Genomic DNA, 57,373 nt, shown 5'->3' on the forward strand with positions numbered 1-57,373 from the left:
GCAGCCCTTGCCCACGTCCCCGTACCCGCACACCACGGCCGTCTTGCCGCCGATCAGCACGTCGGTGGCCCGGTTGATCCCGTCCACCAGCGAATGCCGGCACCCGTACTTGTTGTCGAACTTCGACTTCGTCACCGAGTCGTTCACATTGATCGCCGGGAACAACAGCGTCCCGTCCCGCTGCATCTCGTACAGACGGTGGACACCGGTGGTGGTCTCCTCCGTCACACCACGGATCTCCGAGGACAGCTGGGTCCACTTCTGGGGGTTCTCGCCCAGGGTGCGGGTCAGCAACTGGAGGATGACGCGGTGCTCGTCGGACTCGGCGGTGTCGACGGAGGGGACCTTGCCGTCCTTCTCGTACTCGACGCCCTTGTGGACGAGGAGGGTGGCGTCACCGCCGTCGTCCAGGATCATGTTCGGCCCGCCGGTGGGGCTGTCCGGCCAGGTCAGCGCCTGCTCGGTGCACCACCAGTACTCCTCCAGGGTCTCGCCCTTCCAGGCGAAGACCGGGATGCCCTTGGGGTTGTCGGGGGTGCCGTCCGGGCCGACGGCGATGGCGGCGGCCGCGTGGTCCTGGGTGGAGAAGATGTTGCAGGACGCCCAGCGGACCCGGGCGCCCAGCGCGACCAGGGTCTCGATCAGGACGGCCGTCTGCACGGTCATGTGCAGGGAGCCGGTGATCCGCGCGCCCTTGAGCGGCTGGCGCTCGGCGTACTCCTCGCGGATCGCCATCAGGCCCGGCATCTCGTGCTCGGCGAGGCTGATCTCCTTGCGGCCGAACTCGGCCAGGGAAAGGTCGGCGACCTTGAAGTCCTGTCGGTTCTCGACAGTCGTCATTGCGGGCTGCTCCTCGGAGTCGGGTCGAGGTGGGTACGGCTGACCTGCGCGGCGGCGGACACAGGAGTGCCCGAAAGAGGACACAGGCATGCCCGCGTACGCGCAGCGCAGTCCGTCGGAGGCCCTCTCTCCCTCGGCCGGCCCGTCGTGGGACCGCCCGACCGCCATCAGCAGCGACGTCTGGCTCCGTCCCAAGCTACACCGGGAGAGCGGGCGGCCCCCAGCCCGCCTCCGGCCACTTGGACGCTTCCCGGGGGCGTACGGGGGACCGTGGTGGGCGGCGGCGGCAGGCCGGCGTCCGCCCGATGAGCCGTACGGTGTCGCGGTCGGTGGTGGCTCAGTGGGAGTCGCTGTGCGGGGCCGGGCCGCCGGGGGTGGCCTCGCGGTCCGGGCCCTTGGCGGCCTCGGTCTCGCTGTAGATGTCGGGCTCGAGGTAGATGACGCGGGCGATCGGGACGGCGGCACGGACGCGGGCCTCGGCGGCGTCGATGGCGGCGGCGACCTCGGTGGCCGTGTCGTCGTGCCGTACGGCGATCTTGGCGGCGACCAGCAGTTCCTCGGGACCGAGGTGGAGGGTGCGCATGTGGATGACGCGGGTCACCGTTTCGCCGTCGACGGTGGCCCGCTCGATCTGCTGGACCACGTCGGCGCCCGCGGCCTCGCCGAGCAGGAGGGACTTGGTCTCGGCGGCCAGGACGAGCGCGATGAGGACCAGCAGGACACCGATGCAGAGGGTGCCGACGCCGTCCCAGACGCCGTCACCGGTGAGCAGGGACAGGCCGACGCCGCCGAAGGCGAGGAGGAGACCGATCAGGGCGCCGAAGTCCTCCAGGAGGACGACCGGCAGCTCGGGCGCCTTGGCGCGGCGGATGAACTGCGTCCAGGACAGCGTGCCGCGCAGTTGGTTGGACTCCTTGATCGCGGTGCGGAAGGAGAAGCCCTCGGCGACGATCGCGAAGGCGAGGACGCCCACCGGCCAGTACCAGTGCTCGATCGCGTGGGGATGGGTGATCTTCTCGTAGCCCTCGTAGATGGCGAACATGCCGCCGACGGAGAACAGCACGATGGAGACGAGGAAGGCGTAGATGTAGCGTTCCCGGCCGTAGCCGAAGGGGTGTTGCGCGGTGGCCTCGCGTTGGGCCCGCTTGCCGCCGATGAGCAGCAGGAACTGGTTGCCGGAGTCGGCGAGCGAGTGCACACCCTCGGCGAGCATCGACGAGGAGCCGCTGAACGCGAACGCCACGAACTTCGATGCCGCGATCGCGAGGTTGGCGCCGAGTGCCGCCACGATCGCCCTGGTGCCGCCTGACGCGCTCATGTGTCCGCGTTGTCCCTTCGACTTCGTACCCAGTTGCCGGCCCGTCCGGTCTTTGCCCGTCCTTTGCCGGTGGGTCATTGTTGCAGCCCGCTCCGGCGGCGGTGCGTCAGGTCATACGACGACCGTGGCGCGGAAGACCGTGCCCGCACCGGAGACCGCGGCCTTCTCCCCCGTCGGCACGAACACCGACTGGCCGGGGGTCAGTTCGTGCTCGCCCGCCCGGACCGAGCCGGCCGTGCACAGCAGGATCTGCGGGGTGCCGAGGGTGAGGTCGTGGGCGGCGGTGCCCTCGGGCAGGACGTAGCGGGACAGGCGGAACTCGTCGATGGGGGTGTCGTAGACCTCCTCGCCGTCCGGGGCGGCCTCGGGGCGCAGCACTCCGGGGCCGGCCGCCTCGAAGCGGACGACGCGCAGGAGTTGGGGGACGTCGACGTGCTTGGGGGTCAGGCCGCAGCGCAGCACGTTGTCGGAGTTGGCCATGATCTCGACGCCGAGGCCGCTGAGGTAGGCGTGCGGGATGCCGGCGCCGAGGAAGAGGGCCTCGCCGGGCTGGAGGCGGACGTGGTTGAGGAGCATGGCGGCGAGGACGCCGGGGTCGCCGGGATAGTGGCGGGCGATCTCGGCGTAGGGGGCGTGTTCGCCGCCGAGGCGGGCGCAGGCGGCCGCGGCCTCGTGGACCGTGTGGGCGATCTCCTCGCGGTCGGCGGTGAGGATGGCGGTGAGCACCTCGCGCAGGGCCGCCTCCTCGGGGCGGGCGCGCAGCACGTCGACGTAGGGCTCAAGGGAGTCCACGCCGAGTGCGGCGAGCAGGCGGGCGGTCTCGGCGGGGGCGCGGAAGCCGCACAGGCCGTCGAACTCGGTGAGCGCGCAGATCAGTTCGGGCTTGTGGTTGGCGTCCTTGTAGTTGCGCCGGGGGTCGTCGACGGGGATGCCGCGGCGCTCCTCGTCGGCGTAGCCCTCCTCGGCCTGCCGGAGGTCGGGGTGGACCTGGAGGGAGAGGGGGGCGCCGGCGGCGAGGAGTTTGAGCAGGAAGGGCAGGCGGGGGCCGAACCGGGCGACCGCCTCGGGGCCCAGCTCCCGCTCCGGGTCGGCCTCGACGACCTCGGCGAGGGTGCCGCGCGCGGTGCGCGAGGGCGCTCCGGGGTGGGCGCCCATCCACATCTCCGCCTGGGGTTCGCCGCTCGGCTCGACGCCGAGCAGGTGCGGGATGGCGGTGGTGGAGCCCCAGGCGTAGGGGCGGACGGTGTTGTCGAGGCGGTCCATGCGTCTCTTTCTGCGGTGTGGCGCGGGCTCTCGCGGCTGGAGACAGATCAGCGGCAGATCAGGCGCGGGAGGCGAGCGCCAGGTAAACGGCGGTGAAATCCGTGACGGCGATCAGTTCGGCGAGGGTCTCCAGTTCGCCGCCGGGGTCGGGTTCCAGCTCGCTGACCGGCGTGTCGTGGCTGAGGGCCAGGTCACGGGCGGCGGGGGCGGCGGTGAGACCGCCGAGCGGGCGGTCGCGGAGCAGCACCACGCGCGCGTGCCAGGCGGGCGCCTCCTCGACGCGGTCGCGGAAGAAGTCGTCGGGGTCGGCGCTGGCGGCGAGCGGGCCGGCGAGCAGCGCGCTGTGGGCGGCGAGGGCTTCGGGCAGTTCGGCGACGACGGAGGGGAGGCCGGCGAGTTCCGCGAGCCCGGCGGCGAACCGGCGGCCCGCGGGTCCGGCCGAGACGCCCTCGGTCCAGATCACCGGCAGGGCGTCGGCGAGTTCGGCGGCCAGGGCCTTGGCGGGGTTGCTGTAGGTGACGATGGCGGGCCCGCAGCGTTCGGCGATGTGGTCCAGCCGGTCGGCGACGGCTTCCAGGGCGTCGGGCGGGGCGGTGAGCAGGCCGACGCGGTCCAGGAGGGCGAGCAGCGGGGTGAGCAGCGCCCACAGGACGCCGGGGGCGGATCCCGCGAGGGGTTCGTCGTGGTCGTAGGGGGCCGTGGCCATGGGGAGGAACAGGCCGTGGGCGCCGTCGACGGCCTCGGCGAGCGGGGTGCCGACGGGGGCGACGGCGACGACGGAGCACCCGCGGCGGTAGGCCTGGTCGACGAGCAGGGACAGGCTGGGTTCGGTGCCGTCGGGGGTGGTGATCAGCAGCAGGTCGACGGAGCCGGCCCAGCCGGGCAGTTCCCAGCGCAGGGCACCGGAGGCGGAGGCCACGCCGCTGGGGGCCAGGCGGGTGACGGGGCTGCCGGCGCCGGCGAGGGTGCCGAGCAGGTCGGCGGCGTGGGTGGCGGCCGCGCCGGGTCCCGCGATGAGTACGGCGCGGGGGCGGCCGTCGGGTTTGAGGTCGGCCACGCCGGCCTCGGCGGCGTGCCGGGCGGCGGTGCGGACGCGGGCGCCGGCCTCGGCGGCCCCGCGGAGCAGTCCGCGGCGGTCGGCCTGGGCGAGATCCTCCGGGGCGTCGAGCAGCGATTCGTCGAGCATGGGCGGCAGCCTCCGATCGGGCTCCGGTCACCGGGTCGTCGGGTGTACGGGCGCAGCGCCTCGTGCGGCCGGGCCGCGGCCCGTCTCCGTCCCGTGTCCGGTAGGACTTGGTGGGGGCGGGGCGGCCGGGCCTCAGGCGGGGCGGCGGGCCTCGTCGACGAGCAGGACGGGGATGCCGTCGCGCACGGGGTAGGCCAGGCCGCAGTCCTGACCGGTGCAGATCAGCTCGGTGTCCTGCTCCTTGAGGGGGGCGTGGCAGGCCGGGCAGGCGAGGATCTCCAGGAGGCCGGCTTCGAGCGGCATGGGGGTTCCCTTCGGGGCGGACGGACGTGTGTGTGGTCGTACGGACGTGCCTGGTCAGGGTACCGCCGGTGGGGGCCGGGTGGCGGGGCCGGGCGGGGACCGTCCGGCGCCCGCCCGGCCTGCCCCACCGGGTCGTCGAAGGGTGAACCCTCAGGGGTGAACCTCAGCCGCGGATGATCGCCAGGGCCTCGTCGCGCACCTTGGTCATCGTGGCCTCGTCGCGCGCCTCCGCGTTCAGCCGGAGCAGGGGCTCGGTGTTGGAGGGGCGGACGTTGAACCACCAGTCGGCGGCCGTGACCGTCAGGCCGTCGAGTTCGTCGAGGGTGACGTCCGGGCGGCCGGCGTAGGCGGACCTGATCGCGTCGAGGCGGGCCGCCTGGTCGGCGACGGTGGAGTTGATCTCGCCGGAGCCCGTGTAGCGGTCGTACTGCGCCACCAGGGCCGACAGGGTGCCCGGCTGGCCGCCGAGGGCGGCGAGGACGTGCAGGGCGGCCAGCATGCCCGTGTCGGCGTTCCAGAAGTCCTTGAAGTAGTAGTGCGCGGAGTGCTCGCCCCCGAAGATCGCGCCGGAGCTCGCCATCTCGGCCTTGATGAAGGAGTGGCCCACGCGGGTGCGCACCGGGGTGCCGCCGTTCTCCCGCACGACCTCGGGGACGGTCCAGGAGGTGATGAGGTTGTGGATGATCACGCCCTTGCCGCCGTTCCGGGCCAGTTCGCGGGCGGCGACCAGGGCCGTGATCGCGGACGGCGGGACCGGCTCGCCGCGCTCGTCGACGACGAAGCAGCGGTCGGCGTCGCCGTCGAAGGCGAGACCGAGGTCGGCGCCCTCCTCGCGCACGCGCCGCTGGAGGTCGACGATGTTCGCCGGGTCCAGCGGGTTGGCCTCGTGGTTGGGGAAGGTGCCGTCGAGTTCGAAGTACAGGGGGACGACGTCGAGGGGCAGGCCGGCGAATACGGTGGGGACGGTGTGGCCGCCCATGCCGTTGCCCGCGTCGACGACGACCTTCAGGGGGCGGATGGAGGCCACGTCGACGAGGGAGCGCAAGTGTGCCGCGTAGTCGTCCAACGTGTCGCGCCGCGTGATCGTTCCCGTCCGGGGCGCGGGGCCCGGAGCGCCCGACTCGAGCCATTTCTCGGCCAGTTCGCGGATCTCGGCGAGGCCGGTGTCCTGGCCGACGGGGGCCGCGCCCGCCCGGCACATCTTGATGCCGTTGTACCGCGCGGGGTTGTGCGAGGCGGTGAACATCGCGCCGGGCAGGCCCAACGCGCCCGAGGCGTAGTACAGCTGGTCCGTCGAGCACAGACCGATCAGGGTGACGTCGGCGCCGCGGCCGGCCGCCCCGCGCGCGAACGCGCCGGACAGTCCGGGCGAGGAGGGCCGCATGTCGTGCCCGACCACGACGGCGCTCGCGCCGGTCACCTGGACGAAGGCCGCGCCGAAGAGTTCGGCGAGCGCCTCGTCCCACTGGTCCGGGACGACCCCGCGCACGTCGTACGCCTTCACGATCTGCGACAGATCAGCAGCCACGGCCAACCCTCCTGGATGTCCTGTCCGGTGGCGCCGGTGACGCCCCGGTGACGACAAACTACCCGTCCCGGACGGTGGCGTGGTGCAGGGCGTCCGGGCCGTGGGCACGGGCGTCGCCCGAGGTGGGCGGAGGTGGGCCGGGCGCGCTGAACGGTTTTGTCAGTTGTCCGGGGAGCGCAGCACCCGGAGATGGCCGCGGCGCGCGACCTCCATCGGGTCCGCTCCGCGCGGGCCGCCGCCACCGGCCTCGGCCGCGCGCTGCTGCGGACGGGCCGCCTCGCGCACGGCGTTGGCGAGCGCTTCCAGGTCGTCGCCGCTGGGGCGGGCGGGAGCCGACGCGTCCAGGAGCCGGACGACCTCCCAGCCGCGGGGCGCGGTGAGGCGCTCGGAGTGCTCGGCGCACAGGTCGTAGCAGTGGGGTTCGGCGTAGGTGGCGAGCGGGCCGAGGACGGCGGTCGAGTCGGCGTAGACGTACGTCAGCGTCGCTACGGCGGGACGGCCGCAAGCGGTGCGCGAACAGCGACGTACAGGGCTCACGACGTTGGACGGTACCGCACTCTTGAGCGGGCCGCGACGACTCTGCACCAGGTCACTCCCCCGTGTCGTGGTGTGAAACGCCCCACAAGCCCCTGCTGACACACCTTGCTGACCTGCGCGGACGTCTGCGTTCGAGATTCCGGACGTCTCTTTCTCCGGTCACGACTTGGTACAAACACCGTCAATTGCCTTGAGCTCCACGGTCCTGGAGAGATACGGAATCGAGCCCAACCTTGGCTGGAACGGTCATCAACCGGCACGCCCGGGCACGGCCCGGCAGGGGGTCCGCGACGCCACGCGGGGCCGGGCACGCGAGGGCGCCGGGGACTACCCTTCACCAGTGATGGACAACCGTGTACCGCCCCGAGCCGCAGGCCCCGGGCCCCGCCGTCGTGACCGCCACGGCCGGGGCATGCGCGGCCCGATCGCACCACCGCAGGTACCCCTCGCCGCGAGCCGCGCCGAGGCGTTCGCGGACCTCGTGCAGGACTCCGTGGAGCGACTGGAGCGGCGCTGGCCGCAACTGGCCGACATGGACTTCATGGTGCTGGAGGTGCCCCGGCTGGACGGCCCCGGGCAGGGGTGGAACGACGAGGCGGTGCCGCTCGGCGGGACGGTTCCCGCGCGGGACGGACGCCGGGCGCGCGTGGTCGTCTACCGGCGGCCGGTCGAGATCCGCACCAAGGGGCGCGACGAGCGTGCCGCCCTGGTGCACGAGATCGTCGTCGAGCAGGTGGCGGAGCTGCTCGGGCTGACGCCGGAGACGGTGGATCCCCGGTACGGGGAGGACTGAGCCCGGGGCCCAGAGCCCGGGGCTCAGTCCGGGGCCGAGGGCCCGGGGCACACGTCGGCCGGCGGGCCCGTCCGCTCACCTCTGCAGGATCGACAGGTCCTGGTCGGCCTGCGGCACCGCGACCGTCCCGCGGTCGTCCGGCAGGTTCTGGACCGTGAAGCCGGGTACGCCCTCCTTGGTCGCCGTCAGGGTGCGCGACCCGTAGACCGGGCCGCCCGAGAGCCGCTCGACCGTCAGCGCGTACGTGCCCTTCAGGCCGGACGGGACCGGCGGGGCGATGTCCTGGGTGGTGCCCGCCTTGATCGTGTACGTCTTCGACACCGCCGTACCGCCTTGGCTGCCCGCCGACGCGGTGACCCTGACCTCGGCGGTGGCCGTGGGGGCGGTCAGCGAGAGCGTGGCGTCCTTGGCGCCGTTGCCGGCGGAGGTCGCCCGGGTCTCGACGGGGGCGGTCGCCGGGATGAACGCGGTCTCCTGGTCGCCGGCCTTGCCCCGCAGGACCCGCACGGCCGCGACCACGGGCACCGACTGGGACGTCGGCGTGAGCACCAGCGAACCGGCCTCCCCGCGCGTGACGTCGCCGAGGTCGACGGCGGTCGTCATGCCGCCCTTGATGTGCACCGTCTCGTGCCCCGCCGGGGTGATCAGGCCGGACGGCGAGGCGAGGCGCACCCTGAGGTCGGCGTCGGAGTCGGCGGGCGTGAAGGCGATCAGGCGCACGGCGGTGGCGTCCTTGGGGATGCCCGGCAGCACGAGGCTGCCCGCCGGGTCCGTGGACGCCGCCAGCCAGTCCCCGCCGAGCTTGGCGTCGAGGGCCTGCACCGCCGCGCCGACCCGGCCGCTGCGCACTATGACGTGCACGGTGAGGTCCTGCTGCGGCGCGTCGGCGAGGGTGGAGAGCAGGACCGGCTCGCTGGAGTGCGGCGCGACCGTGATGCCCTCCCCCACCGTCGACTTCACGGCGCCGTCCTTGCCGTAGAGCTCGATGTCGACGACGGCCGCGGAGTCGTCGGGGTTGGTGAGGTGGACGTAGTCGGAACGGTCCGCGGCGGTGCTCGCGCCGGGGAACCAGAACTCGGTGTCCGGAGCGGTGCAGTCGACGCCGAGCAGCCCGCGTCCGGTGCCCGCGGCGACCTCGGTGGTGGCCTGCATCGTCCAGCCGGGCGCGAAGCGGCCGTCGGCGGTGCCGATCAGCGCGGGCGCGTCCGCCCCGGAGGTGTCGCCGGAGGCGGGGGTGCCGGGCGCCTTGGGGTCGAGCACGGGCTTGGGGGCCTTCTTCTTGGCGCCGCCCGCCTTGCCCTTGCCGGTGCCGGTGCCCGGTGTGCTGCCGGTGGCCGTGCCCGACTCCTCGGTGGCGGCCTGGAGTTGTGCCTTGCCCGCGCTGTCGGTGCCCTTGGTCACGGGCGTGAACGACGTGTACGAGGTGTCGGCGATGTCCGAGCTGCTCGGCGCGGGGCACACCAAGGTGGTGCGCTCAACAGGCAGTTGGGCGGCGGCCTTGGCGGGGCCGGCGCCCGCCGCGTCCGGGCCGTTCAGCGCGGCGAATCCGGTGACGGCGGCGAGCGCGGTCACGCCGGCGATCAGGGACAGGGTCGTGCGGTTCACTGCTGGCTCCCGTCGGGGCGCTCACTGCCGATGCCGTGCTGGTGGTGCCGCGCCGGGTCGTACGGCTCCTCGTAGCCCTGGGGCTCCTCGTAACCCTGGTGGTACGGCTGCTCGTAGGAACCCGGTGCCGTGGTGCCGCCGTACGCGTACGGGTCGTACTGGGCGCCCTGGTAGGGGTCGGCCTGGCCGCTCCCGTACGGGTCGGCCTGGTAGGTCTGGTCGTAGGCGCCCGCCGGGTACTGCTGGGGCTGGGCGCCCTGGTACTGCTCGCCGCCGTATCCGGCGTACTCCCCGGCTCCCTGGTAGCCGGTGGCGCCCCAGTCGTCGTAGGTCTGCTGGTGCGGGACGGCGGCGGGGGCGGGGGCCTCCTGCGGAGGCAGGGGCACGGCGTCCGGCTCGGCCGGGACGGGCTCCTGGTCCGATTCCCGGGCCTGTTCGGCCTCCGCCTCGGCCTGGGCGCGCAGCCTGCGGGCCCGGCGTCCCTCGCCGTCGGCGGCCTGGACGGGCAGGGGTTGCTCCTCGGGCAGGTCGTCGTCGATGTCGCGGCGCCTGCCGGGCAGGGCGAGCACGACGAGGACGACGGCGAGGGCGCCCTGCGCCCACAGCCAGGCGGTGTGGGTGACCGGGTCGTCGAAGGTGACGTCGAGCTTCCCGCCGGAGGCGGGGAGCCGGAAGCCCTGGGCCCAGCCGTCGAGCGTGGTGCGCTCCAGCGGCTTGCCGTCCAGGGTGGCCGTCCAGCCGGGGGCGGCCGAGTCCGCGAGGCGGAGCACGCGGCCGTCCTGGCCGCCGGGGATGGTGGTGTGGATCTCGACGGGTCCCGCGGCCACGGGCTGGGCGGTGGCGGCGGTGCCCGGGGCGGAGGCGGTGCCGGAGCCCGGCGCGGCGACGATCGCGGCGCGCGAGACCTCCTGGTCGACCCGCCACAGGGCGCTGCCCTTCTGCTGGCTGAGCCGGGACAGGCCGGGGGTCGCGTCCAGAACGCGGCTGACCTCGCGGGGCGCGCCCTGGTGGACGAGGACGTAGCGCACGGCGAAGCCGCCGAGCTGGCCCGCCTGGTCGGCGCCGGAACCGGCGACGAGGTTGGCGACGACCTTGTCGAGCCTGCTGTTCCCGCCGTCCGCGGCGGCCAGTTCGGCGTCGCCCATGCGGGCGCCGGAGCCGCGTACGAGCACGTAGCCGACGTGGCCGGTGGAGTCGCTGTCGAGGACGAGGGTGCGGGCCTGGTCGCGGGTGCTGCTCTCCTCGGCGACGAACGCGGGCACCTGCACCGGGTCGCGGCGCTCCAGCGGCCCGTCGGCGCCGCGGATCATCCAGCCGGCGACGGCCAGCAAGGGGCCCGCGACCGAGGCGAAGGCGATCAGCGCGGCGACGGGCTGGCGCCAGCCGAAGCTCTGCTCGGCCACGCGCGCGCGTGCCCCGTCGGCGCCGAGCACGGCCGCGGTCAGCAGTGCGATGCCGTAGACGAGGGTCGCCGGGCCGGCCCACGTGGAGGCGTTGGACAGGGCCGCGAAGACGAGTCCGACGAGGGCGACGACCCAGGCTCCGCGGATGCCGGACTGGCGCTCGGAGCGCAGCAGGGCGGCGAGGGCGGCCAGGACGATGCCGATGAGCATCAGGCCGTGCACCGTGCCGGGGCCGCCGGGGCCGGCGCCGAGCAGGTCCAGCGCGGAGGCGGCCGACGGGCCGAAGTCCAGGCCGGCCTGTTTGAAGAAGCCGAACGGCAGCAGGGTCAGCGACCAGGGCGCCAGCATCAGCAGCGGGGTGCCGAGCTGCGCGAGGAAGCGCGGTGCGTGGGCGACGATGTCGCCGCGCCGCACGACCAGCACCGCGAGGCCGAGGACGAGGGCCACGGGCCACACGATGGGGGTGAAGGCGGTGGTGATGGTGAGCAGCAGTGCGTACGCCCAGGTGGCGCGCCAGCTGCCGCGGGCGCCGGAGGGCCTGGCGAGGCCGCCGGCCGCGATGCCCGCGCGGGCGAGCAGCGGCAGCAGCACGGCCAGCACGGAGGTGCCGATGCGGCCGCCCGCCAGGGCGCCGGTGGTGGCCGGCAGGAAGGCGTAGACGACGGCCGCCCAGGCGCGCAGCAGCCGGGACTCCACGAGCGGGCGGGAGGCGAAGTACGCGCTGAACCCGGCCAGGGGCACCGAGCCGATCAGCAGGACGGTGACGGCGAGGCCGGTGGAGCCGAACAGCAGGGAGGCGAGCATCGCCACGAGCGCCAGGTAGGGCGGTGCGGAGGGGGTGCCGCCGGCGCCGACCGGATGCCAGGAGTCGAGGTAGCGCGACCACAGCTCGGAGGAGTCGGCGGGGGCGGGCAGCAGGGCGCCGCCCGCGAGCGCGCCGCCGCCGAGCAGGGCCCGGCACGCGGCGAGGGAGACGAACAGCAGCACCAGGAAGAGGACCGGGCCGGGCTTGCGCGCGATGCGCTTGAGGCGGGCGAACTGCTCCACCTCGAGGAAGTCGGCGTCCTCGCCGCCGGGGCCGGACTCGACCGCGCCGCCGTGCCGGCCGGCGGAGGAGACCTCGGGGTCGGAGCGGCCGACGACGTTGCTCGCGAGCTGTTCCACGGTGGCGCGGACGGTGGCGCCCGGCGGCGGGAACAGCGCTCTGAACTCGCCCTTGTCGAGCTGCGAGCGGCCCCGTCTGCCGCGTCCGGCGATGATCCGCTCGGGCCGCAGCAGGGTGCCCATCAGGCCGCGGATCTCGTCCAGGGCCTGTCCGGGGACCTTGCCGACGAGGTAGGCGACGGTGCGCAGGAGGGTGCCGAGGACGAGACGGAGCAGCACCCAGGGCAGCGCGGCGGTGCGGGTGTTGACGAGCAGGGTGTAGACGGCGCCGGCCTTGTCGACCTTGTGCGGGGAGGCCGTGGTGCGCCCGGCGCAGTCGACGGTGCGGCGCTCGCGGGAGGCCGCCTCCGCGTGCCGTACGACGGCCTCGGGGGCGACGAGGACGCGGTGGCCGGCGGTGTGGGCACGCCAGCACAGGTCGACGTCGTCGCGCATGAGGGGCAGCCGGCGGTCGAACCCGCCGAGCTCGTCGAAGACATCACGGCGGATCAGCATCCCGGCGGTGGACACCGACAGCACGGGCCGTACGTGGTCGTGCTGCCCCTGGTCCTGTTCGCGCCGGTCAAGGCCGGTCCAGCGGCGGCCGGAGTTGGCGATGCTGACGCCCACTTCGAGCAGCTGCCGCCGGTCGTACCAGCCGCGGAGCTTGGGGCCGACGACCGCCACGTCGTCGCGGCCCAGTTCCAGTTCGCCGTCGACGACGCGCAACAGCTCCGACAGGGCGCCGGGTTCGGGTGCGCAGTCGTCGTGCAGCAGCCAGAGCCACTGGACGGGCTCCCCGTGGGGCAGGTCGGGCATGTCGTAGGCGTCGTCGCGCCAGGTGCGCGTGACGGGGTCCCAGCCGCTGGGGCGCTTGAGGTAGGGCAGGTCGTCGGGGGTGAGGACCGGGGCGCTGCGGACGGCCTCCTCGACGGCCTGTCCGAAGCCGGTGCGCCGGGCGAGATGCAGCACGCGGTCGGCGCCGAGGGCGTCGGTGATCAGTTGCGCGGAGGCGTCCGCGCTGCCGGTGTCGGCGGCCACGGCGTCCTGTACGGGGCGCTCCTGGCCGAGCAGGCCGGCCAGGGCGTCGGGCAGCCAGCGGGCACCGTCGTGGGAGACGAGCACGGCGGTGACGACGTGACGCGGGAACTCGGGCGGGCGGTTGGGGTCGAAATCCGCCGCGCGCGCGGGCTCGGACGGCGCTGCGGCAGCGGCGTCGTAGTGGGCTGCCGTACGGCTGTGCACGGACATCGAGATACGGCCCCGGTTCGGTGTGGACTGCGGTGGACGCCTGTGCCCGTGGGGGCAGCGGGGCGTCTCGGACGAGCGACCACACTATCGGCTGGCCAGCAAGGCGGCCCGTCGCCTGTGGACAAGCCACCGGCAACGGGCCGTTCGTGAACTTCTCGTGGGGATGCGCGCGAGGGCGCGGTCAGACGGCCGCCTTCTTCAGCCGGCGCCGCTCGCGTTCGGACAGACCGCCCCAGATGCCGAAGCGCTCGTCGTTGGCGAGGGCGTACTCGAGGCACTCGGAGCGGACCTCGCAGGCGAGGCAGACCTTCTTGGCCTCGCGGGTGGAGCCGCCCTTCTCGGGAAAGAAGGACTCGGGGTCGGTCTGGGCGCACAGCGCGCGCTCCTGCCAGCCGAGTTCCTCGTCCGCGTCGTCGACCAGCAGTTGCTGCACCAGCTCGGTCATGTGCGCCCCTCGTCCGTCTTTCGCGTCCCCGTGATGTAGCCGTTACCGATTCCGGCTGAACGACACGAGTGAAATTACAAGTGTGCTGCTCCGGGCGAGTCAAGCCGAGATCTGCTATTGGGCCCCTTATTCACTCTGCGGAACCAAGGCCATGCGGAAAGTGTTCAAATCGGCATAAACCTTGACACGCAGCCGCGACCCCCGGGTGTCCCGCGTCCGGCGCGGGACCCTCACGGGCCCGTACCGGGAAGGACGCCCAGGGCTTCGATCTCGTTCCGACACGCGTGCCGAAGCGAACCGGATCACAGTCGGATCACGGGATCGCAACGGCGCTTGCGTGCCCGGCATGTGCGCCATGTGTCCCGGTCCCCGCGTGAGCAAACCTTTCACCTGGGAGATGAACCGGATGAGGTGAAACATGTCCCACATTCCGGGCGTCGAGTTGACAGTGGAGGTGTGAACCGCTGTCCTTGTGGGCATGCTCGCGAACTCGGCACTCACCCCGACCCGCACCGCCGGGTCCCACGGTGCTGCCCGCGCTCGCTGTAGCTGTCGCCACTGCGGCTGTTGAGCCACGCGCGTCAAGCGCGCTCCAGCCGCCGCCCGGGTCCTCGTGTCCCCGGGCGCACCCGTTCCCCGCTGACCTTCTTTCACTGAGGAACCCCCCACCCCCATGAACAGCGACAGCGACATCCAGATCGCCGGCGACATCCTCGAAGTCCCGCACCTCCTCCAGGCCCCGCGCGAGCACCCGGTCACCGTGGCCGAGTTCGCCGGCCTCGCCCGCTCCGTCGCCGCCGACCGCGCCCAGTGGGAGCACCTCGTGCGCTACGACGCCACGACACGCTGGTACCACCGGCTGCGCACCGGTCCCGGGTACGAGGTGTGGCTGCTGTCCTGGGTGCCCGGGCAGGGCAGCGGGACCCACGACCACGGCCGCTCCTCCGGCGTGCTGACCGTCCTGGACGGCACGCTGACCGAGCGCACGGAGCGCGGCACGCGCGCGCTGGGCCCCGGCGCGCAGCGGGTGTTCGCGCCGGGTTACGTCCACGAGGTCGTCAACGACACCCTGGAGCCGGCGATCAGCCTGCACGTCTACTTCCCCGGCCTGACCGAGATGCCCATGCACACGTCGGCGCCCGCGCACCCGGAACACGCGGACGCGGACGCAGGCGCGGGCGCGGACGCGGCGGCACGGGCGGCGGCGCGCTGCTGACGGCCTCGCGGTGCCGGCGGTCACGCGGTGCCGGCGGTCACGTAACGCCGAAGGCCGCGCGGTGCCGGCGGGTGCCGTGCCCCGTCGTGTGCCGCGTTGTCGTAGCGGCCTGCAAGACTTGCCCCCATGCGGATTGTGGTTCTGGCAGGCGGCATCGGCGGTGCCCGGTTCCTGCGCGGTCTGAAGCGGGCCGTGCCGGACGCGGACATCACGGTCATCGGCAACACCGGTGACGACATCCACCTCTTCGGGCTGAAGGTCTGCCCGGACCTGGACACGGTGATGTACACGCTCGGCGGCGGCATCAACGAGGAGCAGGGCTGGGGCCGGGCCGAGGAGACCTTCCACCTCAAGGAGGAACTCACGGCCTACGGCGCCGGTCCCGAGTGGTTCGGGCTCGGCGACCGGGACTTCGCCACGCACATCGTGCGCTCCCAGATGATCGGCGCGGGCTACCCGCTCAGCGCGGTGACCGAGGCGCTGTGCGACCGGTGGAAGCCCGGCGTGCGGCTGATCCCCATGACGGACGACCGGGTGGAGACCCATGTCGCCGTCGAGATCGACGGCGAGCGCAAGGCGGTGCACTTCCAGGAGTACTGGGTGCGGCTGCGGGCCTCGGTGCCGGCCGAGGCGGTCGTGCCGGTCGGCGCGGAGCAGGCGAAGCCGGCGCCGGGCGTGCTGGAGGCGATCGCCGAGGCGGACGTGATCCTCTTCCCGCCGTCCAACCCCGTCGTCTCCATCGGCACCATCCTGGCCGTGCCGGGGATGAGGGAGGCGATCGCCGACGCCGGGGTGCCGGTGATCGGCCTGTCCCCCATCGTCGGGGACGCGCCCGTGCGCGGCATGGCCGACAAGGTCCTCGCGGCGGTGGGCGTGGAGTCCACGGCGGCGGCGGTGGCCGAGCACTACGGCTCGGGGCTGCTCGACGGCTGGCTCGTGGACACCGTGGACGAGGCCGCCGTGGAGCGGGTGGAGGCGGCCGGGATCCGCTGCCGCGCGGTGCCGCTGATGATGACCGACGCCGACGCGGCCGCGCAGATGGCGCGCGAGGCGCTGGCGCTGGCCGAGGAGGTGCGCACGACGTGAGCGGTACGAGCGGTACGCCGGCTGACCCCGCGCGGGGCGACGGGCGACCCCCGGCCCACCGCGCCGGCTCCGACGCCCCGGGGCGCCCCGCCTACCGGGTCTGGGCCGTGGCCGGGATGCCCGAGGTGGCGTACGGCGACGACCTGGCCAAGCTGATCGCCGCCGCGGAACCCGCACTGGCCGACGGGGACGTGCTGCTCGTCACCTCCAAGATCGTGTCCAAGGCGGAGGGGCGCCTGGTCGAGGCCGCCGACCGGGAGGCCGCGATCGACGCCGAGACCGTGCGCGTGGTCGCCCGCCGCGGACCCCTGCGGATCGTGGAGAACCGGCAGGGCCTGGTCATGGCGGCCGCCGGGGTCGACGCCTCCAACACCCCCGCGGGCACCGTCCTGTTGCTGCCCGAGGACCCCGACGCCTCCGCGCGGGCGATCCGCGACGGGCTGCGCGACATCCTCGGCGTCGACGTCGGGGTGCTCGTGACCGACACCTTCGGGCGCCCCTGGCGCGCGGGCCTCACCGACGTCGCCATCGGCGCGGCCGGCCTGCGCGTCCTCGACGACCTGCGCGGCGGCACCGACGCGTACGGCAACCCGCTCAGCGCGACCGTCGTCGCCACCGCCGACGAACTCGCCGCCGCCGGCGACCTGGTCAAGGGCAAGGCCGCCGGACTGCCCGTCGCCGTGGTGCGCGGACTGGCACACCTCACGCACGGGCACGGCGGGCGGGACGGACACGGCGAGGACGGCGAGGACGGCGGACAGGGCGCGCGTGCCCTGGTGCGTGACGCGCGCGACGACATGTTCCGCCTCGGCACCTCCGAGGCCGTACGGGAGGCGGTGACCGGACGGCGTACCGTACGGTCCTTCACCGACGAGCCCGTCGATCCCGGCTCGGTGCGGCGCGCGGTCGCCGCCGCGGTGACCGCTCCCGCGCCGCACCACACCACGCCCTGGCGGTTCGTCCTCCTGGAGTCGCCGGAGTCGCGCACCCGGCTGCTCGACGCGATGCGCGAGGCCTGGATCGCCGACCTGCGCCGGGACGGCAGGAGCGAGGAGTCGATCGCCAAGCGCGTCCGGCGCGGGGACGTCCTGCGCAACGCCCCGTACCTGGCGGTCCCCTGCCTGGTCATGGACGGGTCGCACACCTACGGCGACGAGCGGCGCGACGCGGCCGAGCGCGAGATGTTCGTGGTCGCCGCCGGCGCCGGGGTGCAGAACTTCCTGGTCGCGCTGGCGGGCGAGCGGCTCGGCTCGGCGTGGGTGTCCTCGACGATGTTCTGCCGTGACGTGGTGCGCGAGGTGCTCGGGCTGCCGCGGGACTGGGACCCCATGGGCGCGGTGGCGATCGGGCATCCCGCCGAACCGCCGAAGCCCCGGCCGGACCGGGACGCGGACGCGTTCATCGAGGTGCGGTGAGAAGGCGCGGTGAGACGCGGGAGCGGTGAGCCGCCGGGCGCTGTGAGACGCGGGAGCGGTGAGCCGCCGGGCGCTGTGAGACGCGGGAGCGGTGAGCCGCCGGGCGCTGTGAGACGCGGGGGCGGTGAGCCGCCGGGTGTTGTGAGACGCGGGGGCGGGGAGCGGCCGGGTGTTGTGAGATGAGCTGAGGTGGGCGTGCCCGGCGGGACGACCGCATAGGCTCTCCTGGGCCCTCGCTCTCCGGCCGCCCGCAACACCACCCACAAGCACCCCCATCCGACACCCCCTGGAACCCCGCCGTGGCAGGACGCTTCGCACCGCGCCCCACCCGCACCACCGTGCGCGGTGGTCATGTCGCCGTGCCCGCGGCGCCCGCGGCACCCTCCGCACCCGCGGCACCCTCCGGGGCCGTCCCGCGCCAGGCGGTGCAGCCGGCCCGGGAGCGCATCTGGGCGCCGGACGGACCGCTGGACCTCGGCCTGGTGCTCGGTCCGCTGCGGCGCGGGCCGGGCGATCCGACGTTCCGCGCGATGCCCGACGGCTCGGTGTGGCGGGCCAGCCGCACTCCCCTGGGCCCCGGGACGCTACGGGTCTTCGCGCGCGGTGGGCAGGTGTGCGGCCAGGCGTGGGGGCCGGGGGCCGAGTGGCTGCTGGAGCGGCTGCCGGAGCTGCTCGGGGCCGCCGACGACCCGTCCGCGTTCGAGCCCCGGCACCGGCTGCTCGCGCTGACCCGGCACCGGCGGCCGGGGCTGCGGCTGACCCGGACCGGGCTGGTGCTGGAGTCGCTGATCCCGTCGATCCTCGAGCAGAAGGTGACGACGGCCGAGGCGTACGCCTCCTGGCGGGTGCTGGTGCGGAAGTACGGGGAGCCCGCGCCCGGACCGGCGCCCGGGCGGATGTGCGTCATGCCGGCGCCCCGGACGTGGGCGCTGATCCCCTCCTGGGAGTGGCACCGGGCCAACGTCGACTACAAGCGGGCGTCGGCCGTCCTGCGCGCGGTGCGGGTCGCGGCGCGTCTCGAGGAGGCGGTGCGGATGCCTCCGGCGGCGGCGCGGGAGCGGCTGGAGCTGGTCTCCGGGATCGGGCCGTGGACGTCGGCGGAGACCGTGCAGCGCAGCCACGGCGCGGCGGACGCGGTGACGGTCGGGGACCTGCACCTGCCGGGGATCGTGGGCTTCGCGCTGGCCGGGAACCGCGGCGCGGACGACGCGGAGATGCTGCGGCTGCTCGAGCCGTACGCGGGACAGCGGCACCGGGCCGTCCGGCTGATCCTGCTGAGCGGGCGGGTACCGCCGAGGCGTGCCCCGCGGATGCCCAAGGGCGACATCGGACGGTTGTGAACCGCGGCGAGGTGGGCCCCCTACGGCACACCCCGCCCCACGGTCACCCGCCGACCGCTTACCGGCCACCAGCCCCGGACACCGGCCACCGGCTGCCCGCGACCGCCGCCGTCCGCCTACTGGTCGGACGAGAAACGCACGGCCCCCGCCGGGATCCGGGCGTCGCACCACACCCGTACGCCTTCGCGCAGTTCGTTGTCCGCGCCCACCACCGCGCCGTCGCCGACGACCGTGCCCGTGAGGACGGAGCGGGTGCCGATGCGGGCGCGGGTGCCGATGAGCGAGTCGGTGATGACGGCGCCGGGCTCGATGACCGCGCCGGGCAGGATCGTGCTGCCGTCGACCCGCGCGCCCTCGGCGACGAACGCGCCCTCGCCCACCACGGTCCCCCCGGTCAGCTTGGCGTCGGGCGCGACCACGGCCGTGGGCAGGACCAGGCGGTCGCCGCAGCGGCCGGGCACGGCCGGGGACGGGGCGCGCCCCATGACCAGGTCGGCCGAGCCGCGGACGAAGGCGGCCGGGGTGCCGAGGTCCAGCCAGTAGGTGGAGTCCACCATGCCCTGGAGATGCGCGCCGGCGGACAGCAGGCCGGGGAAGGTCTCGCGCTCCACCGACACGGGGCGGCCGTGCGGGATCGTGTCGATGACCGAGCGGCGGAAGACGTACGCCCCCGCGTTGATCTGGTCGGTGACGATCTCCTCGGGGGTCTGCGGCTTCTCCAGGAAGGCGAGGACCCGCCCGGTCCCGTCCGTGGGGACGAGGCCGTACGCCCGGGGGTCGCTCACCTTGGTCAGGTGCAGGGAGACGTCCGCGCCCGTCGCCTCGTGCGTGCGCACCAGCGCCCTGATGTCCAGCCCGGTCAGGATGTCGCCGTTGAAGACCAGGACCGGCTCGTCGGGGCCGGAGTGCAGGCGCGAGGCGACGTTGCGGATGGCGCCGCCGGTGCCCAGGGGCTCCTCCTCGGTCACGTACTCGAGGTGGAGGCCGAGCGAGGAGCCGTCGCCGAAGTACGGTTCGAAGACCTCGGCCAGATAGGACGTGGCGAGCACGATGTGCTCGACGCCCGCGGCTCTCGCCCGCGCCAGCTGGTGCGTGAGGAACGGGACCCCCGCCGCCCGCACCATCGGCTTGGGGGTGTGCACCGTCAGAGGGCGCAGCCGGGTGCCCTTGCCGCCGACCAGGAGGATCGCTTCTGTCACCTGTCGTCTCTGCTTCCTGCCGGGACCGGCCGAACTGTTCTTCGGCCGGCCAGTGTATGCAGACGGTTGTCCAGCTCTCCGACGCCATGGGTGCCGTTCGGTTTTCCGTCCGTCAGCGTCCCTGGTAGCGCGCCGCGGCCGAGCGGGCCGAGCCGAGCCTGCCGTAGAGCTGCTTGCCGGGGCAGTCGGTGGCGAAGCCGTCCCGGTGGCCGGAGATCACGTTCAGGCGTACGTTCTTTCCTTTTTGGTAGAGGTTGCCACCACCGGACTTCAGATATGTCTTTCCGCGCGGATTCATCCCGTAGAGGCCGAGCTTCCACGCGGTCAGGCGTGCGACGGCGGTGACGGCGGCCGCGGAGGGTTTGGTCCTGCTGTAGGTGCCGATCACGGCGATGCCGACGCTGTTGCTGTTGAAGCCCGTGGTGTGGGCGCCCAGCACGGCCTTCGCCACGCCGCCGGCGCGGCCCTCGTAGATGGTGCCGCACTTGTCGACGAGGAAGTTGTAGCCGATGTCCCGCCAGCCCATGCTCTCGACGTGGTAGCGGTAGATGCTGCGGATGACCGAGGGGGCCTGGGAGCAGCGGTAGTTGTTGCCGGAGGCGGTGTGGTGGACGAAGGCCGCCTTGACCTTCTTGGTGTAGACGAACCCGTGGGCGCGCAGCGACTCGTCCGCGCCCCAGCCGCGGCGGGTGACGATGCGGGGGCGGGGGCCGATGTGGGGCTGCGCGCGCTGGCGTTCCGTCAGTTCGTCGCCGCGCAGGGCGAGCAGTTCCCGCTCGGTGTCCTCGCGGTCGAGGGCGGGGATCTCGGTGGCGCCGAGCGGGGCGAGGCCGGCGTTGGCGGCGGAGGCGGCGGTCGCCTCCTCGCTGAGCTCGCCGGTGCGCGAGGGGTCGCCGGCGGGGCCCGCGGCGGGGGCGGCCGCACCGTCCGCCTGAAGTGCGCCGTCGAAGTCACCGGGCACGCCGGAACCACCCGAGTCATCGAGGACGCCGGAACCACCCGAGTCGCCGGGGTCCCCCGGGTCGACGAGTTCGAGGCGCAGCCCGGACGGCAGCGGGACGGGCGGGTCGCCGGCCGCGCCCCCGCCGTGGTCGCCGGTGTCCGCGCGGACGCGCACGTCGACGCCGTCGCAGTCGCCCACCCACAGGGGGGCGGTGGCGCCGCGCGGATGGCCCGTGGTGCGCTCGGCGGTGCCGGGGTCGGCGCCGTGGTCGGCGTTGTGGGTGTCGACGTCCTGCCAGTCGGACCAGGCGCCGGTGTCGGTGGAGCGGGTGCGGACCTGGACGCTGCCGTGCAGTGGGGTGTCGGGGTTGTCCCAGACGACGCCGACGAGCGAGAAGTGCCGTACGTCGGCGCGGTACAGGCCCTGTTCGGCCGCGCCGGAGGCACCCGGCGCGCGGTCGCGGGCGAGGGGGGCCAGGGGCAGGGACCGGGTACTGCCGGGGACGGCCGGCGCCGCTGTCTCTGTCGCCGGTCCGGGCCGGGTCCGGGCGGCGGCCGAGGCCGCCGGCAGGCCCGGGGCGAGGATGAGCGCGGCCGCGCAGGTGACACCGATCGAGGACGCAAGGAATCCGTATCGACGCATGCCCCTGATCTTGGACATAGTCATACATATCTGTCCATCGGGGAACTGACGGAGCGTCTGCTGTCGCTGCGCCGAACCGGTGGTGCGCCCGGCGTACCCTTGCGCGGGTGAACGCCACCGAACGCACCCCTGCCGACCTGCTGCGTTCCGCGCTCGCCGCGGACCCCGGACGCCCCCTGGTCACCTTCTACGACGACGCCACGGGCGAACGCGTCGAACTGTCCGTGGCCACCTTCGCCAATTGGGTGGCCAAGACCGCGAACCTCCTCCAGGGCGACCTCGCCGCCGGACCGGGCGACCGGGTCGCGCTGCTGCTGCCGGCGCACTGGCAGACGGCGGTGTGGCTGATGGCCTGCGCGTCGGTGGGCACGGTCGCGGACGTGGGCGGCAACCCCGCGGCGGCCGACGTCGTGGTCAGCGGTCCGGACACCGTGGAGGCCGCGCGGGCCTGCCGCGGGGAACGGGTCGCGATGGCGCTGCGGCCGCTGGGCGGGCGGTTCCCGCAGCCGCCGGAGGGCTTCGCCGACTACGCAGTCGAGGTGCCCGGCCAGGCAGACGTGTTCGCGCCGTTCGCCCCGGCGGAGCCGGAGGAGCCCGCGCTGATCGTGGCCGGGGCGGAGTACACGGCGGCCGAGGTCGTGGAGCGGGCGCGGCGCGACGCGCCGGGACTGGACCTGACGGGACCGGGTTCCCGGCTGCTGTCGGCGCTGCCGTACGACACCTGGGAGGGGCTCAGCGCGGGGCTCTACGCGCCGCTGGCCGCCGGCGGCTCGGTCGTGCTCTGCCGGAACCTGGACCGCCTCGGCGAGGAGGCCCTGGCCAAGCGGATCGAGAGCGAACGGGTCACGGCGACCGCCCGCTGACGCCCGCCCCCACCCGCCCCGGTTGACCCGTTCGGCCCACCACCTGTCACCCCCGCCGCCCGGCCCGGGTCATGGTCGTAGGAGGAGGAGCACAGGAGCGGGCGCGCACGGCTCGTACGGCTCGTACGGCAGAGGGGTGGTCCTGAGGTGACCCGAAGCGCTGGGACGCCGGGGGAATCGTCCGGGGACCGTACCGCGAGCGTGGGGCCGGGGACGGGCGCGTCGGCCACCGGGGACGGGCTCGTACGGCGGCGGCGCGCCCGGCGGCTGCGGATCGCCGCCCTCGGCGCCTGTGTGCTGGTGCTGGGCGGCCTCGGCGCCGGGCTCGCCGCCTACGTCAAGCTCAGCGGCAACATCACCGCCGACGAGGCGGCCGCCGAGGAGCTCGGGCGGTACGAGAAGGAGCGGCCGACCGCGCTGGTCAAGGGCGCCCAGAACATCCTGCTGATCGGCTCGGACACCCGCTCCGGCCCCGGCAACGCGCGGTACGGGCACGACAACGGCACCGAGCGCTCGGACACCGTGATCCTGCTGCACCTGGCCGCCGACCGGCGCAGCGCGACCGCCGTGTCCCTGCCCCGCGACCTGATGGTGAACGTGCCGAGCTGCCGCAAACCGGACGGAAGCCGCACCGAGCCCACGTTCGCGATGTTCAACTACGCCTACGAGACGGGCGGCTCGGCCTGCCTGATCCGTACCGTCGAGAAGCTGACCGACATCCGGGTCGACCACCACGTCGTCGTCGACTTCACGGGCTTCAAGCGGATGGTGGACGCGGTCGACGGCGTCGAGGTGTGCCTGAAGCAGCCGGTCACCGACAAGGACGCCGAACTGCGGCTGCCCGCGGGGCGGGTGACGCTCGACGGCGAGCAGGCCCTCGGCTACGTGCGGGCGCGCAAGTCGCTCGGCGACGGCAGCGACACCGACCGCATGGAGCGCCAGCAGCGCTTCCTCGGCGCGCTGGTGAACAAGGTGCGCGGCGAGGACGTCCTGCTGAACCCGGTGAAGCTGTACCCGGTCCTGGACGCGGCCACCTCCTCGCTCACCACCGACCCGGCGCTCGCGAGCCTGCGCGGCCTGTACCAACTCGTGCGCGGGCTGAGGGAGATCCCCACCGACCGGGTGCGGTTCATGACGGTGCCGCGCGAGTCGTACGTCCACAACGTCAATCGCGACCAGCTCGTGGAGCCGGAGGCCGGAAAACTGTTCGCCAGGCTGCGCGCCGACCAGCCGGTGGAGGTCACGGGGGTAGTTCCGCGGGATCCGGGGGCAAACGGCTCCATTCCGGGCGTCAATTCGCCTTCCGCGGGTTCGAACACCCCGCATTCCGCGCCGGATTCCCCTCCCGTACGGGATTCTTCTGCGCAGCCGTCCGGCTACGGTGAGTACGTTTTCGAGGCCGCGTTCGACGGCGGCACGCCGCTCGCCGGCCCGGTCCGGGCACCCTCTCCCACCCCGACGTTCCACGGGAACACCGCCGCCGACGACCCCTGCGGGTAAAGCCGCGGCCAAAGGCGAACTTTTGTCCAAGGAAATGGGCGGATTGCCCAGTTGTAGGGACGTGGAATTCGTCACCGGCGTCGCTCGATGCCGAACCGGCCGGATAGTGTGAGCGATCCGGTGCATGCGGCCGCGAGGTCTTCCTGGGGTCGTGCACTGTGTGACCAGAACTGAGCGCCTTGTTGGGGGAGGGCGCCGCGTGGCCCCGACGGAGGATTCGGTAAACCGTGGACGCGCAAGGCCGTGGGCGGGCGGACAACGTCGACCCCGCAGACCAGTGGGTGCTCAATCCGAACACCGGCGAATACGAATTGCGACTGGCTCCTTCCGCTCCGCAGTCGGCGGTCCCGAGTCCGCGCAGACCCGCACCGCGCGACACCGGCGGCAAGGGTGGCGGCACGAGCGCCCGCGGTACGGGGAATCCGGCCGCCGGCCGGCGCTCCGCCGCGCCCGGCCGCCAGCAGGTCCGTGACACCGCGCAGCCCGGCGCGGTGCCGGGCCAGCGCCGCCGGCGCGGCACCCCGCCGCCGGAGGAGCCGCTGCCGGGACGGCGCGGGCGCCGGCCGGAGAAGAGGAAGTCGCGGACCAAGAAGGTCCTGCTGTGGACCGGCGGCACCATGGCGTTCGTGGTGGTCGTCGCGGGCGTCGGCGGCTACCTGGTGCTCAAGCACCTGGAGGGCAACGTCACCACGACCGACGTCGGCAGCGCGGCCAAGCAGGGCTTCAGCAAGGACGAGGCCTTCAACATACTGGTCATCGGCACCGACAAACGCACCGGCAAGGGCAACGAGGGCTACGGCGACAAGGGCAGCGTGGGCCACGCGGACACCAACATCCTGCTCCACGTCTCCAAGGACCGCACGAACGCGACCGCGCTGAGCATCCCGCGCGACCTGATCGTGGACGTCCCGGACTGTCCCACCAAGCAGCCCGACGGCTCCACGAAGGTCATCCCGGGCACGAACCACGTCCGCTTCAACACGAGCCTCGGCCAGGACGGCCGCGACCCCGGCTGCACCATGCGCACAGTCAAGCAGGTCACCGGCATCGCGCCCGACCACTTCATGATGGCCGACTTCAACGCGGTCAAGACGCTGACCTCGGCGGTGGGCGGCGTCGACGTGTGCCTCAAGCACGCCGTCAACGACCCCGACTCCCACCTGAAGCTGTCCGCCGGCGAGCACAAGATCCAGGGCGAGCAAGCGCTGGCGTTCGTGCGGACCCGGCACAGCTTCGGCAACCAGGGCGACCTGGACCGCATCAAGGTGCAGCAGCAGTTCCTCGGTTCGCTGATGCGCAAGATGTCCTCCGGCGACACCCTCACCAACCCGGCCAAGCTGTACGACCTGGCCGACGCGGCCACCAAGGCGCTCACCGTCGACACCGGCATCGGCAACGTCGGCACGCTCAAGGACATGGCCCTGGAGCTGAAGAAGGTGCCGACGAAGAACATCACCTTCCTGACCACCCCGGTGATCGACAACCCGGCGGAGAAGGTCCACGCGACCGTGGTCCTCAACCCCACCACCGCGCCGCAGGTGTTCGACGCCATCAAGAACGACGTGTCCTTCACCGAGGTGAAGAAGAAGCAGAAGCAGCAGAAGGACGCCGAGGCGGCCCGGCTCAAGGGCACCCAGTCCGCGGCCTCCGAGGTGCGGGTGCGCGTCCTCAACGGCGGCGCCGCCGCGGGCAGCGCACAGGAGACTCTTACCTGGCTGCAGAACGATGAGGGCGTGCTCAAGTCGGAGAACGCGGGCAACGCGCCCCAGGAACTCGACAGGACCACGCTCGAGTACGCGCCCGACCAGGCGGCCCAGGCCCGCAAGCTCGCGGCCGTCATGGGCCTGCCCGGGTCCGCGCTCAAGCCGGGCAGGAGCGTGACCAACTCCCAGGGCCTGCCGGCGATGACGCTGACCCTGGGCAAGGACTTCAAGGGCGCGGGGACGTCGATGACGGCTCCCTCGAAGGCGCCGGAGGTCGACAAGTCCACGGCGGACAAGGTTCAGTGCGCCAGTTGAGCGCACCGTGTGACCTGACGGGCCTGTCACGCGTCTAACACGACGTATGACAGGCCTGTTCGATGGCTAGGGTGGGGAGGATGGGGAGTTGACCCAGAGCGGTCTGCGCGGGGAGGGGCCTGCGGTCGATGACACGATGTCGCTCACGCCGCGAGACGGCGGCGCGCCGGGGGGCGGCGGCCGGCAGGGCGGCGGAGGAGACCGCGGCAACGGCCGCGGCACGGGGGGCAGACGCCCCAAGAGGCGGGTACTGCGCTGGTCGGCGACCGTGCTGGCGGTGGTGATACTCGGCACGGCCGGCGCCGGATACCTGTACTACCAGCACCTGAACGACAACATCCGCAAGGGCGAGCGCAGCAGCGGCGACTCCAAGGCGCAGAAGACCGGGCCGAACGCGGCCGGCCAGACGCCGGTGAACATCCTGCTGATCGGCTCCGACAGCCGCAACTCCGACGCGAACATCGCGCTCGGCGGCAGCCGGGACAACCGCGGCAACCCGCCGCTCGGCGACGTGGAGATGCTCATCCACCTCTCCGCCGACCGCAAGAGCGCCGCCGTGGTGAGCATCCCCCGCGACACCCGGGTCGACATCCCCAAGTGCACGGACCCCAAGACCGGCAAGGCGTATCCGGCGACCAACGCCATCATCAACGAGTCGCTGGCCCGCGGCGGCGCCGGCTGCACCCTCGCCACCTGGCAGAACCTCACCGGTGTGTACATCGACCACTGGATGACGATCGACTTCTCCGGCGTGGTGCAGATGGCGGACGCGATCGGCGGCGTCGACGTGTGCGTCAAGCAGAACGTGTGGGACCGCCCGCTGCCCGGCGTGCCCGGCGGCTCGGGCCTGAAGCTGAAGGCCGGCACGACGAAGGTGGAGGGCAAGCAGGCACTGCAGTGGCTGCGCACCCGGCACGCCTTCTACAGCGACCTCGGCCGGGCCAAGGCCCAGCACCTGTACCTGAACTCGATGATCCGCACGCTCAAGAGCCAGAACGTCTTCACCGACACCGGCCGGCTGATGGACCTGGCCGAGGCTGCCACGAAGTCGCTCCAGGTCTCGGAGGAGATCGGCACGGTCAAGAAGCTCTACGACCTGGCCATGCAGCTCAAGACGGTCCCGACCAACCGCATCACCATGACGACGATGCCCAACGTCGAGGACCCGCTCAACCGCGACCACGTGGTGCCGGACGGCGAGAACGCCAAGAAGATCTGGCAGATGCTGCGCGACGACGTGCCCTTCGACGCCAACGGCAAGCCCACGGACGCCAAGCAGGAGAGCGCGGCCAAGCCGGCCGCCTCCGCCGACCCGGCCGCGCCGGCCGGCCAGATCGGCGTCACGGTGCAGAACGGCACGGGCACGGCCACGCTGGGCCCGGTCCCGCACCGCGCCGCCGCCGTCGCCGAGTCGCTGGTGCAGAGAGGTTTCATCAAGGCATCGGCCGACGCGTCGGGTTCGGTGTCCGCGGACCAGACGGTCGTGCGCTACCCGAGCGCCGAGCTGAAGGGCGACGCGGAGGCGGTCGCCAAGGCGCTGGGCGTTCCGGCGGGTTCGGTGGAGCGCTCCACGGACGTCTCCGGGGTCACGGTCGTCGTGGGCGCGGACTGGCGCACCGGCGCCACGTACCCGAAGCAGGCGGCGCCCAAGGCGGGTGACATCCCGAAGAACTCCGACGCCGTCAACGGCGCGGACAACAGCCAGTGCATGGACGTCTACGCGCCCTACCGCTGGTAGCCGGCAGCCGTACGAGAGCGTGGAAGGGCCCCTCCCGGACGGGAGGGGCCCTCGTCGTTCACCGGTGCGCGCGCCGCGGGTCTCAGGCCGAGGTCACGACCGCCGGGCGGCGGGAGGCGATGACCTTCCTCGCCAGCGACTTCGGGCTGGTCAGGAAGCCCCAGCCCCACGACATGTGCATGGTGGCCAGCGCGACGGGTATCCGCAGCCGCGCCTTCAGCGGCAGGCCCTTGCCCGCCGGCACCGACCCGGCCGCGATCGCCGCCAGATAGCCGCCGGGGACCACCAGCCCCCAGGGCGTCAGCACCGCGCCCACCACGATCCCGGCCGCGATCGCGCACACCGCGGCGGGCGGGGCCAGGTAGCGAAGGTTGATGGAGCCCTCGTGGTAGCGGGCGACCACGTGCCGCCAGCGGCCGTAGTCCTTGTACTGCTTGGCCAGCGCCTTCACGTTGGGACGGGGCCGGTAGGAGACCCGCAGCTCGGGCGAGAACCAGATCAGGCCGCCCGCCTCGCGGATGCGGAAGTTCAGCTCCCAGTCCTGGGCGCGGATGAACTCCTCGTTGTAGCCGCCCTGCTGCTCCAGGGCCGCGCGGCGGAAGACACCCAGGTACACCGTCTCGGCCGGGCCGGCCGTGCCGCCGGTGTGGAAGGCCGCGTTGCCCACGCCGATCTTCGAGGTCATGGCCGCGGCGACCGCGTGCTCCCAGTCGTTCTCCCCCTCGGCGTGCATGACCCCGCCGACGTTCTGCGCGCCGGTCTCCTCCAGGAGCCGTACCGCCGTGGCGATGTAGTTCGGCGACAGCATCCCGTGGCCGTCGACGCGGACCACGACCGGATGGCGGGAGGCCTTGATCGCCGCGTTCAGCGCGGCGGGGGTGCGGCCGGTGGGGTTGGGGACGGTGTGCACGCGCGGGTCGTCGCGGACGAGCTCGGCGGCGATCTCGTCCGTACGGTCCGTGGACGGACCCAGGGCGATCACGACCTCCATCTCGCCGTCGTACTCCTGCGCGAGGATCGCTTCCACGGCCCCGCGCAGATGCCGCTCCTCGTTGAGGACGGGCATGATCACAGACACGGCGGGGAGCCGCACGTCGGGCTTGGCGTTCATCGGTGCTCACGTTACCGCGAACGGGGGACACCGGTGCGCGCCGCGGGGGTCGCCTGACCGGGCTGCAGATCGTATGGGCCTACGGTGCTCACGGTGCCCACCCACGCCATATGCGGAGGTGTCCCTGCATGTCCACCACGCCGTCCCGGCCACCCGCGCATGTGCGGCAGGAGCCGCAGCGGGCCGTCGCACCCTCGCGGCCGGACCGGCCGGACCGGCCGGGCAGGCACGAGCGGCCCGGCCGCGTCCCGTACGCGCCCGTGCCGCGCCGGCGGCCGCGCTGGGCCATGCGGGCCGCGACCACGCTGTCGGTGGTGGTGCTCGCCTCGGCGGGCATCGGGCACGCGGTGGTCTCCAGCCTGGACGCCGACATCACCCGGGTCGACCCGTTCAAGGACATGAAGAACCGCCCGCGGGCCGGCCACGGCATGAACGTGCTGCTGGTAGGCACCGACGGCCGCGACCGGATCACCGAGCAGGAGCGGCAGCGGTACCGGCTGGGCGGGCAGCCGTGCCACTGCACGGACACCATGATGATCGTGCACCTGTCGCAGGACCGGGAGCGGGCCAGCATCGTCAGCCTGCCGCGGGACTCCTACGCCGAGATCCCCACCCGCGTGGACCCGGCCACCGGCAGGCAGCGCCCCGCGCACCCGGCCAAGCTGAACGCGGCGTACGCGGAGGGCGGCCCGAACCTGACCGTGCGGATGGTCGAGGGCATGACCCACCTGAAGATCGACCACTACCTGGAGGTGGACTTCACCTCCTTCATGCGGACCGTCGACGTGCTCGGCGGCGTGCAGATCTGCACGGCCGAGCCGCTCAAGGACAGCTACACCGGCCTCGACCTGCCGGCCGGCACGCACCGGCTCACCGGCGGCCAGGCCCTGCAGTACGTCCGCTCCCGGCACGTGGACACAGCCAGCGATCTGGGCCGGATGAAGCGGCAGCAGCTGTTCCTGGCCGCCCTCATCGAGCGGGCGACCTCCTCGCGGGTGCTGCTGAACCCGATGAGGTTCCGGGACGTGACGCGGGCCGTGCTCGGCTCGGTGCGGGCGGACAAGGGCTTCCACACCGACGAGCTGCTGGACCTCGGGCGGGCCATGCGGAACTTCTCGCCCTCCTCCTCGGAGTTCACCACCGTCCCGATCGCTCAGCCGGCGTTCGCGGTGAAGGGGCTCGGCTCGACCGTGAAGTGGGACGAGGCGAAGGCGGAGAAGCTCTTCGGCACGCTGCGCGCGGACCGGCCGCTGGCCGCGGACAAGCCGGCCGGCAAGCAGCCGGAGCGTCCGGCGGACCGGCCGGCGACCGTGGAGGTCGCCCCGCGGCAGATCCGGGTCCAGGTGGAGAACGGCACCAGGACGGTCGGGCTCGGCAGGCGCGTGGACAGCGCGCTGGCGGCGGCCGGATTCCGAACGACGGCGGCGCCCGTGGACTCCAGGGAACGCGGGGTGAAGCGGACGGTCGTGGTCTACGACCCGCGCTGGGACCGCTCGGCCCGCTCCCTGGCCGCCGCCCTGCCCGGCAGCGAGCTGCGCCCCGTCCCGGGCCAGGGCCCCACCCTGCGAGTCGTCGCCGGCACGGACTTCCGCCAGGTCCACAAGGTCCGGACCGAAACCGCGCCCCGGCAGAGCGCCACGGTGGTGCGGGGCGACGAGGTGACCTGCTCCTGAGGCGGCGCCCCCGGATCAGTCCTCGTGGCCCTCGGCCACGCGCTTCTCGCGCAGCTCCATGATGGCGCGGCGGCGGGCGAGGCGGTGGGTGCGGCGGATCTGGGCCTCCTGGTAGCGGCGCTTGTCCCGCTCGGTCTCCGGGAGGACGGGCGGGACCCGGCGGGGCTTGCCGTCGGCGTCCACGGCGGCGAAGACCAGGTAGGCCGAGCCGACCTGGGTGGGCGGGGCGGACTCGTTCCAGCGCTCGGCCAGCACCCGCACGCCGACCTCCATGGAGGTGCGGCCGGTCCAGTTGACCTGGGCCTTCACATGGACGAGGTCGCCGACGCGGACGGGCTCGAGGAACGCCATCTCGTCCATGGACGCGGTGACCGCGGGCCCACCGCTGTGCCGGCCGGCCACGGCGCCCGCCGCGTCGTCGACCAGTTTCATGATCACTCCGCCGTGCACCGTGCCCAGGAGGTTGGTGTCGTTGTGGGTCATGATGTGGCTGAGGGTGGTCCGGGAGGCCGAGGTCGGCTTGCCCGGGATGTCCGGGGTACCGGATTCCGCGGCGGAGGCCTGGTCTGTCATGGCCCCCACCTTATGCCGAGGCGACATCCGGGGAATTTGTGTCAGCTTCGCAACAGCGCTGACCTTATTTCCCGACGGCTCTTGTACGGCACATACTCGCTCCCTGCACACTGGGGCGCATGAATGATTGGCCCGAGGGGTGGTCCGACAACAACCGCGGCGCCGGGTACGGACGCGGCAGTGCCGGCGCACAGCCGGAGAGCGCGCGCGTGATGCGCCAGGTGCGACGCGGCCCGGCGACACCGCCCGGGCAGGGCGGCGGCTACGGCGCGCCGCCGCAGGGAGTCCCGCGGCAGCCGTCGTACGTGAACGGCCAGGGCTACGACGAGGGCCACGGCCAGGACGGCTACGACAGCGGCTACAACACCGGCCAGGTCTACGGCGGCGGCACCGGCGGCCCGGCGGGCCCCGATGACGGGTACGCCCGCGGCGCGCGCCCCGCGCCGAACTGGCGCCGCCGCATCAAGTGGACCGCGATCACGCTGGTCACGGTGCTGGTGGTGACCTCGGTGGCGACCTATGTGTGGGCCGACTCCAAGCTGCACCGCGACGTCGACCTGTCCAAGGTGATCGACCGGCCCGAGGCCGGCAAGGGCACGAACTACCTGATCGTCGGCTCCGACAGCCGCGCCGGCCTGTCGGACGCGGACAAGCAGAAGCTGCACACCGGCTCCGCCGAGGGCAAGCGCACCGACACGATGATGATCCTGCACGTCGGCGACAACGGCGACACGCTGATCTCGCTGCCGCGCGACTCGGACGTGGAGATCCCCACGTACAAGGGCTCGACGTCCGGCAAGGTCTACCAGGGCAAGGGCCGGCACGTGAAGCTGAACGCCGCCTACGCCGAGGACGGCCCCGAGCTGCTGGTGCGCACCGTCGAGTACAACACCGGCCTGCACATCGACCACTACGCGGAGATCGGCTTCGGCGGCTTCGCGAAGATCGTGGACGCGGTCGGCGGCGTCGACATCACCATCGACAAGGCCTTCAAGGACAAGTACTCCGGCGCCGACTTCCAGGCGGGCGAGCAGACGCTCAACGGCCAGCAGGCACTGGCCTTCGTCCGCACCCGGCACGCCTTCGCCGCCTCCGACCTCCAGCGCACCAAGAACCAGCAGAAGTTCCTGGCCGCCCTGGCCCACCAGGTGGCCACCCCCTCCACCGTCCTGAACCCCTTCAAGCTCTACCCCACGATGGGCGCGGGCCTGGACGCCCTGACCGTCGACAAGGACATGGGCCTGTGGGACCTGGCCTCCATGTTCTGGGCGATGAAGGGCGTCAACGGCGGCGACGGCACCTCGATGAACATGCCCATCTCCGGCTCCACCGGCGGCAACCTCGTCTGGGACAAGGCCAAGGTCAAGACCCTGGTCAACGAGCTGAAGAACGACGACAAGGTCACCGTCACCGGCAACTGACCGGCCGCGGCACGAAGGCCGGGGGCACCCGAACGGGCGCCCCCGGCCTCGCGCACGCCAGGCTCACATCCGGGCGCCCGCCATCGTGCGGCAGGTCTCGGCGCAGCGGCGACACGCCTCGGCACAGCGCATCATCACCTGGTCGTCGGGCATGGACATGCACGCCTCGGCGCACATGTCGCACGCCTTGGCGCACATCGCGCACATCTCGGCCGACAGGGGCGAGCGGCGCATCATCATGTCCGCGCACATACGGGTCATCTCCGAGCAGTCCATGAGCGCGCGCATGATCTGCATCTGCGCCTGGCCGCCCATCTGCATGCAGGAGCTCATGGCCTCCTCGCACATGTTGTGGCACGACATGCACGCGTTGACGCAGTCCTGCATCTCCTTGCTCATCGGGGTCATCGTGGGCTGGGCCATGGCTCCTCCTGTGGGCAGGCGGGACCTCGGGGCGGGTCCCGTGCCCTTCCGTCGTACGCCCGGCCGCGGCCCCGCGCCATCCGACGGAAGCGCGGGATCCGCTGCGTCCGTCCGGATGACCCGGGGCCCGCTGTTCACCGGCGCCGCCCGCTCCGCGCGGTCAGTAGTAGATGACCACCGCGGTGTGGGTGGCGGAGTGCCACTCGATCGCGCCGTGCTGGAAGTTGCTGCGCCACCCGGCCGCGATGCCGAACTCGTCGCTCACCGGGAGCCCGAGCCGGCTGCCCGAACCGCCGAGGCTCAGGTACTTCGCGAGGATCCCGCCGTGCACCTCGTGCGCCCCCGTGCCGCCGGACCAGTACACGTTTCCGCCCTGGAACTGCGAGGCGCGGCCCCCGGTCACCACGGTCTCGTCGCTGAGCGGGAAGCCCAGGAAGGAGGTCACTCCGCCCAGGGACAGGAACTTGGTCAGGATCCCTCCGGCCACCCAGTGCACCGGGAGCCCCTTCTTCCAGTAGATCCGCCCGTGGTCGAACCACTGCACCGCCGTGCCGGTGGTGGAGGCCGGCATCTCCACCGTCCGCGCGGCCCCCAGACCGGAGCGCTGTGCGCCCATCGAGGCGTACTTGGCGCCGATCCCTCCCTGGGTCACCGTCCGGAACGGGTCGGTGAAGCCGTAACCCATGGCGCGCAGCGTGGAGATCACCTGCGGCAGCGCCGCCGGGTCCGAGGAACCCTCACCGGGGTGCATCAGGATGATCGCGCCCGGCACCGTGTACTGGCGCACCCGCGCCAGGATCGTCGCGGTGGAGGCGCCCTTGTAGCCCGTGGTGTCGAAGGTCCAGTCCCAGTTGACGTAGTACTTGCGCAGCGCCAGGTCCCGGTTGAGACCCGGGTCGGCGTAGCCGTCCCGGTACGGCGCGCGGAACCATCCGCCCGACTCGTGACCGAGCTTGCGGTAGGCCGCCTCGGCCTTGTCCAGCTCCGCCCACCGCTGAGCCCGCGTCAGTTTGCTGAAGTACGGGTGGTCGTAGCTGTGGTTGACCAGCTTGCTCCCCGCGTTCATGATCGCGCCGGTCGAGGCCGGGTAGCGTTCCACGAACCGCCCGGTCAGCGAGAAGGCGGCCGTGATCCCGTTCGCCTTCAGGGTTTTGAGCACGCTCGGCACCCCGGCGTCGCTCCAGTCGGCGTCGAAGGTCAGCGTGACCACCTTCGTCGTGTCGTAGCCGCGCTGGAGCACCTGCGCCCGGTACGGCGCCGCGTCCGCGGCCCCCGCGGGCGGTGCGGCCACCGCCGCCGCCGTGGCGGCCGCAAGCCCGACGGCCGCCGCCTTCCCCCACGCCCCGCGGCGGGTCACCGGCCGGGGCACGTTCACCGGACTCCACCTCATCGCAGCCACCCCTCCTCTGCCAGGCCCCGCCCAACACCACCGTGCGCCCGCCGACGCACCGCGGTACCACCCCGAAGGTCCCGCACCCCACGACCAACGGCCCATGGACCCCCGCTCCGTACGACGACAGCCCCCGGCGCGATCCCGGGCCGATGGCTCGATCGGTCCGCGCGCTTTGATCGCCTCCGAGCCTGCTGGCTAGGTTGGCCGGCATGGCTGACCCCAGACCTCTCGCCTGGCCACCTGCCCCGATCAGGACCGAGCGCCTCGTACTCCGCGAGTCGCAGGCCCGGGACCGCGCGACGGTCATCGAGCTGAGCGCCTCACCGGAGGTGAACGCCTACCTCGGTGGCCCTCGGCCGCGCGCCGAACTCGAACGCGCGCTGCCCGAGGTGCCCGGGCAGCGCCGCGGCTGGTTCGTGGTCGAACGCGACGGAGCGATGATCGGCACGGTCCAGCTCAAGCCGCACGCCCCCGATGGACCGGCCAACTGCCGCCTGGAGGCGGGGGATACGGAACTCGGCTACCTGTTCCTGCCGCAGGCGTGGGGCCACGGGTACGCCACCGAGGCGTGCACAGCGGCACTCGACTGGTTCGCGGACGCGCTGCCCGGTGAGCCGGTGGTGCTCTACACCCAGACCGCCAACGCCGGTTCGATGCGCCTCGCGGAGAAGCTGGGCTTCACCGAGGTGGAACGCTTCGAGGCATGGGGCGCCGAGCAGTGGTTCGGCGTGTGGTCCTCGCCCACACCGTCCGGCTGACCGGCTCCGACGACCGACGATCGCACGGGTTTCCCAGTCCCCCGGCCGGCCACCCCGCGCGAACAGCACAGCCCCCGGCGCCATGCCGGGGGCTGTGCTGTTCGCGCAGGTCAATGACCGTTTTCAGCCTGGCTTCCGACCTCGGAAACCCCGCTAGGGAAGGTTCCTCGCCATCACGATGCGCTGGACCTGGTTCGTGCCCTCGTAGATCTGCGTGATCTTGGCGTCGCGCATCATGCGCTCGACCGGGTAGTCGCGGGTGTAGCCGTAGCCGCCGAGGAGCTGGACGGCGTCCGTGGTGACCTCCATGGCGACGTCGGAGGCGAAGCACTTGGCGGCGGCGCCCTGGAAGGTGAGGTCGCTGTCGCCGCGCTCGGACTTGGCGGCGGCCGCGTAGGTGAGCTGGCGGGCGGCCTCGATCTTCATGGCCATGTCGGCGAGCATGAACTGGATGCCCTGGAAGTCGGCGATCGGCTTGCCGAACTGCTTGCGCTCCTTGACGTAGCCCTTGGCGTAGTCGAGGGCGCCCTGGGCGATGCCGAGGGCCTGGGCGGCGATGGTGATGCGGGTGTGGTCGAGGGTCTTCATCGCGGTGGCGAAGCCGGTGCCCTCGGCGCCGATCATGCGGTCGGCGGGGATGCGCACGTTGTCGAGGTAGACCTCGCGGGTGGGCGAGCCCTTGATGCCGAGCTTCTTCTCCGGGGCGCCGAAGGAGACGCCCGGGTCGGACTTCTCGACGACGAAGGCGGAGATGCCCTTGCTGCGCTTGTCGGGGTCGGTGACCGCCATCACGGTGTAGTACTCGGAGACGCCCGCGTTGGTGATCCAGCGCTTGACGCCGTTGAGGACGTAGTAATCGCCGTCGCGGACGGCCTTGGTCTTCATGCCGGCCGCGTCGGAGCCGGCGTCCGGCTCGGAGAGGCAGTACGAGAACATCGCGTCGCCCTTGGCGAGCGGGGTCATGTACTTCTTCTTCAGCTCCTCGGAGCCGGAGAGGATCACCGGCAGCGAGCCGAGCTTGTTCACCGCGGGGATCAGCGAGGAGGACGCGCAGACGCGGGCCACCTCCTCGATCACGATGACCGTGGCGAGGGCGTCGGCGCCCGCGCCGCCGTAGCTCTCGGGTACGTGCACGGCGTGCAGGTCATTGGCGACCAGGGCGTCGAGGGCCTCCTGCGGGAAGCGGGCCTCCTCGTCCACCGCGGCGGCGTACGGCGCGATCTTCGCCTCGGCCAGCGAGCGGACGGCGTCGCGGAGCATGTCGTGCTCCTCGGACGGGCGGTACAGGTCGAAGTCAGCCGATCCGGCCAAGGTCTCTCACTCCAAAGAAGACGCACTGACGCTAATTACCGTTAAGTAACTCAATTTTAGTGGCCCGCTCGGGGCCCTGAGTACGTGAGCTTGGCGACAGCAGGGACATCGCCCGGCGAAGGCCCCGCGCACGCCCCGGATATGCTCGGCACCGCATTACCATCGTCCCTCCTGGAGCACCCATGAGCCTCAAGATCACCGTGATCGGCACCGGCTATCTCGGCGCGACGCACGCCGCGGCCATGGCCGAGATGGGGTTCGAGGTGCTCGGTCTCGACGTCGTGCCCGAGAAGATCGAGATGCTGCGCCGGGGCGAGGTCCCGATGTACGAGCCGGGTCTCGAGGAGCTGCTGCGCCGGCACGTGGCGGGGATCGAGGGCTCCACCGGGCGGCTGCGCTTCACCCAGGACTGGGCCGAGGTGGGCGCCTTCGGCGACATCCACTTCGTCTGCGTGAACACCCCGCAGAAGCACGGCGAGTACGCCTGCGACATGTCCTACGTCGACTCCGCGGTCACCTCGCTCGCCCCGCACCTGGCCGGCCCCGCCCTGGTCGTCGGCAAGTCGACCGTGCCGGTGGGCTCGGCCGACCGGCTGGCCCGGACGATCGCCGAGCTCGCGCCCGCCGGCGAGGACGCCGAGCTGGCCTGGAACCCGGAGTTCCTGCGCGAGGGCTTCGCCGTCCAGGACACCCTGCACCCCGACCGGATCGTGGTCGGCGTGCGCAGCGAGCGGGCCGAGAAGCTGCTGCGCGAGGTGTACGCGGCGCCGATCGGCGAGGGCTCCCCCTTCGTGGTCACCGACTTCCCCACCGCGGAGCTGGTGAAGACCTCCGCCAACTCCTTCCTCGCCACGAAGATCTCCTTCATCAACGCCATGGCCGAGGTGTGCGAGGCCGCGGGCGGCGACGTGGCCAGGCTGGCCGAGGCGATCGGGTACGACGACCGGATCGGGGCCAAGTTCCTGCGCGCCGGGATCGGCTTCGGCGGCGGCTGTCTGCCCAAGGACATCCGGGCCTTCATGGCGCGCGCCGGTGAGCTGGGCGCGGACCAGGCGCTGACGTTCCTGCGCGAGATCGACTCGATCAACATGCGCCAGCGCGGGCAGATGGTGGAGCTGGCCCGGCAGGCGCTGGGCGGCGGCCCGTTCCTGGGCAAGCGGGTCGCGGTGCTCGGCGCGACCTTCAAGCCCGACTCGGACGACGTGCGCGACTCGCCCGCCCTCAACGTGGCGGGGCAGATCCATCTCCAGGGCGGCCAGGTCACGGTGTACGACCCCAAGGGCATGGAGAACGCCCGGCGGGTGTTCCCGACGCTCGGCTACGCCGATTCCGCGCTGGAGGCGGTGCGGGGCGCGGACGTGGTGCTGCACCTGACGGAGTGGCGGGAGTTCCGGGAGCTGGACCCGGCCGAGCTGGGCGGGGCGGTGGCCTCCCGGCTGATCCTGGACGGGCGCAACGCGCTGGACGCGGAGCTGTGGCGGCGCGCCGGCTGGACGTACCGCGCGATGGGGCGCCCGACCGCCTGAGGGCGCCCGCCCCGGCGCCTGCGCGGTCTCTTCCGGCGCCCGCGCGGTCTCTTCGCGGGTGACGCCGGTTCGGCCGAGGCTCAGTCGGCCGAACCGGCGTCTTCACGCATTCTGCACCACGGCGCGGCGGCGCGGTGGTGAACCTCCTGTGAGTTCACGCTTCCTTCGCGCGGTAGCGGCGCATCTTGGCGCGCGCCCCGCACACCCGCATCGAGCACCAGCGGCCGCGTCCGGCCGGGCTGCGGTCGTAGTACGCCCAGTGGCAGGTGTCGGCCTCGCACGCCTTCAGCCGGGTCCAGGTGTCCTCGACGAGTGCCTGGGCGACCGCGGCTGCGACCCGTGAGAGCAGGGTGCCGCCGTCGGCGGGGGCGAGGGCGGCCGAGCCGTCGCGCTCGTCGACGTCCAGGACCAGCGGGGCGCCCGCCAGCAGCCGCCCGAGGGGGGTGACCTCGCCGTGCGGCGGGTGGCCGGCGTGCGCGAGCAGCGTGGCGCGCAGCGACTCGCGCAGTTCGCGGGCGAGCGGCAGTTCCTCCTCGGCGATCCCGAAGCGCGCCCTGCCGTCCGCGGTGTCGAGGGAGTCGGCGCCCGTCTCGATGTCCAGCGTGTTCACCAGGGACTCGACGAGAGCCAGGCCCCCCGGTGCGGGCGATCGCTCACTCATGTCAGTGACGGTACCTCCCCAATCCGGTTGCGTCGTTACCGGCTCTACGGGAGTATCAGGTAACGGTTACTGGTTGCTGGCTCCTACAGGTAACCGGCAATCAGCAACCCCGACCGTCACTGGAGGAAGTCATGGCTCTGGCCGAACTGGGTGTCGTCGTACTGGACTGTCCCGACCCGCGCGCGCTCGCCGGGTTCTACGCCGAGGTCCTCGGCGGAACCGTGGAGGGTGAGGGCGACTGGGTGGACCTGAAGGTGCCGGGCGGACAGGCGCTGGCGTTCCAGGCCGCCCCCGGGTTCGTCCCGCCGCGGTGGCCCGCCGCCGACCACTCGCAGCAGTTCCACCTGGACCTCGTCGTGAAGGACCTGGACGCGGCCGAGAAGGGTGTCCTCGCGCTCGGCGCACGGCCGCTGGACACCGGGGACCGCGAGCGCACATTCCGGGTCTACGCGGATCCGGCCGGGCACCCGTTCTGTCTGTGCGCCTGCTGAGGATCCGCACCCGGCGGGGTCAGCCGTCCAGTTCGGCGATCCGGGCCGTGGAGGGGGCCCGGCGCTGCCGGGCGGCTCGTGCCGTGAAGTCGGCGGTGCGCAGGACGCGCTGGATGTTGCCCCAGGTCAGCAGGGCCACGTCGGACTCGGGCCAGCCGCGGCGCAGGAGTTCGGCGATCAGGTGCGGGTAGCCGGTGGCGTCGGGCAGTTCGCGGGGGTGCGCGGTGCCGGCGTCGTACGTGCCCGACAGGCCGACGCACTCGGGGCCGGCGAGGGCGCGGACGTGGTCGAGGTGGTCGGCGACGTCACGCAGCGAGGGCCCGGTCTGCTCGGCGGTCATCGGCACCAGGCACAGGCCCTTGGCGGCGCCCAGCCCGGCGAGCAGGTCGTCGGGGAGGTTGGCCGGGTGGGGGCGCAGGGCGCGGGCGGCCGAGCGCGCGCACAGCACGGGCGCCCGGGATGCGGCGAGGGCGCGGCGCACGGTCTGTTCGGAGGCGCCGGACAGGTCGGCGATCACGCCCAGCCGGTTCATCTCCCGGATCACCTCCTCGCCGAAGCGGGTGAGCCCCGCCTCGCTCGCCCAGGAGGCGCCGGACAGGGTGAGCACCCGCAGGCCGAGGGCGTGCAGGGAGCGCAGGATGCCGAGGCTGTCGCCGAGCGCGCCGGCTCCGGCGGGCCCGAGCAGCACGGCGACGCGGCCGCAGTAGCGGACGTCGGCGACCTCGCCGGCGGTGTGCGCCAGGCGCAGCCCCTCGGGGTGGGCGGCGACGACCGTGCGGACCAGGTCCAGCTGTTCGAGGGTGGCGCCCACGGCGCGGTCGCCGGCCAGCCCCTCGGGCAGGTGCAGCGACCAGAACACGGCGCCGACGCCGCCCTCCCGCAGTCGGGGCACGTCGGTGTCCAGGTCGCTCTCGCCCAGTTCGAGGTCGTACCAGGGCAGGCGTCTGAGGGCCCAGGGCAGCCCGCAGTAGCCGTCGGCGACGGGGTGGGCGGCGAGCAGTGCGCGGGCGCGCTCCAGGGGTGCGGCGTCGGGGGTGTACGGCGTCGCCGCGAAGGGGTCCTCGACCAGCTCACCGAGTTCGTCGAGGTCGTCCAGGCCGTCGACCCCGGGCGTCGCGTGCAGGTCGTCCTGGAGGTCGGCCATGGCGTGCTCCGTACGTACGTCGGGACCGCGTCGTGGACGCGGTCGTGAGCGCGGTACGGTCACCGTCGCACGGAGCCGGGGGTGCTTCCTGGTGGGTGGGGCGTTCGGGGGTACCGGAGCCGGGGCGCCCGGCGCCGGACGCCCCACCCGCGCGGGTCAGCCGTCGAGCTGCTCGATCGTGGCGTTGGAGGGCGCGCGCGTGGCCCGCAGATCGCGGGCCACGTCCTCGGCGGCGCCCAGCACCCGTACCGCGTTCTGCCAGGTCAGCTTGGCCAGGTCGGCCCTCGACCAGCCGCGGTCGAGGAGTTCGGCGATCAGGTTGGGGTAGCCGGAGACGTCGTTCAGCCCGTCGGGGGTGAACGCGGTGCCGTCGTAGTCGCCGCCGATGCCGAGGTGGTCGATGCCGGCGGCCTCGCGCATGTGGTCGAGGTGGTCGGCGACCGTGGCGGCGGTGGCGACGGGGCGCGGGTTGCGCTCCTCGAAGGCGCGGTGGACCTTCATGGCCTCGGCGGTGGTGTCGAGGTGGTGGAAGCCGTGCGCGCGCATGTTCTCGTCCGCGGCGGCCGTCCAGTCGACGGCGGCCTGGAGGACGAACTTCGGTACGAAGGTCACCATCGCGACGCCGCCGTTGGCGGGCAGCCGCTCCAGTACGTCGTCCGGGATGTTGCGCGGGTGGTCGCACACGGCCCGCGCGGAGGAGTGCGAGAAGATCACCGGCGCGGCGCTCGCGTCGAGGGCGTCCCGCATGGTCGTCGCGGCCACGTGGGACAGGTCGACCAGCATGCCGAGGCGGTTCATCTCCGCGACCACCTCGCGGCCGAAGGCCGACAGACCGCCCACGCGCGGCTCGTCGGTCGCGGAGTCCGCCCAGGCCACGTTGTCGTTGTGGGTGAGCGTCAGGTAGCGCACGCCGAGCGCGTAGAGGCCGCGCAGGGTGCCGAGGGAGTCGGCGATGGAGTGGCCGCCCTCGGCGCCCATCAGGGAGGCGATACGGCCCTCGGCGCGTGCCGCCTCCATGTCGGCGGCGGTCAGCGCGGGCGCCAGGTCGGCCGGGTAGCGGTCGAGCAACTGCCGTACGCAGTCGATCTGTTCCAGCGTCGCCGGCACCGGGTCGGGCAGGTCGGCGCGGACGTACACCGACCAGAACTGCGCGCCGACGCCGCCCTCGCGCAGGCGCGGGATGTCGGTGTGCAGGTGGGCGTCCTGCGGGCCGGCGATGTCGCGGGCGGCCAGGTCGTAGCGGACCTGCTCGCGCAGGGCCCAGGGCAGGTCGTTGTGGCCGTCGACGACGGGGAACTCGCGCAGCAGTGCCCGCGTCCGCTCCAGGGAGCTCACCGCGCTCACTTCCCCGTGCCGAAACCGAAGCCGCCGGTGCCCTCGGCCTTGGCGCGCAGCCGCTTGCCCTTCTCGGTGGCCTGGTCGTTCAGGTCCTGCTGGAACTCGCGCATGCGGCCGAGGAGTTCCTCGTCGTGGGCGGCGAGGATACGGGCGGCCAGGAGTCCGGCGTTGCGGGCACCGCCGACGGAGACGGTCGCCACCGGGACGCCGGCCGGCATCTGCACGATCGACAGCAGCGAGTCCATGCCGTCGAGGTACTTCAGCGGCACGGGCACGCCGATGACCGGCAGCGGGGTGACGGAGGCGAGCATGCCGGGCAGGTGGGCGGCGCCGCCCGCACCGGCGATGATCGCCTTCAGTCCGCGTTCGGCCGCCTGCTCGCCGTAGGTGATCATTTCGCGCGGCATGCGGTGCGCGGAGACGACGTCGACCTCGTACGCGATCTCGAACTCGTCGAGCGCCTTCGCGGCGGCCTCCATGACGGGCCAGTCGGAGTCCGACCCCATGACGATGCCAACAACTGGGCTCATTCGGTGATGGTGCCTCTCAGGTAGCCGGCTGCGTGACGGGCGCGCTCCAGCACGTCGTCCAGGTCGTCGCCGTAGGTGTTGACGTGGCCGACCTTGCGGCCGGGCTTCACGTCCTTGCCGTACATGTGGATCTTCAGCTGGGGGTCGCGGGCCATGCAGTGCAGGTACGCGGAGTACATGTCGGGGAAGTCGCCGCCGAGCACGTTGACCATGACCGTCCACTTGGCGCGCGGGCGCGGGTCGCCGAGCGGCAGGTCGAGGACGGCGCGGACGTGGTTGGCGAACTGCGAGGTGATCGCGCCGTCCATCGACCAGTGGCCGGAGTTGTGCGGCCGCATCGCCAGCTCGTTGACGAGGACGCGTCCGTCGCGGGTCTGGAACAGCTCGACCGCGAGGTGGCCGACCACGCCGAGTTCCTGGGCGATGCGCAGCGCCATCTGCTCGGCGTGCAGCGCGAGGTCGTCGTCCAGGCCGGGGGCCGGGGCGATCACGGTGTCGCAGACGCCGCCCACCTGACGCGACTCCACCACCGGGTAGGCCACGGCCTGGCCGTGCGGCGAGCGCACGACGTTGGCGGCGAGCTCGCGCACGAAGTCGACCTTCTCCTCGGCGAGGACGGGCACGCCGGCGCGGAACGGCTCGGCGGCCTCCTCCTCGGAGCCGACGAGCCACACGCCCTTGCCGTCGTAGCCGCCGCGCACGGTCTTGAGGACGACCGGGAATCCGCCCGCCCGTCGCCCACCACCGCCCTTGTCCGAGGGCACTTCGTGCCCGCCCCTTTCGAGCTCGGCCGCGAAGGCCGCCACGTCGGCCGGACCGCTCACGATCCGGTGCCGCGGGCAGGGCACGCCGAGCGCGTCGAGCCGCGCGCGCATCACGCCCTTGTCCTGGGCGTGCACGAGCGCGTCGGGGCCCGGGCGCACGGGGATGCCGTCCGCCTCCAGGGCCCGCAGGTGCTCGGTGGGGACGTGCTCGTGATCGAAGGTGATCACGTCACAGCCCCGCGCGAAGGCGCGCAGCGTCTCCAGGTCGCGGTAGTCGCCGATGACGACATCGCTCACGACCTGCGCCGCCGAGTCCTGGGGGGTGTCACTGAGGAGCTTGAACCTGATGCCGAGCGGGATGCCCGCCTCGTGTGTCATACGAGCGAGCTGGCCCCCGCCGACCATGCCGACTACCGGGAACGTCACGCTCCTAGGGTATCGGCCGCGCCAGTCCGGCCGGATTCCGTCCCCCGCGCACGCCGCGCGACCGGCCCGCCCGGCGTGCGCGAGCGCCTTCTTACCGGTGGTTTCCAGGTCTCTTTCCAGCCTTTTCCGTGACTCTTCCCGATCCGTTTCCCAGCTCATGGCAGGTCCACAGGCGCGGGACCCGCCCGCTGGTTAGCATGGCGGGGTTGACGAAACCGACCGGACGGGGGCCTGCACGGCCATGGAACAGGGTTCCTCGGGGCTTCGAGCGGCGTCCGCCGCACCGGGCGGCGCGCTGCGCCGCCGTATCGGGCGGCTGTGGCGCGAGATCGCCAAGTTCGGCGCGGTGGGCGGTGCGGGGCTCCTCGTCAACCTGCTGGTGTTCAACCTGGTACGCCACGTGACCGGGCTGCAGGTGGTGCGGGCGAGCGTGATCGCGACGGTCGTGTCGATCGTCTTCAACTACATCGGCTTCCGCTACTTCACCTACCGGGACCGCGACAAGAGCGGCCGCACCAAGGAACTCACGCTGTTCCTGCTGTTCAGCGTGGTCGGCCTGGTGATCGAGAACGGCGTGCTGTACCTGGCGACGTACGGCTTCGGCTGGGACAGCCCGCTGCAGAGCAACGTCTTCAAGTTCCTCGGCATCGGCATCGCCACCCTGTTCCGCTTCTGGTCCTACCGCAGCTGGGTCTTCCGGGCGCTGCCGTCGCGGGACACGGTGGCGAACGCGGAGTCGATCCTGGCGGCGTCGCCGGCCAAGCCCCGCCCGAAGGTCTTCCGCTAGCAGGTCCGGGTGCGGGTGCGGGTCCGGTCCACCGGGAGCGGCGCCCGCCCGCCGCGGCCGCGGTCAGCGGACCGTGGGCAGTTCGTCCGGCGTCCGCTTCAGCGGCGGGGTCCGCGAGAGGAACAGGCCGAAGACCGGCGGCTGCGCCTGGAGCAGTTCGAGCCGGCCGCCGTCGGCCTCCGCGAGGTCGCGGGCGACGGCCAGGCCGATCCCGGTCGAGTTGCGGCCGCTGATCGTGCGCTCGAAGATGCGGGCGCCCAGGTCGGCGGGGACCCCTGGGCCCTCGTCGGTGACCTCCACGACCGCCTGGTTGCCGGTGACGCGGGTGCGCAGGGCGACCGTTCCGCCGCCGTGCATGAGGGAGTTCTCGATCAGCGCGGCCAGCACCTGGGCGACCGCGCCCGGGGTGCCCACGGCCCGCAGGTGCCGCTTGCCCGAGCTGACGATCGCCCGGCCGGCGCTGCGGTAGGCGGGCCGCCACTCGGCGATCTGCTGCTGGATGACCTCGTCCAGGTCGAAGGAGACGGCGGAGCCGGTGCGCGGGTCGCGGGAGTTCGTCAGCAGCCGCTGCACCACGTCCGTCAGCCGCTCGACCTGGGTGAGCGCGACGTTCGCCTCGTCCTTCACCGTGTCCGGGTCGTCGGTGAGGGTGATCTCCTCCAGGCGCATCGACAGCGCGGTCAGCGGTGTGCGCAGCTGGTGGGAGGCGTCGGCGGCCAGGCGCCGCTCGGCGGTGAGCATCCGCGCGATGCGCTCGGCGGAGGAGTCCAGCACGTCGGCGACGCGGTCCAGCTCCGGGACGCCGTAGCGCTTGTGTCGGGGGCGCGGGTCGCCGGAGCCGAGGCGCTCGGCGGTCTCGGCGAGGTCGGTCAGCGGGGAGGCGAGCCGGTTGGCCTGGCGGATGGCGAGCAGCACCGCGGCCACCACGGCGAGCAGCGCGACGAGGCCGATGATCAGCAGGGTGCGGCCGACCTCGCGGGTCACCGAGGAGCGGGGCTCCTCCATGCGCACGGTCTCGCCCTGCTCGCCCTTGGCGGTGGAGTGGATGACCTCGCCGGACGGCTTGTCGCCGACCTGGATGGGCTGCTGCCCGGACAGGGTGATCACCGCGTACTGGCCGGCGGCCACCTGGTCGCGCAGGACGTCCGCGTTCACCGTCTCCGCGCCGAGCAGGCGGCTGTCGACGATGCTGGCCAGCCGCAGCGCCTCGGAGTCGACGCGCTCCTGGGCGCTGTTGCTGATCGTGCGGGTCTCCACGATCACCAGGGAGACGCCGAAGACGGCGATCACGACGAGCACCACGGCGAGCGTGGACTGGATCAGTCGACGGCGCATGACCTCTTACCTGACGGGAGCCCGGCCGGGCTCAGCTCTTCTCGAAGCGGAAGCCCACGCCCCGTACGGTCGCGATGTAGCGGGGGTTGGCCGCGTCGTCGCCGAGCTTCTTGCGCAGCCAGGAGATGTGCATGTCGAGCGTCTTGGTCGACGACCACCAGGTGGTGTCCCAGACCTCGCGCATCAGCTGGTCGCGGGTGACCACCCGGCCGGCGTCGCGCACCAGCACCCGCAGGAGGTCGAACTCCTTGGCGGTGAGCTGGAGTTCCTCCTCGCCCATCCAGGCGCGGTGGGACTCGACGTCGATGCGCACGCCGTGCGTGGCGGGCGGCTGCTGCGGTTCGGCGGCGCCGCGCCGGAGCAGGGCCCGGACCCGGGCGAGCAGCTCGGCCAGCCGGAAGGGCTTGGTGACGTAGTCGTCGGCGCCCGCGTCCAGGCCGACGACGGTGTCCACCTCGTCGGCGCGCGCGGTCAGGATGAGGATGGGTACGGTGTGACCGTCGGCACGCAGCCGGCGGGCGACCTCCAGGCCGTCCATGCCGGGCAGGCCGAGGTCCAGCACGACCAGGTCGACACCGCCCTGCATTCCGGCGTCGAGCGCGGTGGGTCCGTCCTCACGCACCTCGACCTCGTAACCTTCCCTGCGCAGTGCGCGGGCCAGCGGCTCCGAGATGGACGCGTCGTCCTCGGCGAGCAGTACACGGGTCATGGGGTGATGGTAGTCCGACCGTGCCGCCTGCTGGGGTGGTGCTGCGGTGTGATCACGCGGACCCTCTTACCTTCCCGCCTGGTGACGGGAACCTTCACCACTCCTTCCCCGCCCGCGGCCCCGCGGTGGTCCGAACCAATGGGGCAGGGATGCGATCCTTGAATACACCTTCGAAATCGGTTGCGGGGTTCCTCCGTTTCCTGTGATCCGTGTCTCAAGTCCTTCCATATCCGGCAGTGTCCTGCCGTATGGTGAGTTGAACGCCTCTAGCACACAGCGGACCTTCGGCGCTCACTCGGCGCTGAGGGTCCTCTTCGTGTGCGGGCCGGCTGCCGTCGGCCTTGGAAAGGAATGACCTAGGGCCGGGCCTCGTTCGCGCATCGACGCGGACGCGAGGCGTGGATCCCGGTGACCGCCGTCCGCCGCTTCCGTGATCCGGAGGCGGACTCCCCCTGGGCGTGGGGTGGACGCACGGTCCCGCCGGTGCCGGCCGCCCCCCACCGGGCGCGCATCCGCTCATCGCAGCGCGTCCCGACCAGCAAGGAACGACCATGGCGTCCAGCCTGACGAAGGACTCGGTCTCACCGGACACCCCCGGCTCCGAGAAGACCTTCTTCGGCCACCCCCGCGGCCTGGCCACCCTCTTCATGACCGAGATGTGGGAGCGCTTCTCCTACTACGGCATGAAGGCCCTGCTCCCGCTGTACCTGGTGGCACCGGGCGGCCTGCACATGAACGCGGCCACCGCGACCGCGATCTACTCGGTGTACCTCTCGCTCGTGTACCTGCTCGCCCTGCCCGGCGGCTGGTTCGCGGACCGGGTCCTCGGCCCCCGCAAGACGGTCGCCGTCGCGGGCACCGTCATCATGCTGGGCCACCTGACGCTGGCCCTGCCCACCGCCGGCACGTTCTTCGCCGGTCTCGGCCTGGTGGCGATCGGCTCCGGTCTGCTGAAGGCCAACATCTCCACGATGGTCGGCCACCTCTACGACGGCCCGGACGACCCGCGCCGTGACGGCGGCTTCACGCTCTTCTACATCGGCATCAACCTGGGCGCCTTCGCCGCCCCGCTGGTCATCGGCACCGTCGGCGAGAACGTCAACTGGCACTTCGGCTTCGCGCTCGCCGCGGTCGGCATGGCGGTGGGCCTGGCCCAGTTCCTGCTCGGCACCCGCCACCTGAGCTCCCGCTCGGACGTCGTCCCGACCCCGCTGACCGCCGAGCAGAAGCGCGCCACGCTGATGAAGGCCGCCCTGTGGGCGGGCGTCGCGGTCGTCTTCTACGCGATCGTCGGCTTCTCCGGCGTCTACACCCTGAACTGGCTGCTGGTCCCGATCACCGTCGCCGGCCTGGTCATCCCGGTCCTGGTGATCGCCCGGATCAAGCGGGACAAGGACCTCGACCGCGCGGACCAGTCGAAGATGACGGCGTACATCTGGTTCTTCGTCGCCGCCGCCGTGTTCTGGATGATCTACGACCAGGGCGGCTCGACCGTGTCCCTGTTCGCCGACTCCTCGGCGAAGAACACGATCTTCGGCTGGAACTTCCCGGTCTCCTGGTACCAGTCGGTCAACCCGGTCATGATCATGGCGCTGGCCCCGGTCTTCGCCTGGGCGTGGCTGGCGCTGGCCCGGCGCGGCAAGGAGCCGAGCACCGCGGTCAAGTTCGCGATGGGCCTGGTGCTGATCGGCGCGTCCTTCTTCCTCTTCCTCGCCCCGCTGGCGATCGCCGACGGCGGTCACAAGGCGGCCGCGATGTGGCTGGTGGCGATCTACTTCGTCCAGACCGTCGGTGAGCTGACCCTCTCCCCGGTGGGTCTGTCGGTCACCACGAAGATGGCGCCCGCCAAGTACGCCTCCCAGATGATGGGCGTCTGGTTCCTGGCCGTCACCGCCGGTGACGCCACGACGGGCCTGCTCTCCATCGCCGGCGTCGACCTCAACAAGACGGGCATCGTGACCCTGGAGGCCGCCCTCGCGGTGCTCGCCGGCGCCGCGGTGTGGATGTACCGCGGGAAGGTCAAGGAGCTCATGGGCGACGTGCACTGACGCACCCGCGTCCCGCCGAGCCCACGGAGGGCCACCGCATCCCCTCGGACGCGGTGGCCCTCCGGCCGTATCCGGGACGTGCCGGCTAACGGCCGCGGCGGCGCGGCATCAGCGTGAACACGGCCCCGCCGAGCAGGATCGCGGTGCCCGCGACCAGGCCGAGGGCCTTGAGGGCGCCGTGGTCGTCGGCGCCGGTCTGCGCGAGGCCGCCGCCGGACGACGTACCGCCGCCGCTGCTGCCGGACGCTGCGCCGCCGGCCGAGCCGCCGGTCGAGCCGCCGGTCGACTGGCCGCCGGAGGCTCCGCCCGGCTGCCCGGTGGTGTCCAGGGTCAGGGAGTCCTCGGTCCTCGCGGGGGTGCAGGTCGTGGTCGTGCCGAGGGCCTCGATGGTCAGGACGCCGGGCGAGAGGGTCGAACGGCCGCTCGCGCCGGGCTTGTACGTGCCCGTCAGGTCCGGGATCTCGATGGGGTCGCCGGACTTGATGGGCGCCGCGTTGGCCGGGCCGGCCACGTGCACCGTGCCCTTGTCGGCGCCGCCCAGGACGACCTCCATGGAGGGCTTCACGGAGCCCGCGGGGATGTCGGCGGGGCTGTTCATCACCGACTTCTTGAACCGCACGGTGAGGCCGAAGTCACCGCCGCTCCTCTTCGCGTCGACCTGCACGGGCGAGACCGCGTTCCTGTCGCCGATGGGCGTCTTGCACTGGTAGGGGACCTGGACCTCCTTGCCCTTGAAGTCGGTGGGGCCACCGCCGCCCGTGTCACTGGGGGCGGGCGACGGGGAGGTGACCGTCGGGGTCGGGGTCGGTGTCGGAGTGGGGGCCGGGGAGCCGCTGCCGCCGCCCGGTCCGCCGCCGCTCGCGTCCGTCACCTTGATGGTCGCGCCCGGCTGCACGGCCTCCTTCGGGGAGCACTTGGTGTCCGTGGAGATCGGCCGGCTGACGTTGATGTCGTACGCGTCCGGCGTCAGCGTCACCTCCCCCGCCGCCGTCAGCTTCAGCTTCCCCGTCATGTCGGACAGCTTCATGTCGCTGTTCTTCGGGATGGGCGGGTTGGAGCGCGGGCCCTCCATGGCCACGGACGCCGTCTGCGCCCCGGCCGCCCTGAGGGTGCCGGTCGGCTTGACGGTGTCCTTGCCCAGGTCGAGGACGTCCGGGTTCTTGGCGGCCGCCTGGACGAACTTCCAGGTGACCGTCACCTCGTCGCCGACCTTGGCCTCGGCGGGCGCGGTGATCTGCACCTTGGTGGTGCCCTCCACCGGCGGCAGACCGGAGATGGCCGGCGGGACGCACTCGGTGCTGTACGAGACCTCGGCGGCCTGGGCCGTACCGGCGCCCAGGCCGAGCAGGGCGCCGGCCCCGCCGAGCGCCAGCGCGAGGCAGGCCGGGGTGACTCTCCTTCGCGTTCTCACGTGGGTCCCTTCCTGGTGGGAGCCGCGGGGTCGGTGGGGTCCTCGCGGCCCGCGCGGCTCGTCGGGGTGGTGTGGTGCGGTGCGGAGAGCCGGCCGGCGGCGCCCGGATCGGAGTCCGGGGTGAACCACGGCAGGGTCGAGGTGGGGGAGCCGTCCCCGGCGGTACGCGAGCGTGCCGGGCGCGGGGCCGGCGCGGTGAGGCGGGACGCGAACGCCGCGAGCGACCGTGGGCCCAGGGTCCGGCCCGGTCCCGGCTCGATCGGGCGGGAACGGAGGCGATGCGGGCGTACCCGGTCCACCACGGCCATCCCGGCGCGGAACAGCGCGCCCGGCACGACCAGGCCCAGCAGGACCCAGAACAGCGTCACACCCCAGGGACGGCCCACGCCCCACGGCTGCTCGGCCAGCACCCGGCCGCCGTACCTGAGCGAGACGGTGTAGTCGCCGTGCGCCCCGGCGGACAGCTCCACGGGAAGCGTGACCCGCGCCCTGCCGCCGGGCGGGATCGTGCCGCGCCACCGCTGGTCGTCCCACTGCGGGGCGAAGACGGCGTGGGAGGTGCCGACCTGGAAGACGGGGTCCTTCACCGTGGTCGGCCCGACATTGCCCACGGTGAAGGCGAGGGTGCGGGAGGGCGGCGCCCCGAACCAGGTCAGCAGCCCGCTGGAACCGTCGAGTTCCGTGTCGCTCAGGATCGACAGCCGCCCCTCGCCGGTCACTTCGGCGGGCAGCGGCTCCACGGCGTGCCCGGCGACCTGGAAGATCGCGTCGGCGTCGGCCCGCGTGCCGGTCACTGTGGCCACGTGCACCACGCAGGGGCAGGGCACCGGCGGCTCGGCCACGGGCAGCCGGCGCTGGAACCGGCCGCCCGCGTCGGTGGTGACGGCCCGGCCGTCGGCGTTGGCGCAGGAGTTGGTGCCGCCGATGACGCCACGGGACGGCACGGACCGCCCGCAGATCAGCAGCATCAGCAGGGTGCGCGGCCGCCAGCCGCTGCCCGTGACGGTGATCGAGCCCCCGGTTCCCGCCTGGGAGGCGGACAGCGTGACACTCGGTCCCCCGGCGGCCGCCGCGGGGCCCGCGAGGGGCGCCAGGAACAGCGCGAGCAGCACCAGTACGGCCGTGAGTCCCCGCGAGGTGCGCGGCCCGCCGTTCACCTCGCCGCTCCCGTCAACTCGGCTCGCGCGGGCGCCGGTTCGCCGTCCTCCGCGCGGCCCGGCCGACGGCGCCCGCGCCGTCGTACGGTGAACAGCGCGCCGCCCGCCAGCGCCGCGCCCCCGCCGGTGCCTGCCGCCAGCGGTCCCCACGGCACGAACCACGCGGACGTGCCCGTCGTGTCGTGCGCGCCGCCGGGGGCGGTCACCGTCAGCCGCACCCGCACCGCGTCCAGCGCGGGCCGGCCGGGCCACGGCTCGCTCAGCCGCAGCCGGCGGCCCGGCTCCAGCCTGACGGGCAGGGCGCGCGGGGCCCGGTCCAGGACCGTGCCGAGGACGCCCCGCGCGTGCACGGCAAGGCGCGGTGCGAGGACCGTCGTACCCCGGTTGACCAGCTCGTACGTGATGCGGTCACCGCGCACGGCCACGTGTTCGACGGTCAGCGCGGCCAGCGCCGGTCCGGCGGCCCGCAGTCTGATGCGCACGGTCGCGCGGTGGCCGTCGCCGTCGAGCGCGCCGATCGTCCCGGCGAGGTCGCCGGGCGCCCCGGTGCCGGGCACAGTGATCGTGAACGGCGCGTCGGCGCGGGTGCGGGCGGGCACCCGTATCTCGGTGCGGGCCGGGACGACCGGCAGGCCGGTGCCGCGCAGCCGTACCGTGACCGGTGCGGCGCCCCGGTTGGTGACCGAGACCGCGTCCTGGAGGACGGTGCCGGGGGCGCCCTCGGCGTAGAACGCGGGGCGGCCGCCGCCCGCCGGAGCCAGGGACCAGCCCGGTCCGGCCGCGGCCGGGGTCCCGGTGGCCGCGGTCGCCGGGACGGCCGCGGCGACCGCTCCGGCGACCGCTCCGGCGATCGAGAGGATCGGCAGGCGGAACAGGCGGAGCACCCGGGACGGGTGCGGGACGCGGGCGGTGGACGGCATCGGCGGCTCCGGCACTCGTGCCTCGTCGGGGATGTCAGCGGCGTGCGCGGGCCGCCGGCTGGCCGCGCCGGGTCAGCCACAGCGCGCCCGCCGCGCCGGCGAGCAGCACGGTGCCGCCGAACGTGCCGAGGGCGACGGCGGAGTCCTCGGGGCCGGTCTGCGGCAGCTGCCCGCCGGATCCGGCGCCGCCCTGCGCGCTTCCGGCGGATCCGCGCGAGCCCGAGCCGCCCGAGGCCGAACCCGAGCCGCCCGGGCCGCCCGCCGCCGTGACGCCGAGGGTGAGCGACGGACCGGGGCTGTTGGTCGGGGAGCACGTGGTCGTCGTACCGAGGGCCTTGATGGTGAGAACGCCCGCGGTGAAGGTCACCTTGCCCGTCTTGCGCGGGGTGTAGGTGCCGCTCAGGTCGTTGATCTTTATCGGGGTGTTGGCGGGGATGGCGGCCTGGTTCGCCGGGCCCGTCACCGACAGGGTGCCGCTGTCCGCGCCGCCCAGCCGGATGGTGGCGCTCGGGTTCATCGCGCCCTTGCCCAGCTCGACCGGGCTGGAGGAGACGCCCTTCTGCCAGGACATGGTGATGCGGTAGCCGCCGCCACCGCGCACGCCCTTGATGTCGATGGGCGAGACGGCGCTCTTGACGCCGATCGGCGTCTGGCAGCGGTAGTCGACGTCCACGACGTCGGCCCGCGCCGTGGGGGCGCTGAGCAGCACCGCCGAGCCGGCCAGGGCCGCGGCGGACACGAGCGCGGCGGTTCGTTTCTGGTTCGGCACGGGCCACCTCGTTCCTGACGGCACATCAGATCGGCCGTCAAGGTACGCCCGGGGCCTTGCCGAGGGAAGACACGATGCGCCCCGGATCCGTGGGGATCCGGAGCGCGGAAGGGAAAGGCCGGGTGAAAGAGTGACCGCGGGTAACCCGAGGCGGGGCGGCCGCCCCGGGGCGACCGGCCCGGGGCGGGACGATTCGCCGGGGACCTACGCCGGTGCGCCGAGCTCCGCCCAGACCTTCTTGCCGGCCACGCCGGGGGTGCGGACCACTCCCCAGTCCAGGCACAGGCGCTGGACGATGAACATGCCGTGGCCGCCGGGACGGCCCGCGCGGTGCGGGGTGCGCGGTGCGGGCTGGCCGGTGCCGCGGTCGGACACCTCCAGGCGGATCACCTTGCGGTCGCAGGTGATCTCCAGCTGCTCGGGTCCCTCGGCGTGCAGGCAGGCGTTGGTGACCAGCTCGGAGACCACGAGGAGCACGTCCTCCGCCGCGGCCCGCCGGTCGGCGGTCGCGGCGGGCAGCCAGCCCCACGCGTACAGCGCCTGCCGGGTGAAGTCGCGGGCGAGCGGCACGACGCCGCTCTCGCCGTCGAAGCTCAGTCTGCGGACCTGACGACCCCCCGACGACGCCGCGGGCGCGGTCGGCGCACCCCCGGCGGACACCGCTGTCCCCGGCGTGTCCCCTTCGGACGCCCCAGAAGCGCCGCTGGGCTCCGGGCCGCGGTCGCCCGGCGAGTAGGGCCGGGTGGTGCTCATCAGCGCTTCACCTCACCGATTCACCAGTTCACGATTCAGAAGTCTCTACACATGTCACCGCGCACGCCGCGCACGCGCCGCCGCCGCGCCCGCCGCTGCACGCGCCACCGCGTACGTACGAGGTACGTACGCCGGCACCCACGCCGTTCGGCCGCTGCCCGGATCCCGTTCTGGCCGCCGATCCGTTCACAGCATGTCTCCTGCCCGACCGATCCGCCCGGACACCCCCGTTTTCGGCACACGGGGCCCCACGCCCGGCGGGTGCCGGTCGGGGAGGTACGGAGGAGACACGTCGTCGGCCCGCGAGTCCGGCTCAGCCGGTCTCGTCGGCCAGGGCGTCCTCGAGTGTGTCGTGCACACTGAAGACGGCGTCCGCCCCTGTGATCTCGAACACGCGCGCCACCACCGGAAGCATCCCGGCGAGGTGCACGCCCCCGCCGGCCGCCTCGGCCTTCAGCCGCGCGCCCAGCAGTACGTTCAGCCCGGTGGAGTCGCAGAACTCCAGGCGCGAGCAGTCCACCACGAGCCGCGACCGCCCCTTGTCGAGGCACTCCTCCAGCGGCTCGCGCAGCAGGTCGGCCGTGTGGTGATCGAGCTCACCCGCCGGCGTCACCACGGCACTGGAGCCCTCTTGCCGCACCTCGACCAGAAGTCGGCCCGACTGTGCGCTGCCGACCGTCCCGCGGTCCATGCCGTCTCTCTCTCCCGGGGTCTTGGCTGCCTGACTGACGCCCTCGAACACTACGCCCTTCCCACACCACTCCGACACCCGAACAACCGCACACAAACGGACATACCCACACATAACGCACTTGCGGTGGTGTTGGGAAAGCGGGTAGGGCTAGTAGAGACACGTACCCGACACGGCCGGCTTTGGAGGCGCCGCACACCGCAGTGCACGAACTGGCTTCGGCAGCCATATGCCGAGAACGATGGAGGACATCATGTCACCCCGGCTCGACGCATCGCATACCCGGAGGGCGACGTCGGCATACCCGGCGGGCTGGACCGGCGCCCCGGCCGGCCTCCCGGACATCCCCCCGTACGACGAAGTGGCCCCGGACGACGCCCGGGCGCTGTCCAAGACCCTCTTCGAGCGGCTGGAGTCCCTCGAGGAAGGCAGCCACGAGTACTCGTACGTCCGCAACACGCTCGTCGAACTCAACCTCGCCCTGGTCAAGTTCGCCGCCTCCCGCTTCCGCTCCCGCAGCGAGCCGATGGAGGACATCATCCAGGTCGGCACGATCGGCCTGATCAAGGCGATCGACCGCTTCGAGCTCTCGCGTGGTGTGGAGTTCCCCACCTTCGCGATGCCAACCATCATCGGTGAGATCAAGCGCTTCTTCCGCGACACCTCGTGGTCGGTGCGCGTCCCGCGCCGGCTCCAGGAACTGCGGCTCGACCTCGCCAAGGCCGGCGACGAGCTGGCCCAGCGGCTGGACCGCGCCCCGACGGTGGCGGAGCTCGCCGAGCACCTCGGCCTGAGCAACGACGAGGTCGTGGAGGGCATGGCCGCCTCCAACGCGTACACCGCGTCCTCGCTGGACGCCCAGCCCGAGGAGGACGACTCCGAGGGCGCGCTGGCGGACCGCATCGGCTACGAGGACCACGGGCTCGAGGGCATCGAGTACGTCGAGTCGCTGAAGCCGCTGATCGCCGGGCTCTCCTCCCGGGACCGGCAGATCCTCTCCCTGCGGTTCGTCGCCAACATGACCCAGTCGGAGATCGGCGAGGAGCTCGGCATCTCGCAGATGCACGTCTCGCGGCTGCTCTCCCGGACCCTGGTGCGGCTGCGCCGGGGACTGACCCTCGAGGAATGACCGGTGTGACACGAGGTGTCCGTCCCCGCCCCTGAACGGCGCCGGACGGACCCCCCGGTTACCCGCGGGAACCCCTTTTCCGCCTCCGCCCCGCACCACTAGGGTCACCCCCCAAACTGGCCGGTACGTCAGGACTGGGAGCCCGGCCGGGGGCACGAGGAGGCGGGTGGATGGCTCGGGCCGACGGGACCGGCGACGAGGCCGAGTCCGGGGACACGGGCGGCGAAGGAGCGGACTGCGGGACGAACGCGTCCGACGCGCGTCTGACCGCGCTGCTGCGCGCCGGCTCCCCGATGGTCTATCCGGCGCTGCGGGAACTGCGTGCCCGCCACCGACCCCGCGTCCTCGCCTACGCACGCAGGTGCACGGCGAGCGACTCGGCGGCGGCGCAGCTCGCGGCGCAGGCGTTCACGCTCGCCGCGCGCGAGACGGCCCGCGGGGTGGACCAGGGCGTCCCGGTGCGCCTGCAGCTCCTGCTGCTGACGGGGCGCCTGGCCGCGTCGTGGGCGCGGGACGGCCGGTCCGGCGGCCTGGACTCCGGGCTGCTGCTCGTGCTGAACACGGCCGGCGGCGAGGGGCCCGTACCGCCGCTGCTCGGGGCCTTCCAGTCGCTGCCGCTGCGCGCCCAGGGCCTGATCTGGTACCGGGTCGTGGAGCAGGAGTCCGAGGAGCGGACGGCCGCGTACCTCGGGGTGACCCGGCAGGACGTCGTCCACGAGACCCCGCGGGCGCTCCAGGCCATGGCCCAGGCGTGTCTGCGGACCCGCCTCGCCGCCTCCGACGACCCTCGCTGCGGCGACTTCCGCCGTCTGATCGAGGAGTCGGTACGGCCGGAGAACCCCCGTACCAGCATCGATCTCCAGGCGCACATGGCCTACTGCGGGCACTGCACGGCCGCGTTCGAGGAGCAGTCCGCCCTGCGCGACCACCCGCGCACCGCCCTCGCCGAGGGCCTGCTGCCCTGGGCCGGCGCGGCCTACGTCAGCCTGCGACCGGCCGGGGTGGGGCCGGCCGACGGCACCGGCGCGGGACCGGGGAAGGGCGGCGGAGGGGGCGGGGCCGGGACCGGCGGCCCGGACGCGGACGGCACCGGGACGGCTTCGCGGTCGACGAGGGCCCGGGCCGGGGGCCGGACCTCCGCGTGGCCGCCGTCCCGGCGCTACATGCTGGCCTCGGCGGCGCTCGGCGTGGCGCTCGCGCCCTTCCTGATCTTCGCGCTCACCTCCAGCGGCGGTACGCGGTCCCAGCGCTCGGCGGGCGCGGTCACCACCCCGCCCGCACCGGCGCCGCGGGTCACGGTCACCGCGACGGTGCCCGGCCCCACGGTGACGCCCTCCCCCTCGGCCACCTCCCGGCCGCCCTCGCCGAACCCCGAGCCGCGCCCGAGCCGTACGGCCCGTCCGGCGCCGACGCCCACCCCGACGCCGTCGCCCACGCCGTATCCGCCGGGCGCCTCCTACGCGCAGGTGGTCAACGTGGCCACGGGCCGCTGCCTGGACGTGGCGGGCGACTTCGACAACGGCACGGACGTGGACCTGGAGCCCTGCGGCTCGGCCGGCACCCAGCGCTGGCGGGTGGACGCCTCACGCGGGGTCGTGCAGTCGGCCGCGGACCCCGACTTCTGCCTGGACAGCCGCGGCTCCGTGGACAACGGCGTCGGCATCTGGCACTGCGACTCGGTCGACGGCAGGAACGGCCGGAACCTCACCTTCACCGTCGACCCGGACGGCGTGATCCGCCCGGCGATAGCCCTCGAGACCGGCCTCACCCCCCACTCGGACGGCAGCCTGTCCTTCGACCCCCTGACCGGCGGCACGGCACAGCGATGGCAGGCGGGGGCGGCCTGACGGGCCGGACGCACCCGACGGATCTGTAGCGGCCGACGCGGGCCGGACGGGCCTGACGGACCTGTCGGCGGGGTCCGGTCCGCGCGTGGCGCCGGTCAGACCTCGCGTACGCCCCGGCGCCAGACCTGGGTGACCAGGGGGACGCCCGGGCGGTAGGCCAGGTGGACGTGGCTCGGGGCGTCGAGGACGGCGAGGTCGGCGCGGGCGCCGGGGGCGAGACGGCCGACGTCGGTGCGGCGCAGGGCGGCGGCGCCGCCCGCGGTCGCCGACCACAGCGCCTCGTCCGGCGTCATGCCCATGTCCCGCACGGCGAGCGCGACGCAGAACGGCACCGACGAGGTGTACGACGAGCCCGGGTTGCAGTCGGTGGACAGGGCCACGGTGACCCCGGCGTCCAGGAGGCGGCGGGCGTCGGGCCACTGGGCGCGGGTGGAGAACTCGGCGCCCGGCAGCAGCGTGGCGACCGTGGAGCTGTTGGCCAGGGCGTCCACGTCCGCGTCCGTGAGGTGGGTGCAGTGGTCGGCGCTGGCCGCGTCGAGCTCGACGGCGAGCTGCACGCCGGGGCCGTGGGAGAGCTGGTTGGCGTGGACGCGCGGGTGCAGTCCCCTGGCCTTGCCCGCGGTGAGGATCGCGCGGGCCTGGTCGCCGTCGAAGGCGCCCTTCTCGCAGAAGACGTCGATCCAGCGGGCGTGCGGGGCG

49 protein-coding genes (1 of these 49 cut by a window edge) are annotated in these 57,373 nt (G+C 73.1%); 18 read left to right on the top strand and 31 right to left on the bottom strand.

What is annotated here, in order from left to right; genetic code table 11:
• The 7 genes from IE217_RS30410 to IE217_RS30440 all read right to left on the bottom strand — a co-directional run.
• A partial coding sequence (locus tag IE217_RS30410) for an adenosylhomocysteinase (protein WP_190181182.1) occupies nt 1–840 on the bottom strand: 840 nt, incomplete at its 3' end.
• A gap of 337 nt (nt 841–1,177) precedes the next feature.
• Entirely contained in the window at nt 1,178–2,158 is a 981-nt protein-coding gene (locus IE217_RS30415; protein WP_190181183.1) for a cation diffusion facilitator family transporter, read from the bottom strand.
• A 111-nt stretch (nt 2,159–2,269) separates the two neighbouring features.
• Nucleotides 2,270–3,421 (bottom strand): mannose-6-phosphate isomerase, class I, encoded by a 1,152-nt coding sequence (gene manA, locus IE217_RS30420; protein WP_190181184.1) that lies wholly within the window; start codon nt 3,419–3,421, stop codon nt 2,270–2,272.
• Between the two features lie 58 nt (nt 3,422–3,479).
• The gene (locus tag IE217_RS30425) at nt 3,480–4,607 is read right to left on the bottom strand and encodes an SIS domain-containing protein (RefSeq protein ID WP_190181185.1); all 1,128 of its coding nucleotides are present in this window, start codon (nt 4,605–4,607) and stop codon (nt 3,480–3,482) included.
• A gap of 132 nt (nt 4,608–4,739) precedes the next feature.
• Complete coding sequence (locus tag IE217_RS30430) at nt 4,740–4,910, bottom strand: Trm112 family protein (protein ID WP_007382472.1); 171 nt, start codon at nt 4,908–4,910, stop codon at nt 4,740–4,742.
• Nucleotides 4,911–5,073: 163 nt separating this feature from the next.
• On the bottom strand, nt 5,074–6,438 hold the full coding sequence (locus IE217_RS30435; protein ID WP_190181186.1) for a phosphomannomutase/phosphoglucomutase: 1,365 nt from the start codon (nt 6,436–6,438) through the stop codon (nt 5,074–5,076).
• A 159-nt stretch (nt 6,439–6,597) separates the two neighbouring features.
• Nucleotides 6,598–7,023 carry a DUF3499 domain-containing protein gene (locus tag IE217_RS30440; RefSeq protein WP_190181187.1) on the bottom strand — a complete coding sequence of 142 codons (426 nt, stop codon included), beginning with the start codon at nt 7,021–7,023 and terminating at the stop codon, nt 6,598–6,600.
• A 295-nt stretch (nt 7,024–7,318) separates the two neighbouring features.
• On the opposite strand from IE217_RS30440, the gene IE217_RS30445 reads away from it, so the two are divergent.
• On the top strand, nt 7,319–7,768 hold the full coding sequence (locus IE217_RS30445) for a metallopeptidase family protein (RefSeq protein WP_190181253.1): 450 nt from the start codon (nt 7,319–7,321) through the stop codon (nt 7,766–7,768).
• A 75-nt stretch (nt 7,769–7,843) separates the two neighbouring features.
• On the opposite strand, the gene IE217_RS30450 is transcribed toward IE217_RS30445, so the two are convergent.
• The 3 genes from IE217_RS30450 to IE217_RS30460 form a co-directional block, all read right to left on the bottom strand.
• On the bottom strand, nt 7,844–9,373 hold the full coding sequence (locus IE217_RS30450; RefSeq protein WP_190181188.1) for a DUF5719 family protein: 1,530 nt from the start codon (nt 9,371–9,373) through the stop codon (nt 7,844–7,846).
• Entirely contained in the window at nt 9,370–13,170 is a 3,801-nt protein-coding gene (locus IE217_RS30455) for a glycosyltransferase (RefSeq protein ID WP_190181189.1), read from the bottom strand. The genes IE217_RS30450 and IE217_RS30455 overlap by 4 nt, the downstream gene beginning before the upstream one ends.
• Before the next feature lie 181 nt (nt 13,171–13,351).
• Nucleotides 13,352–13,615, bottom strand: a complete 264-nt coding sequence (locus IE217_RS30460; protein WP_003975777.1) for a WhiB family transcriptional regulator — start codon at nt 13,613–13,615, stop codon at nt 13,352–13,354.
• A gap of 673 nt (nt 13,616–14,288) precedes the next feature.
• Here IE217_RS30460 and IE217_RS30465 point away from each other — a divergent pair.
• The 4 genes from IE217_RS30465 to IE217_RS30480 all read left to right on the top strand — a co-directional run bounded on the left by IE217_RS30465 (nt 14,289) and on the right by IE217_RS30480 (nt 18,672).
• Nucleotides 14,289–14,831: a cysteine dioxygenase gene (locus IE217_RS30465; protein WP_190181190.1), complete on the top strand. Its 543-nt coding sequence runs from the start codon at nt 14,289–14,291 to the stop codon at nt 14,829–14,831.
• A 126-nt stretch (nt 14,832–14,957) separates the two neighbouring features.
• Entirely contained in the window at nt 14,958–15,917 is a 960-nt protein-coding gene (cofD, locus tag IE217_RS30470; protein ID WP_190181191.1) for a 2-phospho-L-lactate transferase, read from the top strand.
• On the top strand, nt 15,914–17,332 hold the full coding sequence (locus IE217_RS30475) for a coenzyme F420-0:L-glutamate ligase (protein ID WP_268249187.1): 1,419 nt from the start codon (nt 15,914–15,916) through the stop codon (nt 17,330–17,332). The genes cofD and IE217_RS30475 overlap by 4 nt, the downstream gene beginning before the upstream one ends.
• Nucleotides 17,333–17,631: 299 nt before the next feature.
• The gene (locus IE217_RS30480) at nt 17,632–18,672 is read left to right on the top strand and encodes a DNA-3-methyladenine glycosylase family protein (RefSeq protein WP_190181192.1); all 1,041 of its coding nucleotides are present in this window, start codon (nt 17,632–17,634) and stop codon (nt 18,670–18,672) included.
• A gap of 116 nt (nt 18,673–18,788) precedes the next feature.
• Here the strand turns inward: IE217_RS30480 and manB are convergent, their stop codons facing one another.
• Nucleotides 18,789–19,871 carry a mannose-1-phosphate guanylyltransferase gene (gene manB / locus IE217_RS30485; protein ID WP_190181193.1) on the bottom strand — a complete coding sequence of 361 codons (1,083 nt, stop codon included), beginning with the start codon at nt 19,869–19,871 and terminating at the stop codon, nt 18,789–18,791.
• Nucleotides 19,872–19,983: 112 nt separating this feature from the next.
• Nucleotides 19,984–21,474, bottom strand: coding sequence for a peptidoglycan recognition protein family protein (locus IE217_RS30490; RefSeq protein WP_190181255.1), 1,491 nt, complete (start codon nt 21,472–21,474; stop codon nt 19,984–19,986).
• Between the two features lie 89 nt (nt 21,475–21,563).
• Here IE217_RS30490 and IE217_RS30495 point away from each other — a divergent pair, with 89 nt between their 5' ends.
• From IE217_RS30495 to IE217_RS30510, 4 genes are all read left to right on the top strand, one after another.
• On the top strand, nt 21,564–22,319 hold the full coding sequence (locus IE217_RS30495) for a TIGR03089 family protein (RefSeq protein WP_190181194.1): 756 nt from the start codon (nt 21,564–21,566) through the stop codon (nt 22,317–22,319).
• A gap of 147 nt (nt 22,320–22,466) precedes the next feature.
• Nucleotides 22,467–23,819, top strand: a complete 1,353-nt coding sequence (locus tag IE217_RS30500) for an LCP family protein (RefSeq protein WP_190181195.1) — start codon at nt 22,467–22,469, stop codon at nt 23,817–23,819.
• A gap of 227 nt (nt 23,820–24,046) precedes the next feature.
• Nucleotides 24,047–25,837 (top strand): LCP family protein, encoded by a 1,791-nt coding sequence (locus tag IE217_RS30505; protein WP_190181196.1) that lies wholly within the window; start codon nt 24,047–24,049, stop codon nt 25,835–25,837.
• A 136-nt stretch (nt 25,838–25,973) separates the two neighbouring features.
• A complete protein-coding gene (locus tag IE217_RS30510) occupies nt 25,974–27,575 on the top strand; it encodes an LCP family protein (protein WP_190181256.1) in 1,602 nt (533 codons plus the stop codon).
• An 82-nt stretch (nt 27,576–27,657) separates the two neighbouring features.
• Here IE217_RS30510 and IE217_RS30515 read toward each other — a convergent pair whose 3' ends face one another.
• Nucleotides 27,658–28,686 (bottom strand): glycosyltransferase family 2 protein, encoded by a 1,029-nt coding sequence (locus tag IE217_RS30515; RefSeq protein WP_190181197.1) that lies wholly within the window; start codon nt 28,684–28,686, stop codon nt 27,658–27,660.
• Between the two features lie 128 nt (nt 28,687–28,814).
• On the opposite strand from IE217_RS30515, the gene IE217_RS30520 reads away from it, so the two are divergent.
• Nucleotides 28,815–30,359 (top strand): LCP family protein, encoded by a 1,545-nt coding sequence (locus tag IE217_RS30520; protein ID WP_190181198.1) that lies wholly within the window; start codon nt 28,815–28,817, stop codon nt 30,357–30,359.
• A 15-nt stretch (nt 30,360–30,374) separates the two neighbouring features.
• On the opposite strand, the gene IE217_RS30525 is transcribed toward IE217_RS30520, so the two are convergent.
• On the bottom strand, nt 30,375–30,932 hold the full coding sequence (locus tag IE217_RS30525) for an acyl-CoA thioesterase (RefSeq protein WP_190181199.1): 558 nt from the start codon (nt 30,930–30,932) through the stop codon (nt 30,375–30,377).
• Nucleotides 30,933–31,051: 119 nt separating this feature from the next.
• On the opposite strand from IE217_RS30525, the gene IE217_RS30530 reads away from it, so the two are divergent.
• Nucleotides 31,052–32,353 (top strand): LCP family protein, encoded by a 1,302-nt coding sequence (locus tag IE217_RS30530; RefSeq protein ID WP_190181200.1) that lies wholly within the window; start codon nt 31,052–31,054, stop codon nt 32,351–32,353.
• 63 nt (nt 32,354–32,416) lie between these two features.
• On the opposite strand, the gene IE217_RS30535 is transcribed toward IE217_RS30530, so the two are convergent.
• On the bottom strand, nt 32,417–32,776 hold the full coding sequence (locus IE217_RS30535; RefSeq protein WP_190181201.1) for a four-helix bundle copper-binding protein: 360 nt from the start codon (nt 32,774–32,776) through the stop codon (nt 32,417–32,419).
• 160 nt (nt 32,777–32,936) lie between these two features.
• The gene (locus IE217_RS30540; protein ID WP_190181202.1) at nt 32,937–34,166 is read right to left on the bottom strand and encodes a polysaccharide deacetylase family protein; all 1,230 of its coding nucleotides are present in this window, start codon (nt 34,164–34,166) and stop codon (nt 32,937–32,939) included.
• 212 nt (nt 34,167–34,378) lie between these two features.
• Between IE217_RS30540 and IE217_RS30545 the strand changes: the two genes are divergently transcribed.
• On the top strand, nt 34,379–34,927 hold the full coding sequence (locus tag IE217_RS30545) for a GNAT family N-acetyltransferase (RefSeq protein WP_190181203.1): 549 nt from the start codon (nt 34,379–34,381) through the stop codon (nt 34,925–34,927).
• A 153-nt stretch (nt 34,928–35,080) separates the two neighbouring features.
• Here the strand turns inward: IE217_RS30545 and IE217_RS30550 are convergent, their stop codons facing one another.
• Nucleotides 35,081–36,238 (bottom strand): acyl-CoA dehydrogenase, encoded by a 1,158-nt coding sequence (locus IE217_RS30550; RefSeq protein ID WP_268249188.1) that lies wholly within the window; start codon nt 36,236–36,238, stop codon nt 35,081–35,083.
• A gap of 182 nt (nt 36,239–36,420) precedes the next feature.
• On the opposite strand from IE217_RS30550, the gene IE217_RS30555 reads away from it, so the two are divergent.
• On the top strand, nt 36,421–37,764 hold the full coding sequence (locus IE217_RS30555) for a UDP-glucose dehydrogenase family protein (protein ID WP_190181204.1): 1,344 nt from the start codon (nt 36,421–36,423) through the stop codon (nt 37,762–37,764).
• Between the two features lie 154 nt (nt 37,765–37,918).
• On the opposite strand, the gene IE217_RS30560 is transcribed toward IE217_RS30555, so the two are convergent.
• Nucleotides 37,919–38,425, bottom strand: a complete 507-nt coding sequence (locus IE217_RS30560; RefSeq protein ID WP_190181205.1) for a CGNR zinc finger domain-containing protein — start codon at nt 38,423–38,425, stop codon at nt 37,919–37,921.
• 131 nt (nt 38,426–38,556) lie between these two features.
• On the opposite strand from IE217_RS30560, the gene IE217_RS30565 reads away from it, so the two are divergent.
• Entirely contained in the window at nt 38,557–38,916 is a 360-nt protein-coding gene (locus IE217_RS30565) for a VOC family protein (RefSeq protein ID WP_190181206.1), read from the top strand.
• Between the two features lie 19 nt (nt 38,917–38,935).
• Here the strand turns inward: IE217_RS30565 and IE217_RS30570 are convergent, their stop codons facing one another.
• The 4 genes from IE217_RS30570 to IE217_RS30585 all read right to left on the bottom strand — a co-directional run bounded on the left by IE217_RS30570 (nt 38,936) and on the right by IE217_RS30585 (nt 43,118).
• Nucleotides 38,936–40,060: a dipeptidase gene (locus tag IE217_RS30570; RefSeq protein WP_190181207.1), complete on the bottom strand. Its 1,125-nt coding sequence runs from the start codon at nt 40,058–40,060 to the stop codon at nt 38,936–38,938.
• Nucleotides 40,061–40,216: 156 nt separating this feature from the next.
• Nucleotides 40,217–41,395, bottom strand: a complete 1,179-nt coding sequence (locus IE217_RS30575) for a dipeptidase (protein ID WP_190181208.1) — start codon at nt 41,393–41,395, stop codon at nt 40,217–40,219.
• Nucleotides 41,396–41,400: 5 nt separating this feature from the next.
• Nucleotides 41,401–41,928: a 5-(carboxyamino)imidazole ribonucleotide mutase gene (purE, locus tag IE217_RS30580; protein WP_190181209.1), complete on the bottom strand. Its 528-nt coding sequence runs from the start codon at nt 41,926–41,928 to the stop codon at nt 41,401–41,403.
• Entirely contained in the window at nt 41,925–43,118 is a 1,194-nt protein-coding gene (locus IE217_RS30585; RefSeq protein WP_190181210.1) for a 5-(carboxyamino)imidazole ribonucleotide synthase, read from the bottom strand. Before IE217_RS30585 ends, purE begins: the two co-directional genes overlap by 4 nt.
• Nucleotides 43,119–43,359: 241 nt before the next feature.
• Between IE217_RS30585 and IE217_RS30590 the strand changes: the two genes are divergently transcribed.
• Nucleotides 43,360–43,905: a GtrA family protein gene (locus tag IE217_RS30590; protein ID WP_190181211.1), complete on the top strand. Its 546-nt coding sequence runs from the start codon at nt 43,360–43,362 to the stop codon at nt 43,903–43,905.
• A gap of 63 nt (nt 43,906–43,968) precedes the next feature.
• Here the strand turns inward: IE217_RS30590 and IE217_RS30595 are convergent, their stop codons facing one another.
• Both IE217_RS30595 and IE217_RS30600 read right to left on the bottom strand, forming a co-directional pair.
• Complete coding sequence (locus IE217_RS30595) at nt 43,969–45,240, bottom strand: sensor histidine kinase (RefSeq protein ID WP_190181212.1); 1,272 nt, start codon at nt 45,238–45,240, stop codon at nt 43,969–43,971.
• Nucleotides 45,241–45,271: 31 nt separating this feature from the next.
• On the bottom strand, nt 45,272–45,949 hold the full coding sequence (locus IE217_RS30600; protein ID WP_053661516.1) for a response regulator transcription factor: 678 nt from the start codon (nt 45,947–45,949) through the stop codon (nt 45,272–45,274).
• A 551-nt stretch (nt 45,950–46,500) separates the two neighbouring features.
• Between IE217_RS30600 and IE217_RS30605 the strand changes: the two genes are divergently transcribed.
• Nucleotides 46,501–47,997, top strand: a complete 1,497-nt coding sequence (locus IE217_RS30605) for an oligopeptide:H+ symporter (RefSeq protein ID WP_190181213.1) — start codon at nt 46,501–46,503, stop codon at nt 47,995–47,997.
• Between the two features lie 85 nt (nt 47,998–48,082).
• Here the strand turns inward: IE217_RS30605 and IE217_RS30610 are convergent, their stop codons facing one another.
• From IE217_RS30610 to IE217_RS30635, 6 genes are all read right to left on the bottom strand, one after another.
• A complete protein-coding gene (locus IE217_RS30610) occupies nt 48,083–49,408 on the bottom strand; it encodes a hypothetical protein (protein WP_190181214.1) in 1,326 nt (441 codons plus the stop codon).
• Entirely contained in the window at nt 49,405–50,565 is a 1,161-nt protein-coding gene (locus tag IE217_RS30615) for a hypothetical protein (protein ID WP_190181215.1), read from the bottom strand. The genes IE217_RS30610 and IE217_RS30615 overlap by 4 nt, the downstream gene beginning before the upstream one ends.
• Nucleotides 50,562–51,485: a COG1470 family protein gene (locus IE217_RS30620; protein ID WP_229865701.1), complete on the bottom strand. Its 924-nt coding sequence runs from the start codon at nt 51,483–51,485 to the stop codon at nt 50,562–50,564. The genes IE217_RS30615 and IE217_RS30620 overlap by 4 nt, the downstream gene beginning before the upstream one ends.
• A gap of 34 nt (nt 51,486–51,519) precedes the next feature.
• A complete protein-coding gene (locus tag IE217_RS30625) occupies nt 51,520–52,254 on the bottom strand; it encodes an LPXTG cell wall anchor domain-containing protein (protein WP_190181216.1) in 735 nt (244 codons plus the stop codon).
• A 204-nt stretch (nt 52,255–52,458) separates the two neighbouring features.
• A complete protein-coding gene (locus IE217_RS30630) occupies nt 52,459–53,007 on the bottom strand; it encodes an ATP-binding protein (protein WP_190181217.1) in 549 nt (182 codons plus the stop codon).
• A gap of 313 nt (nt 53,008–53,320) precedes the next feature.
• Nucleotides 53,321–53,698 carry an STAS domain-containing protein gene (locus tag IE217_RS30635; protein WP_030164158.1) on the bottom strand — a complete coding sequence of 126 codons (378 nt, stop codon included), beginning with the start codon at nt 53,696–53,698 and terminating at the stop codon, nt 53,321–53,323.
• Nucleotides 53,699–53,939: 241 nt separating this feature from the next.
• Here IE217_RS30635 and IE217_RS30640 point away from each other — a divergent pair, with 241 nt between their 5' ends.
• Complete coding sequence (locus tag IE217_RS30640) at nt 53,940–54,827, top strand: RNA polymerase sigma factor SigF (RefSeq protein WP_190181218.1); 888 nt, start codon at nt 53,940–53,942, stop codon at nt 54,825–54,827.
• A gap of 170 nt (nt 54,828–54,997) precedes the next feature.
• Nucleotides 54,998–56,674 carry an RICIN domain-containing protein gene (locus IE217_RS30645; protein ID WP_190181219.1) on the top strand — a complete coding sequence of 559 codons (1,677 nt, stop codon included), beginning with the start codon at nt 54,998–55,000 and terminating at the stop codon, nt 56,672–56,674.
• A 95-nt stretch (nt 56,675–56,769) separates the two neighbouring features.
• On the opposite strand, the gene hutI is transcribed toward IE217_RS30645, so the two are convergent.
• Nucleotides 56,770–57,373 carry the 3' portion of an imidazolonepropionase gene (gene hutI, locus IE217_RS30650; protein ID WP_190181220.1) on the bottom strand. 593 nt of this gene lie beyond the right edge of the window, so the window shows 604 of its 1,197 coding nt (coding positions 594–1,197); its start codon lies off the right edge, out of view — the gene reads right to left on this strand; it ends in the stop codon at nt 56,770–56,772.

Source organism: Streptomyces naganishii JCM 4654, assembly GCF_014650575.1.
In the GTDB taxonomy this organism is placed as follows: Bacteria; Actinomycetota; Actinomycetes; order Streptomycetales; family Streptomycetaceae; genus Streptomyces; species Streptomyces naganishii.

Bases quoted from the DNA above. Each gene is read 5' to 3' on its own strand.
- IE217_RS30415 (WP_190181183.1), bottom strand. From the start codon at position 2,158: ATGAGCGCGTCAGGCGGCACCAGGGCGATCGTGGCGGCACTCGGCGCC.
- manA (WP_190181184.1), bottom strand. From the start codon at position 3,421: ATGGACCGCCTCGACAACACCGTCCGCCCCTACGCCTGGGGCTCCACC.
- IE217_RS30425 (WP_190181185.1), bottom strand. From the start codon at position 4,607: ATGCTCGACGAATCGCTGCTCGACGCCCCGGAGGATCTCGCCCAGGCC.
- IE217_RS30430 (WP_007382472.1), bottom strand. From the start codon at position 4,910: ATGCCGCTCGAAGCCGGCCTCCTGGAGATCCTCGCCTGCCCGGCCTGC.
- IE217_RS30445 (WP_190181253.1), top strand. From the start codon at position 7,319: ATGGACAACCGTGTACCGCCCCGAGCCGCAGGCCCCGGGCCCCGCCGT.
- IE217_RS30455 (WP_190181189.1), bottom strand. From the start codon at position 13,170: ATGTCCGTGCACAGCCGTACGGCAGCCCACTACGACGCCGCTGCCGCA.
- IE217_RS30460 (WP_003975777.1), bottom strand. From the start codon at position 13,615: ATGACCGAGCTGGTGCAGCAACTGCTGGTCGACGACGCGGACGAGGAA.
- IE217_RS30465 (WP_190181190.1), top strand. From the start codon at position 14,289: ATGAACAGCGACAGCGACATCCAGATCGCCGGCGACATCCTCGAAGTC.
- cofD (WP_190181191.1), top strand. From the start codon at position 14,958: ATGCGGATTGTGGTTCTGGCAGGCGGCATCGGCGGTGCCCGGTTCCTG.
- IE217_RS30490 (WP_190181255.1), bottom strand. From the start codon at position 21,474: ATGTCCAAGATCAGGGGCATGCGTCGATACGGATTCCTTGCGTCCTCG.
- IE217_RS30510 (WP_190181256.1), top strand. From the start codon at position 25,974: ATGTCGCTCACGCCGCGAGACGGCGGCGCGCCGGGGGGCGGCGGCCGG.
- IE217_RS30515 (WP_190181197.1), bottom strand. From the start codon at position 28,686: ATGAACGCCAAGCCCGACGTGCGGCTCCCCGCCGTGTCTGTGATCATG.
- IE217_RS30520 (WP_190181198.1), top strand. From the start codon at position 28,815: ATGTCCACCACGCCGTCCCGGCCACCCGCGCATGTGCGGCAGGAGCCG.
- IE217_RS30525 (WP_190181199.1), bottom strand. From the start codon at position 30,932: ATGACAGACCAGGCCTCCGCCGCGGAATCCGGTACCCCGGACATCCCG.
- IE217_RS30530 (WP_190181200.1), top strand. From the start codon at position 31,052: ATGAATGATTGGCCCGAGGGGTGGTCCGACAACAACCGCGGCGCCGGG.
- IE217_RS30535 (WP_190181201.1), bottom strand. From the start codon at position 32,776: ATGGCCCAGCCCACGATGACCCCGATGAGCAAGGAGATGCAGGACTGC.
- IE217_RS30540 (WP_190181202.1), bottom strand. From the start codon at position 34,166: ATGAGGTGGAGTCCGGTGAACGTGCCCCGGCCGGTGACCCGCCGCGGG.
- IE217_RS30545 (WP_190181203.1), top strand. From the start codon at position 34,379: ATGGCTGACCCCAGACCTCTCGCCTGGCCACCTGCCCCGATCAGGACC.
- IE217_RS30555 (WP_190181204.1), top strand. From the start codon at position 36,421: ATGAGCCTCAAGATCACCGTGATCGGCACCGGCTATCTCGGCGCGACG.
- IE217_RS30560 (WP_190181205.1), bottom strand. From the start codon at position 38,425: ATGAGTGAGCGATCGCCCGCACCGGGGGGCCTGGCTCTCGTCGAGTCC.
- IE217_RS30565 (WP_190181206.1), top strand. From the start codon at position 38,557: ATGGCTCTGGCCGAACTGGGTGTCGTCGTACTGGACTGTCCCGACCCG.
- IE217_RS30570 (WP_190181207.1), bottom strand. From the start codon at position 40,060: ATGGCCGACCTCCAGGACGACCTGCACGCGACGCCCGGGGTCGACGGC.
- purE (WP_190181209.1), bottom strand. From the start codon at position 41,928: ATGAGCCCAGTTGTTGGCATCGTCATGGGGTCGGACTCCGACTGGCCC.
- IE217_RS30590 (WP_190181211.1), top strand. From the start codon at position 43,360: ATGGAACAGGGTTCCTCGGGGCTTCGAGCGGCGTCCGCCGCACCGGGC.
- IE217_RS30595 (WP_190181212.1), bottom strand. From the start codon at position 45,240: ATGCGCCGTCGACTGATCCAGTCCACGCTCGCCGTGGTGCTCGTCGTG.
- IE217_RS30600 (WP_053661516.1), bottom strand. From the start codon at position 45,949: ATGACCCGTGTACTGCTCGCCGAGGACGACGCGTCCATCTCGGAGCCG.
- IE217_RS30605 (WP_190181213.1), top strand. From the start codon at position 46,501: ATGGCGTCCAGCCTGACGAAGGACTCGGTCTCACCGGACACCCCCGGC.
- IE217_RS30620 (WP_229865701.1), bottom strand. From the start codon at position 51,485: ATGCCGTCCACCGCCCGCGTCCCGCACCCGTCCCGGGTGCTCCGCCTG.
- IE217_RS30630 (WP_190181217.1), bottom strand. From the start codon at position 53,007: ATGAGCACCACCCGGCCCTACTCGCCGGGCGACCGCGGCCCGGAGCCC.
- IE217_RS30635 (WP_030164158.1), bottom strand. From the start codon at position 53,698: ATGGACCGCGGGACGGTCGGCAGCGCACAGTCGGGCCGACTTCTGGTC.
- IE217_RS30640 (WP_190181218.1), top strand. From the start codon at position 53,940: ATGGAGGACATCATGTCACCCCGGCTCGACGCATCGCATACCCGGAGG.
- IE217_RS30645 (WP_190181219.1), top strand. From the start codon at position 54,998: ATGGCTCGGGCCGACGGGACCGGCGACGAGGCCGAGTCCGGGGACACG.